This is a genomic window from Ruegeria sp. BG11 (assembly GCF_056538565.1).
On sequence record NZ_JBQFTH010000005.1, the window covers coordinates 1 to 55,961 of the forward strand.

Genomic DNA, 55,961 nt, shown 5'->3' on the forward strand with positions numbered 1-55,961 from the left:
CGCGATGGAGCAGGGCCTGCGCTTTGCGATCCGCGAAGGCGGCCGCACCGTCGGCGCCGGCGTTGTGTCGAAAATCACTGAATAAGTCGCGCAAGCGAATGATCAGACGGAAAGGGCGTCCCTAAGGACGCCCTTTTTCGTTTGAGCCATGATCCGGATGTTTCTCAGGGCGTCTGAGATGTTGCTTTTTGGTCGCGGCTGATTGCGCTCGCGCACGAAAACATTGTTGAAATCAAAACCTTTTCTTACGGTCCTTGAAAACATGTCGCGCCTGATGACCAGCAGGGCATGAAGATGAAAGGGGACGGCAATGAAGATATTCTGGGCACTTGTCTTCATCTGTGTTCCGCAGTTTCTGCTCGCACAGTCCTTGTCCTCCACGCCCCAACCATCAGAGCCATCAAAGCGAGAGTTGATCGGCTTCGGCTGGATGTTCACGGATGATCTGATTGGTGATGATCATGACCGTTGGCAGACGTCGTCTCTGAACCTGTCCTGGATTCTGGCGCGCGGCTGGAGCGGCGAACTGCCCGAAACCTTTGGGGACGTGATCGAGATTCGGGCGTATACGCAGATGATATCTCCCGAGGACCTGGTTACGCCAAACCCACAAGACAGACAGTATGCCGGAATCCTGTCGCTTGGTGCTTATACGCATTTTCAAAGACGTGGTGCGCAATTCACTGTAGGCGCTGAGTTGGTGGCCGTAGGGCCTCAAACGGGCGTGGACAGCCTGCAGACCGAATTTCACGAACTGATCGGAAGCACCCCACCGTCGCGGGCGATCCTGGATGATCAGATTTCCAATGATTTTTATCCCACCGTCGTCGCCGAAATCGGGCGCGAGTGGGATTTGGGCCGAAACACGCGCCTCCGCCCCTTTGCGTCTGTGCGGGCGGGGGACGAAACTCTCGCCCGCGTTGGAATGGACGTGACCTTTGGGCAGGTGGGGCGGTCAGAGCTACTGATCCGCGACAAGATCACCGGGCAGCGCTATCGCTCTATGCGAACAGGACCAAAGGGTGTCAGCGGCGTGTTCGGGTTCGATGCAGCCTATGTGGCCGAAAGTGCGTATATCCCGAATTCCGGGGCGGTCAGCCTCAAGCACGAACGGTATCGCGCGCGCCTTGGTCTGAACTGGGAGGCCAAATACGGAACTCTGTTCTACGGCGCGACCTATCTAAGTGAAGAATTCAACCAACAACCTGAAGGGCAGGTTGTTGGATCATTGAGTTTTAAGATCTCGTTCTGACCTTTTGCGGCTGAGATACAGCGGCGGCCAGTAGCATTACTTCAATGCAGATTCCGCAGCCGACCGAACCGAAGCGATATTCGCGCCATAGACGTCAGGTTGGTCAACCGATCCGCCTTTGAACACGGCCGAACCCGCGACCAGCACATCCGCGCCTGCTGCTGCGACCAGCGGAGCGGTGTTCGGGTCAACGCCGCCATCGATCTCGATATGGATGGGGCGGTCTCCGATCATCTGGCGGAGTTTTCGGACCTTGTTGGTCATGTCTATGAACTTTTGGCCTCCGAAACCCGGGTTCACTGTCATGACGCAGACCAGATCGGTGAGGTCCAGCAGATGCTCGACCGCCTCGGCAGGGGTGCCGGGGTTCAAGGCAACACCGGCCTTTATGCCCGCAGCGCGTATGGCCTGCAAGGTGCGGTGTGTATGCGGACCGGCTTCGATATGGGCGGTCAGGATGTCGGCACCCGCATCGGCATAGGCCTGGATATAAGGATCGACCGGCGTGATCATCAGATGCACATCCATCACCGTTTTCACATGGGGACGGAACGCTTTGACCGCCGGCGGGCCGAAGGTCAGGTTTGGCACGAAATGGCCATCCATGACATCGACATGGACCCAATCGGCACCCTGCGCCTCGATGGCCTGAATTTCGGCTCCAAAATTGGCGAAATCGGCGGACAGGATCGACGGAGCGATCTTGATGGAACGGTCAAAGCTCATAGCGGGCCTCATGCAGGAAACTGGGGTTGCGGGCGCGTATAACGGGGAATGAGCCTAAAGGGTAGGCCCTATGGTATGGGCTGCGGTGTTTACAAAACTTTCACTGAACCGACACATATCCGTTGAGTGTAGCCCGTAGCTACCCGCCAACACGAATTGGGGGTGGCACGTGCTGCACATCAAAAAACTGACCAAACGCTTCGGTGAGAATGTGGCGGTGGATACCGCAACGCTGGACGTGGACAAGCCCTGCATGATCGGGATCATCGGTCGATCGGGTGCGGGTAAATCGACGCTGTTGCGCATGATCAACCGACTAACGGATGCCAGCGATGGCGAGATCCTGTTCCAAGGCCGCGACGTGACTCAGTTGAAGGGTCGCGACAAGCGCGCCTGGCAGACCGATTGTGCGATGATCTTCCAGCAATTCAACCTCGTGCCCCGTCTGGACGTGGTGTCGAACGTGCTTCACGGCACGCTGAACCGCCACTCGACCCTGGCCACGATGTTCAACCTGTTCCCGATGGATGAGGTTCACCGCGCCATCGACATCTTGGATCGTCTGGGCATCGCGGAACATGCGCCCAAACGGGCCGAGGCGCTTTCGGGTGGTCAGCAGCAGCGTGTGGCCATTGCCCGCGCCCTGATGCAGGACCCCAAGATCATTCTGGCGGATGAACCGATTGCCTCGCTGGACCCGATGAACGCTCAGGTGGTGATGCAGACCCTGCGCCGCATCCACGAAGAAGACGGCCGCACTGTCATCGCCAACCTACACACGCTGGATACTGCGCGGCGCTATTGCGACCGCGTGGTGGGCATGCGCGACGGCCGTATCGTCTTTGACGGCCTGCCCGAGCAGCTGACCACCGGTGTCGCCCGCGAGATCTACGGCGCCGATGCCAGCTTCTCGGAAGAGGCAACCTCGACCGAGATCGAAACCCTCGACGCCACGCAAAAGGCCCTGATGGAAGCTGAAGCGACCGTCTGAGCCACCCCAACCCCTTTAATCGCCCGGCCCGATGAGAGGCCGGGAACATCAAACTGGAGAGAGACAGATGAAAAAACTAGTTGCTGCCCTTGTTGCGACCACTGCCATGGCCGCGCCTGCAATGGCTCAGGAGATTTCCGAGCTGCGTATCGGTATTCTGGGCGGTGAGAACGCTCAGGACCGTCTGAACAACAACGAATGCCTGCGCGTCTACACCGAAGAGGCTCTGGGCGTTCCGGCCAAGCTGTTTGCCCCTGCCGACTATAACGGTGTGATCCAGGGCCTGCTGGGCGGCACCATCGACGTCGCCTGGCTGGGCGCTTCGGGTTACGCAAAAACTTACCTGTCCGATCCCGAAGCGGTTGAGCCGGTTCTGGTCAAGGTCAACACCGATGGCGGCTACGGCTATCACTCGATCGGGTTTGCGCGCAAAGACAGCGGTATCACCTCGCTGGAAGACATGAAGGGCAAGACCTTTGGCTTCGGCGATCCCAACTCAACCTCGGGCTACCTGATCCCGTCGATCGAAATCCCTGCGGCCACCGGCGCGACCATGGATTCGGGCGACTATTTCGGTGAAGTGAAGTTCACCGGCGGTCATGAGCAGACCATCGTTGCTGTGAACAACGGTGACGTTGATGGCGGTGTGACCTGGGCCGACGGTCTGGGCGAATGGGAAGACGGCTACCAGTCGGGTGCCCTGCGCCGCGCCGTTGATGCCGGTCTGATCGACATGAACGATCTGGTGCAAATTTGGAAATCCGAGCCGATCCCGGAAGGTCCGGTTGTTGTCCGCAAGGCCCTGCCTGCTGACGTCAAAGCCAAAGTGACCGAGCTGTGGGACACCCTGTCAGAGAAGGACCGTGATTGCTTCTACGGTGTGGCTGCGGGCGAAGCCAAAAGCTTTGATCCTATCACTCACGACGCCTACGAAATCATCATCGAAGCGCGCAAGCTGAAGTCCAACTAAACCTGTCTCTTCTATTCGCGGGGTCCGGTTAAATGCCGGACCCCGTTTTCCACTCAGGAGCATTCCATGACTGACCTTTCGGCAGGGTCCTATAGCGTCGATCAGATCCGCGACGACTATACCGCGATGACGCGGCGCAAACGGGTCTATGGTGGTATTCTCCTGATCCTGTTCGTCGCCCTGATGGCGGCGGGCTTCCGCACGGCTGATGAGCGCAATGCAGGCAGTTTCACAGATGGCTGGCATCGGATTCTGGACTACCCGTCCGAGGTTCTGTCCGAGGCGTGGGAAAAGATCGCCGAGATGCCGGCCAATCTGGTCGAATTCTTCCCGGCCCTGATCGAGACGATCAACATTGCCGCCGCCTCGACCCTGATCGGGACGATTGCGGGCACGTTTCTGGCCCTGATGGCGACGCGGGGCATGGCGCTTTGGCCCTCGTTGATACCGCTGTTCCGCCGGATCTCGGATATCTGCCGCGCGATCCCGGAAATCGTGATTGCTCTGGTTTTGATCTTCATTCTCGGTGGAGGGCCAGTGCCCGCGATGATCGCCATTGCCATCCACACGGCTGGCGCTTTGGGCAAGCTGTTCTCTGAGGTGAATGAAAACGCCTCTCTGAAACCGGTTGAGGGGTTGCAGTCCGTCGGGGCCAACTGGTCACAGCGCATGTATCTGGGCGTGATTCCTCAGGTTGGCCCGAACTATGTCAGCTACGCTTTGCTGCGGTTCGAAATCAATATCCGCGCCTCAGCCATCCTTGGTTTTGTCGGTGCCGGTGGCCTGGGCTACGAGCTGCGCAACGCCATGTCCTGGGGGCAAGGCCGCTACGATGAGGCTGCGGCCATCTTCATCCTTCTCTTCGTTACTATTGTGGTCGTTGATCAGATCTCGGGCTATCTGCGCGACCGCCTGACCCACGGGTCGGAAAAAGGAGCCTCGGTATGAGTACCTTTGCCACCGATTTGTCGATTGACGACCTGAAGGCCGAAGCGGACCGCCTGTTCAGCCGCAAGCGCATCGTGAATTTTGGGCTGCCGGGGCTGGTTGCCCTTTATCTGATCTACGTATTCTTCGCCTTCGACGTTCCGGGCCTGACCGAGCGGGCCAACTGGGAAAACGGCAAGACACTGGTGGCGGACAGCTACAGCTACAAGACCCATATCGAACGCGATAACCGCACTGGTGAGGTCTCTGCCGCGATCGAGGGTGAGCGCAAGGGAAGCTATCCCGACGGCACCGCGCCCGATTGGGTCGCGCTGGGTGAGACCACGGTGATTGATCTGGAAGACGGTCATGTGGTGCGTTTCGGCCCCGAGACGGTCGAATACGACATCCCCGGCTATGGCACCGTGCGCGCAACCCCCGGCCGGTCGACCGGTGTGCAGGCCGAACTTCCTGCCGGAGAGGTTCCGGACTGGATCAATGTCTCCAAGAACCGTCTGGCCATCAAAACCGATGCAGGCCGTCTTACTGTCACCCGCAACCGGTCCGAGGTGTTCCGCTACTTCACCGGGTGGGAGCTGTTCTGGTTCACGCTCGACAGCCCCTACTACGGCAAGTCCTTCCCCGAGCTTGTGAGCCTCGCAGCATCTGGTGAGGCAGGCGCGATCCTGAATGACTTCTGGACCAACAAGATGTGGCGGCACCAGGACGTGGCTTGGGCGATTTTCGAGACGATCCTGATGGCGTTCCTCGGCACGCTGGGCGCGGGTATGATTGCTCTGCCCTTGGCCTTCCTCGCGACGCGGAACTTCAACCCGCTGCGCTCGGTCCGCTTTGCAACGCGGCGCGTGTTTGACTTTGTACGAGGCTTGGATGCGTTGATCTGGACCGTGGTTCTGGCGCGTGCTTTTGGCCCGGGACCGCTGACAGGGGCCCTGGCCATTCTGGTGACCGATACCGGAACCTTCGGCAAGATCTTCTCCGAGGCGCTGGAGAATGTCGACAACAAGCAGATCGAAGGCGTCCAGTCGACCGGGGCCAATGCGCCGCAACGCTACCGCTTTGGGGTGATCCCGCAGATCACTCCGGTTCTGCTCAGCCAGCTTCTTTATTTCCTCGAATCCAACACCCGCAGCGCGACAGTGATTGGCGCGATCACCGGTGGCGGGATTGGTCTGTTGCTGACGCAGGCGATCATCACGCAGAAAGACTGGGAAGAAGTCGCCTATTACATCGTTCTCATCATTCTGATGGTGATGCTGATGGATTGGTTCTCGGGCTGGTTGCGCAAGCGTCTGATTCAGGGCGAGGTCGGCAAAAAGCGCAAGCCGCGCGGTGCGGCCAAGCTGCAGTCCTGAGCGTATGGGGAATACGATGACGCGCCTGCGCTCTGATCAGCCTTTCATCCATCCCGACTGCCAGATCTCGGGCAGCATTTTTGGCGCCTATGTCGAGATCGGCGCCAGGACGCGGGTCGCCAATTCGCGGTTCGGCGACTACTCCTACTGCGACCGAACCTGTGATATCGCCAATGCCGAGATAGGCAAATTCGCCAATATCGCCAGCTTCACCCGGATCGGCGCGACGGACCACCCAATGAAGAAAGCCTCGCTGCATCATTTCCTGTATCGCTCAGCGGATTATTGGGAGGACGCCGAGGACGATGCAGAGTGGTTCGCCCATCGCGCTGGGCGAAAGGCGTCGATTGGTCATGACACGTGGATCGGCCATGCGGCGATCATCAAACCTGAGGTGACGATCGGGCACGGGGCGGTTGTAGCGTCCGGTGCGATCGTGACCAAGGATGTCGCCCCCTACACGATCGTTGCAGGGGTGACGGCGCAACCGATCCGACGGCGTTTTTCCGAGCAGGTGTCGGAGAGACTGCTGGCTCTGGCCTGGTGGGATTGGAGCCACGACAGATTGCGCGGCGTGCTGCCGGATTTCCGCGCATTGCACATTGAGGCGTTTCTGGAGAAATACGAGTAACCCTCCCGCGCCCGCATGTGCATCGGCTACGCCGATACTCATTGGCGAGTTTGGGCTCAGCGCCCCCTTGTCAGGTCTCGTCCAGCGTCAGGGTTACGCGCTCACCGGCGAAAACGGTTTTTCCATACTCGACCGGTTGCCCTTCTGTGGTCGCGTTGATCCCCAGAGAGTGCAGGATCGGCGCGCCTTCGTTGAGGTTCAGGTGCAGCGCCTGCGTCGCCGTGGCCGTGCGGGCCGTAAGCCGTGTGGACGTTCGTATGAAATCTTTGATCCCGCAAAGCTGAAGCGCCTTGGTGACGGATTGGGTTTCGGTCAGGTGGGTGAGAATTTCTGGCAAACGGACGACCGGAAAGACGCTTTGAAACAGCGCAATGGGCTGACCATCCGCCAAAGATAATCCGTCATAAACATGAACCGGATCGCCGGGCTGCAAAGCTAGTGCCTCGGCTTCGGCCTCATCCGCGGCGCGTGTGGTCAGGGACAGGATGCGCTTGCCCGGTATCTTACCGCTGGCGGAAATGCTCTTGTGATATCGGACCCGTTTGCCAATCGGATAATCCGTTGGTCGCGCGGTTACAAAGACACCGGCCCCACGTCGAGGCTGAACCAACCCTTGCTCTGCCAGCTCGGCCAGTGCGCGCCTGACGGTGTGCCGATTCACGCCGTGGGTTGCCGCGAGTTGCGCCTCGGTCGGCAGGCGGTCACCGGTGCCAAAGCGCCCCTCGACGATATCCGAGGTCAGGCTGAGTGCGATGCTTTTCCAGATCGGTGTTTTGCTCATGTCATCAAAACTTCACGGTCTCATGGATTGCCTGGAAGTCGGATGCAGGCTAATATTTGTCTAGTTGTATAGTTCGAGTAGACAACCGCGACAAGGGCTTTCGATGACAGAACAGATGAAAAGCAACGGGATCACGCGTCAGGAGTGGATGGGCCTGCTGGCCCGCGCCCCCGAGGATGCGATGATGCTGCTTTGGGACAGGGTGGCGGATCGTCCATCGTTCAAATGGCTGCGCAGCCCTGAGATTGGCGGTGTGATGGTGCGCGGTCGAGCGGGCGCCATTGGCGCGCCGTTCAATCTGGGTGAAATGACGGTCACGCGCTGCTCGTTGGCTTTGGAGGACGGCACCGTGGGCCATGGTTATGTCCAGGGGCGTTCCAAGCCCAAGGCCGAGGCCGCCGCGCTGATCGATGCGCTGATGCAGACCGAGGCCGCGGCTTGTGTGACCGAACTGGTGATCACGCCGCTCAAGACCCAGATGCAGGATTCCCGCAAGGCGCGTGCAGCAAAAGCGGCAGCCACCAAGGTCGAGTTCTTCACGCTGGTCCGGGGAGAGGATTGATGAACGCACAATCGCATTTTTCAGGTGGATTTCGGGACGCCCCGCGTGATGCTGCGCACGCGTTTCGCGCCGCGATGACCGTGATGGCGCGACCCGGTGAGATCAGAACGCTGGTCGGTGCGGAACCTCCGGCACCGCTATCGGTCGCGGCAGGCACCCTGCTGCTAACTCTGTGTGATGCGGATACAGGGGTTTATCTGGCGGGCGCGGCAGATACGCCGGAAATGCGTCAATGGCTCGGGTTCCACACTGGCGCGCCAATCGTCGAGGCGTCGAGAGCGGATTTTGCTGTAGGCCGCTGGTCTGACCTGATACCTCTGAGCAACTACAGGATCGGCTCGTCCGAATACCCCGATCGCTCGACCACTTTGATTGTTGAGAGTGATGTGCTCGCGCCCAAGGGTGCGGTTCTGAGTGGGCCGGGGATCAAGACCACTACGCGATTGTCGCTACCGGATATCGCGGCGTTACAGGGCAACGCGATGCTCTATCCGTTGGGATGCGACTTCTTTTTCACCTGCGGGGATCAGGTCGCAGCCTTGCCGCGCAGCACACAGATCAAGGCAGAGGGTTAACCGATGTACGTAGCCGTCAAAGGTGGTGAAAAGGCCATCGAAAACGCCCATGCCTGGCTAGCTGAGGAGCGTCGGGGCGATGCCGACATCGCCGATCTGAGCATCGCGCAAATCCGTGAACAGCTAAGCCTTGCCGTCAATCGAGTCATGGCCGAGGGGTCCCTGTACGATGCGGACCTCGCCGCGCTGGCGATCAAGCAGGCGCGCGGGGATCTTATTGAGGCGATCTTTCTGATCCGCGCCTATCGCACCACGCTGCCTCGGTTTGGCTATTCCAACCCGGTCAAGACGGGGGATATGGCCTGCGACCGTCGTGTCTCGGCCACGTTCAAGGACGCGCCGGGAGGGCAGGTGCTGGGGCCGACATTCGACTACACCCACCGCCTGCTGGATTTCAAACTGGCCGCCGATGGAGAGGTTGCCCCCGCGCCCGAAGGCGATGCCCGGCAGGAACCGACACCGCATATCACCAGCTTTCTCAAGGGTGAGGGTGTTATTCAGGACGAACCGCTCAGCGAAGATGCACCGGGCGACCTGACGCGGGAGCCGATGGAGTTTCCGTCGAACCGACCTCTGCGCTTGCAGGTCCTGACCCGTGGGGATGAGGGGTTCGTTCTCGGCATGGCCTACTCAACCCAGCGCGGCTACGCCCGCAATCACGCTTTTGTCGGCGAATTGCGGATCGGTAAAGTGGCGGTTGAGATGGACATCCCGGAGCTTGGTTTCGCCATTGAGATCGGCGAGGTCGAGTTGACCGAATGTGAAACCGTCAACCAGTTCCAGGGTTCCAAGACCGAACCGCCGCAGTTCACCCGTGGCTATGGTCTGGTCTTTGGTCAGTCCGAGCGCAAGGCGATCTCGGTGGCTTTGGTCGACCGGGCGTTGCGTTGGAAAGAGCTGGGCGAAGACAATCTGGGGGCCCCCGCGCAGGATGAGGAATTCGTCCTCAGCCATGCGGATAACATTCAGGCCACCGGGTTCCTCGAACACATCAAGCTGCCGCATTACGTGGATTTCCAATCGGAACTGGAACTCGTGCGCAAGCTGCGCCGCGAGGCGGAAGAACGCATAGCACCCAAGGAGGCTGCAGAATGAAAGCGGTGGTTTTTGATATCGGTGGCGTGCTTGTCGATTGGCAACCCCATCTGGCCTGGGTCGAGGCGCTGGGGTCGGAAGACGCCGCCCATGCCTTCATCAAAAGGACAGATTTTCTGGCACGCAACGCAAGGGGCGACAACGGAGAGCGCTTCGCCGATATGGCGCAGGAGCTTTCTGACCACCGCGATCAGGAGCTTTTCTCGGCCTATGTCGACCTCTACGCCCGCACGGTCGAGACACCGATCCACGGCACATGGGACGTTCTAGATCGCTTGAAGACGCAAGGCACGCCGGTCCACGCCATCACCAATTGGTCGGCGGAAACCTGGCCCGAGGGGCTGAAGGTTCAGCCGCGTCTTGGGGAGGTATTCGGCACGCTTGTCGTGTCGGGCCAAGAGGGCGTGATGAAGCCCGACGCCCGAATTTTCGAGATCTTGTGCGAGCGATCCGGTCATGCGCCCGAAGACTGCGTGTTCATCGACGACGGCCTGCACAATGTCGAAGGCGCACGCGCCGTGGGCATGGACGCCATTCATTTCACCTCGCCGCAGGCTTTGGATGCCGCGTTGACCGAAAGAGGTTTACTATGACCGATTACAACTTCGCCTATCTGGATGATCAGACCAAGCGGATGATCCGCCGGGCAATCCTCAAAGGGTTGGCCGTACCCGGTTATCAGGTGCCTTTCGCCAGTCGCGAGATGCCGATGCCCTATGGCTGGGGGACCGGCGGGGTTCAGGTCTCGGCGGCAACGCTAACGCCTGACGATACGTTCAAGGTGATTGATCAGGGGGCAGATGACACGACCAACGCTGTGTCGATACGCAAGTTCTTTGAAAACACCGCAGGTGTTGCGACCACGGAAGAGACCGAGAAGGCCACCGTCATCCAGACCCGCCACCGCATCCCCGAGGCAAAGCTGACCGAGGATCAGATCCTCGTCTATCAGGTCCCGATCCCTGAGCCTCTGCGCTTTCTCGAGCCACGTGAAACCGAGACGCGAAAGATGCACAGCCTTGAGGAATACGGGCTGATGCATGTGAAGCTTTACGAAGATATCAGCCAACACGGCGCGATCTCGACCTCATATGCGTACCCGGTCAAAGTGTCGGATCGCTATGTGATGGACCCGTCGCCGATCCCGAAATTCGACAACCCGAAGCTGGAAATGGACGCGATCCAACTGTTCGGTGCGGGGCGCGAGCAGCGGATCTACGCGGTGCCGCCCCATACCAAGGTCGTCAGCCTCGATTTTGAGGACTACCCGTTTGAGGCCTCCAAAGCGGATCACCCCTGCGATCTGTGCGGGGCCGAGGACAGCTATCTGGACGAAGTGATCATGGATGACGCGGGCAATCGGATGTTTGTCTGCTCGGATACGGACTATTGCCGGTCGCGCCGTGTGGCGGGCCACCAAGGCCTCATGACCAGAGAGGACGCGGCATGACTCCGCTGTTGCAAGTTAGGGACATCGAAAAAAGCTACGGTGCCGGTATCGGATGTACGGATGTCAGTTTCGATCTCTATCCCGGTGAGGTGATGGGGATCGTCGGCGAAAGCGGGTCGGGAAAATCGACGTTGTTGAACTGTCTGGCGGGTCATCTTGAACCCGATGCGGGGCAGGTGATCTTTGACACCCGCACAGACGGTCCGGTGGATACGGTCACCATGTCCGAGCCTGAGCGGCGGATGCTCAGCCGCACGGATTGGGCCTTTGTTCATCAGCACGCCCGCGACGGCTTGCGCATGTCGGTCAGTGCGGGCGGCAATATCGGCGAGCGTTTGATGGCCGTCGGCGATCGTCACTATGGCGATATCCGCGACAAGGCGATCGATTGGCTGGGTCGGGTCGAGATCAGCGAGGCTCGGGTCGATGATCGCCCCGCTGCATTCTCGGGCGGGATGCAGCAGCGCTTGCAGATCGCGCGCAATCTGGTGACAGGGCCTCGGCTGGTGTTCATGGATGAACCGACCGGAGGGCTGGACGTCTCGGTTCAGGCGCGGCTTCTGGATCTGCTGCGCGGTCTGGTGCGTGAGATGGGGCTGAGCGCAATCATCGTCACCCATGATCTGGCCGTTGTGCGCCTGTTGGCGGACCGGCTGATGGTGATGAAAGACGGCCATGTGGTGGAAACCGGCCTGACTGATCAGGTGCTGGACGACCCGCAACATGCCTATACGCAGCTGCTTGTGTCCAGCGTTCTGCAGGTTTGAGAATTTGGGAAAAGATGAAGCAATGATTGAGCTTACAGACGTCAGCAAGAGCTTCACCCTGTACAATCAGGGCAGCGCGGTAATTCCTGTGATGGAGGGTGCCTCGCTGAAGGTCGGCCCCGGTGAATGCGTTGCCCTGACCGGGGCCTCAGGCGCCGGCAAATCCACCTTGATGCGGGTGATCTATGGAAACTACCTCGCGGCCTCTGGCGCGGTGCTGGTCGGCGGGTTGGACGTGGCCAAGGCGCAGCCGCGCGAGATTCTGGCGCTGCGACTTGAGAGGTTGGGCTATGTCAGCCAGTTCCTGCGGGTTGTCCCTCGGGTCCCTACGCTAGAGGTTGTGGCCGAGCCGCTTTTGGCGCTGGGCTGTGATCGGCAAGCTGCTTTGGACAAGGCGGCGGGTCTGCTGGCTCGGTTGAACATTCCCGAACGGCTCTGGTCGCTCAGCCCGACCACGTTTTCGGGTGGCGAGCAGCAGCGCGTGAACATCGCGCGCGGTTTTGTGCATGACTACCCGGCGATGCTGCTGGATGAGCCGACAGCCAGCCTGGACGCGCAAAACCGAGAAACGGTTCTGTCGCTAGTCGAAGAGGCCAAGGCTCGCGGGGCCGCAATTGTTGGGATTTTCCACGACGTCGAGGCGCGCGAACGTGTGTGCGACCGTTCAGTGAATGTCTCGGAATTCATGTCCGGACAGGCGGCATGAGCCTTGCACCCGTCATAGCAGTTGTTGGCCCGTCAGGTGTGGGCAAGGACAGCGTTATGGCCGCGTTGGAAACCCGCGCATCTGGAATCCAGCGCTTGCGCCGCGTGATCACGCGACCCGAAGGGGAAGAGGGCGAGGATTTCGACCGGGTCTCGGTCGAAGTGTTTGAGCAGATGGTGCTGGATGGTGCCTTCTCAATGCACTGGCAGGCGCATGGTCTGCACTACGGTGTGTCTATGCAAATCACGGAACAACGCCAGCAATGTCAGGCTGTTCTGGTCAATTTCTCCCGTGCGGTTCTGCTGCAAGCGCAGGAGGTGTTCGGGGACCTTATCGTGATTTCGCTGGCCGCCGATGCGAAGGTTCTGGAACAGCGCCTTGCAGCGCGCGGCCGGGAGACCACTGAAGAACAAGCCAAGCGCCTTGGACGCGCCAAAGCGCCGCTGCCCGAAGGGTTGCACCGAGTGATCGAGATCGACAACTCGGGCGCGCTGGACGATACGGTCAGCGCGATCCTTGCGAGGCTTCAGCCGGAAAGGGCGTAGCGATGGAGCAGGTGAAAACGTCCATCCTCGGCCTCTCCCATCAGGGCCAGATCGTCGATCCGGAAGGGCGCGGGCAGTTTTGGGGCCAGATGCGCGCCCAAAGCCGCTTCGACCTCCGCCAGTACGGGTTTGGCCAGTTTTCCGCTCAGCGTGATGTGGAAACGGAAGGCTTCCAACACGTAAGGGTAGCCCCACTGCACCAGATTGACGTCCTGTTCCGGCGTCAGGTTCGCAGCGCGACGGCGGGTCAGTTCGGCCTCGGACGCGGACGCGCGGAACCCGTCAAGCTCTTGCACACAGGCCGCGGCGAGGGCGTTCAGGGTATGGGTCTTTCCGACCGGGCGCAGGGCCAGAAACCGGCCCAGTCGCGCGATCTCCAGTCCGTCCAGCGAGACCGGCGCTTGGCGTGCGGCCAGCGTAGCGCAGGCGTCGTAGAGCGCCTCAACCGTCTGCCCATCGCGCAGCCGGAACGGAGGTTTCATCGTCGCGTGCAACCCGTATTTGCGCGGTACTTCGGTGACGGATGCAACGTCGATCCCATCCACGGCGGGATGCGCCACCGGGGCCCCGGTCTCCATGTCCCAGCCCAACCAGCTGGTTGCAAATTGCGTCCACTCTGCATCGGCAGGGGGGGCATAGTAGATCGCGTATCGCGTGAATGTCACATTGGCCTCCTATTGCGTGGCCCGTTCAATAGCTCAAACTGTGTGAAGTTCAGATGACAGAAGAAATGATCCTTGCCAATGCCACGCTCGTTCTGCCGGACGAAACCGTAACGGGCAGTGTTCGAGTTGTAGGTGATAGCATTGCGGATATCGACACAGGCGCTTCGGTCCCTGCGGGGGCTGTCGATTGCGAAGGCGATTATGTCGGCCCTGGTCTTGTAGAGTTGCACACCGACAACCTTGAACGTCACATCCAACCGCGTCCCAAGGTCGACTGGCCCCACGCCGCCGCGATCCTCGCCCATGATGCCGAGCTGGCAAGCACCGGGATCACCACCGTGTTTGACGCAATGCGGATTGGGTCCATCCCTTCCGGCTCGGCTCGGTATCTGAAATACGCGCGCGGCCTGTCGCAGGAACTTTGGGACCTGCGCGAACAGGACGCGCTGAAGATCAGCCACTTCCTGCACCTCAGGGCCGAGGTGTGTTCCGAAACTCTGGTCGAAGAACTAGACGAGTTCGGCCCCGAGGACCGCGTTGGTCTTGTCTCGATCATGGATCACACGCCGGGTCAGAGGCAGTTTCGCGATCTCTCGAAGCTTGAGGCCTATATGAAGGGTAAATACGCCATGGACGATGATACGTTCATGCAACACGTGGCCCATCTGAAAGGGCTGCGTGATCGCAATGGTGAAAAGCATGAGGTTGAGACCGTCAAGGCTGCCAACCGCTTTGGCGCGGTTTTGGCAAGCCACGATGATACGACGGAAGAGCAGGTACAGGTGTCCGCAGGTCACGGCATTCGTCTGGCCGAGTTCCCGACTACGGTCGAAGCTGCTCGAGCCTGCCACACGCACGAGATCAAAGTCATGATGGGGGCACCGAACATCATCCGGGGCGGGTCGCATTCGGGCAATGTCGCGGCGCAGGAATTGGCCGAGCTGGGCCATCTGGACATTATCTCGTCTGACTACGTGCCCTCGGCGCTGTTGCTGTCGGCCGTGCGGCTGGGACAGATGTGGGACGACATGGCGCGTGGGCTGCGGACCGTGACCCAGACCCCGGCAAAGGCCGTGGGGCTAGACGACCGAGGCGTGTTGCGCACTGGTGCCCGTGCTGACCTGATCCGATTCCGCATGCGGGCAGGTGTTCCCGCCCTGAATGCGGTCTGGTCGCGGGGGCGGCGCGTCGCCTGATCAGGCCATGTAGAACAGGTAGCGGTCCGGAGCGATGGTTTCGGGCCCCTCGATCTGATCGAACCCGACCAGCGGCTGGCCCGAGATCAGCAACCCTCCGGGCTGCATCACCTGCGCGATCAGAGGGCTGAGCCGCGCCGCCTCGGCCACGTCATCCGCCTTGATCCCTCGGCCGAAATCATAGTGCGCCATCGCCATCTTGTGGCCTGCGCTGGCAAGCTTTTGCAGCATCGGTTCGGCCTCACCCTGCAGGAAATCCCGTTCTGGCGGAGTGCTGTCGGGATGGCATTGCAGAACGCGATCCATCACCCAGATGCGGCGCTCGGGCAGGATTTCACGCAGGTGGTCATAGGTGCGCCCATTGCCGAGCCCCATGTCCAGCACATCGCCTTTCTGATCAGCGATCTTCGCAGCGGCCCAGTTCAGCCCGTCGCGTTGCGCGGTCAGGCGGCGCAGCATGGAATCCAGTCGGCTCATTCGGGGTCTCCGTTTCCGTGTCTGGGGGCGGTCCAGAGGGTCGCCGGCCCGTCCAGCAGGTGTTTCAGAAAAGCTTCGGTGAAGGCCCAGATGTCTTGATCATGGACCAGATGATGGGTCAATACGCCAAGCGGTTCGCTGTTGTCGGCGCGCCCCTCCCGGCGATCCCGCAGCAACGTGGTGGTTTTCTGGATCAACGCGTCAGGCGACGCCAAACTCCGGCTGCCGCGCCAGTCGATTGGGTCGATATGGGTGTTCACCTGCTCCAACCCCGGCGCGGGCTGTGACGATGTCCGAGGGGTCGCAGTCGAGAGGATTTCATACCCGAGATCGGGCAGACGCGCGGCAATCTCCGGCGCGATACGGTTCCACGGGGGGACGAACATGGGACGCAAACTATCCGGAAATAGGGATTGCAGGCGCGTCATACCGGCCTCGGCGTCCTGCAAGATCGTCTCCATGGGACGGTGCAGCGGGAATTCGGATTTCTTTTCCTCTGGCGGAGCGTGGTTTTCATGCGCCCAGCCGTGGACAACCGGTATCAGGTTCGGCCGCTGCGCCATGTAAGAGGCCAGTTCGCTTGTCGCATCACGCGGGATGATCGCCAGGTGAACCGAAATCCCAAGCCGTTCAGACAAGGCGGAGAGTTGGTCCAACTGAGGCGTCGGAGCAATCGCATCGTCGTCCCGCCACCACAGCGGAAAAGACAGCCCTTGGTCGCGCCAAATGGCCAGTTCTTCGTCCAATATGTGCCAATCTACCATCATCTGCGCGCGTCCCAGAGCCTCTGAGCGATCTCAACGCTGCGCTGCGCTCCGTCGAAGCCAAAGCCCTGCGTCGAACGGGGCATGTCTGAAATGACCCTCTGCAGCGCCTCGGAAAGGCGGGTGGCGTCAAGGTCCCGATTGGGCAGAACCTCCATCGCAGAAAGGGCAGACAGGCTTTGCCCGCGCAGGCTTTGTTCCACTTCATTGCCGTCATCAAACGGCACCACCACTGCGGGAGTACCCGATTGCAGCAGGTCCATCGCGGTGTTGTAGCCGCACATGCTCACCGACGCCGCTGCATGAGGGAGCATTTGCCGAAAATCCGGGCGCACGGGTTCGATGAAAACGGGTGCGCCTTCGGCCAGCTGGGACAGCTCGGAAATGCGCGCCTCGGCATCACGCCCGCCCACCAACAGGCGCCAGTGCCTGTTGGGCATCTTTTGGGCGGCCTCGATGGCCGCGCGAAAGATCGGCTGCCCCACCGATCCACCCCCCGCGCTAACCAGAATCTCTCCCGTCCCAACACCGTCCGGATGGGGCTGCGGCGCAACCGGCGCGACAAAGCCGGTATAGTTTAAATACCCGGCCAGCCGTTCCGAGACGGGCCAGCTGACAGTCAGCGGTGTGATACGTTCATCCGCGTGAACCAGAACACCGTCATAAAACGCGTCAATAATCTCATCGGCCCGTGCGGCCTTGGAGGGTTTGGACGGCGGCGCCAGAATATCGCGGATTGAGCTGAGGATGACGGGGCTGTGCGGTAGTGCTCGCGCGGCGGTCAGTGCAGCCTCGAATTCACCAGCCAATACGCGGCGGCCAAAGGGGAAAAGCTCGGTGATCAGTACTTCCGGCTGGAACGCGCGGACGGCCTCAACCAACGCCACGGTCCGCGCGTCGCGATAGGTTTCATCGGCCTCTTTGCCGTCCTCACCCAACAGCCGCGTAAAGTTGGTCCCATCCGAGCGCAGCGGCGGCAGGCCAAACAGCGTCAGGCCCGTGCTGTCGAGTTGCGGCGCAGGCATGCCACCAGACACCACCATCACCTTATGGCCGGCACCCGCGAAGGCACGCCCCAGCGTCAAGGCTCGGCTCAGGTGCCCGGTTCCCAACAGGTGGGTGACGACAAGCATCACTTTCATGTCGTGGCCTCGCGCTTGATCATGCGGACCGGCTCCGCTTCGGGCGTCATCGTCTCCATGTCGATGATATAGAGCCTGTTGCGCTTGATTTTGAAAGGGGCAGGGCCCTCAAAATCCCATCCCCAGGCCCGCGCCAGAATGACCCGCATGATGCCGATGTGACACACGGCAAGGGCGTCTTTCCGGAGTTCCGCCAGCCAAGGCGCGAGACGATCTGCAACCTCAGCCGGGCTTTCGCCATTTGGCGGACGGTAGTCCCAACCCCAGTCTTCGATATGCCGGTAGCCGCTGGACGGGTCTGCAATCAGGTCTACACCGCGCAACCCCTCCCAATCGCCCCAGTTCATCTCGATCAGCGCGTCGCTGGTCATCGGGGTGCGGCCCGAGACGATCTGCGCCGTCTCATGCGCGCGCTGCAACGGGCTGGCCCAGATCTGAGCCTGCTCCCAAGAGGCGGGCAGGGCGTATCCGGACAGTTCCGCCCGCGCCTCAGGGTCTAGCGCGATGTCGCTACGTCCCTGAATCTGTCCCGCGCGGTTCCACGGCGTATGACCGTGTCGCAGCAAGGCCAGTCTGGTCATGCCGAATCCTCCAACAAGGGGCGGATGGTCTGCCAGAACCGACGCGTCGCGCCCGGCATCAGGTGGCGATCAGCCACGTATTTGCGGGCTTTACTCCCAAGGCGTCCCCGCTCTTCGCCGTTCTGCAACAGGGTCTGCATGCGCTGGGCCAGTCCTTGCGTCCCTTGATCGACACTGGGGTAGTCCGAAGGCGACAGGACGTCACGCACGCCGGGGCGGTCTTGCGCGACGACCGGCAGGCCTGCGGCCTGAGCCTCAAGATAGATCATGCCGTAGGCTTCGTTGACGCCGGGCCAGACCAGAAACCCCGAGTTCTGATAGAGGTGGCCCAGGCTCTCTTGGTCCAGTTGGCCCAGTAACGTGACCTTTTCACCGAACTGGGCCATGAGTGCTTCAACTGCGCCTCGAGCCGGTCCGTCGCCTGCGATCTGCAACTGCCAATCGCCAGTGAGATAAGTCAGAGCTTCGGCCAGCAACTGATATGAGGCCAGCTTGTCCCCGTGCCGCATCATGCCGACGGCCAGCATCGGACCCTCGGCCGCGGCCTGAGGTGGCAAATCCCTGATCGGCAGAAACGGAGGCAACTCGACCAGAGCCTGAGCGTCAAAGCGGTCGCGCTCCAACGTGATCAGGTCATTTGCGGTGTGATAGAAAATCACCTTGGCCGAGTCGCAGGCCTCATGAGCGGATTGTGCGAACCCGGCCCAAGGCCCCTTCAGGCGGCTGCTGGCCCGTGTGCTTTCCATTTGAACATAGGGAATCCGCCGCGCCGCGCAGACCTGCGGGCCGATCAGGTCCGGGGCTTTGTAGTAGTTATGGTAGGTCACCCAAAGCTGAGTGTCTTGCGGCAACTCAGCGATCAGGCGCTGAGTTTCTGCCTCGGCCGCCGCGCGCAAGGCGTGCTGTTTAGCGGTATCTCCGTGCTTGTCGTAGATCCGCAGCTCGGACACGAGGTCGACGTGATTCCCCTCGGCTGCAATGGCGGTGATCAGGTTCCGCGCCATCTCGCGGTCGCCCGAAGGGGTCGGGCTGTGTGGAGACTTCATGGGGGCGTAGAACGCAACGCGAGTCATTAGACCGTTTCCAGGCACAAAGCGTTCAGCCGATCCGAAAGCCGCGCGATACCCGGGTCCATCCGGAACTCGGCCAGCAAACGGTCATAGGCGGCCCTGGCCATTTTGGCAGTGGTTTCGGGATCGTTCGCCAGTGCTAGCATCGCGTTGGCCAGCGCCTTTGGATCGTCATCCGAAAGGATGCCGTGTGTGCCTGAGGAGATGAACTCAGGAATCGCGGACACCGGCGTCGACAGGATCGGCAGGAGTTGCGAGGCAGCCTCCATCAACACATTTGGCAACCCATCGCGGTCACCATCCTCGGCAATGCGGCTGGGCAGGACGAAGAGGTCGGCAGAGTGCATGGCCTCAATCACTTCGGGCTGATCGCAAGCTCCTTTCCAGCTGATCCGGTCCGCGATGCCGGCTGCCGTGGCGCGGTCGCGCAGTACGTCCCCCAAAGCGCCGCCACCGATATGGGTCCAATGCCAGTCCAGCGTCTCGGGCAGCAAGGCCAAGGCATCAATCAGCCGATCGAAGCCCTTTTTCTCGACCAGGCGCCCGACCGAGATCATCTGAAACGGCCCGTCTGCTGTTCGTAGTTTCCGGTCCGGCGGGCTTGGGAAACGTGCTAGGTCCAACCCGTGGTAAATCAAGTCAACGCGCGCGGGGTCATCGGCCAGCTCCCGCAGATGGGCGGCGCCTATAGCGGTGCAGGTGGCGCCAAAGGCGGCCCCATGGGTCGCCGCTTGCAGCTTTTCACGCTTTTCCCATTCGGGCGAAGTCCAGATATCCTTGGCGTGGGCCGAGAAGCTCCACGGTACACCGCGCATGATAGCGGCATAGCGCGCCACGGATGAGGGCGTGTGCATGAAATGGGCATAGAGCGCCTGCGTCGCGTCTGGCAGCTCAGCCGCCAAAACGCAGGCCTGCCCGAAGCGGCGAATGCGGTTGTGGGTCGGGTCGCGGCGCAGGTCCTGCCGCCAAACGCGGTAGGCCTCGGCATAGCCCGGCAGACGTTGGGCGATGGCCCGTGCGGCCCAGACGCGCTGTGGTTCCTGATAGAGGTATTCAGGCAGATAGTGCACCTGCCCCTTGAACCGGTCATGCAGGGGGTGGCGTTTGGTGTCGGTCGGGTGACGTAGGGACCAGATGTCAAACTGATGGCCAGCCTCCTGCAAGGCGACCAGTTCTTGTGCAATAAACGTCTCGGACAGGCGCGGCCATCCTTTGACCAGCACCGCGAGTTTCGGGTTTTGGGATGTCATCCGGTCGCTCGTTCCTGTTCCCGGTGCAGCAGCGCATCGACGCGGCCCGTTACATAGTCCAGCCCGTCCAGCAAGCCGTCGCTGATCGCCTGCGAGGGCAGGGGCTGGCGCGGCAATTCGCGGATGGCGCGGATCATGGCGTCGGTCGTCAAGCCGTCGCGCTGTTCGTCCAGCATCCGGACAAGGCCAAGATCTTCAGCGCGCGAGGCGCGTATCCATTGTTCCAACCGAGGTGTCGTGCGCGGCACGATGACGGCGCGTTTGTCGAAAGATAGCACCTCACAAAACGTGTTGTAGCCACCCATGCAAACAACGCCCGCCGCCCCGGCAAAAAGCGTTTCGATCTGGGATTCGAACCCGACCGCCGTCACGCGCCCGTTCAGCGCCGCCACGCGGGTTTCAAATTCATCGCGTGACTCACCAGACAGGAAGGGCCCGTAGACCAGCACCGCGCGAGGCAACAGGGTCGGATCCTGTTCGTAGGCCGAGAGGACCAGATTGACCATCGCTTTGCCGTCGCCGCCGCCACCGGGCGTGATCAGGATATAGGGTTGTTCCGGGGGCTCTCCGACCGGGCCGAGGTCGCGGCGCAGATATCCGGTCCAGTGCAGGCGTGACCGGGCCGCGGCGCTGAGCGGTAGGCCCTCGGTCGGGTCGTAGATCGAATGCAACCCGTAGACCCAGATCTCATGATAGAACCGCTCGGTCGCGGCGATCGCATCCTTACGGTCCCATTCGGCGGCCAGAACCTCCGGCTCGTCCAGAACATCGCGCAGGCCCAGAACCAGCTTGGTGTCGCAGGATTGTTCGAGGAATTCCAGCGTTGGCAGCAGCTCTCCGCGAAAGCCTGTGGGTTCCTTGTCGACGATTAGGACGTCGGGATCGAATTGCTGAACGGCTGTTTTGATCAGGCTCGAGCGCAGCTCGGTCACCTCATCTATGCCCATGCCAATCGTGCGGGCCGCGTAAGATCCGTCCGAGCGTTTGGTGACCCCCGGCAGGCGCACATGGTCGACGCGGCGGGGAAAGGTGAAACGCCCCGCCACAGGCGATCCGGTCAGGATCAGGGCGGATGCGCTTGGGTCGGCTTCGGTCATCGCTGCCGCCAGCGCACGCGAACGGCGCAAGTGGCCTAACCCAAAGGTATCGTGGCTGTAAAATAGCAGGCGCGGCGCGCGGTCCGGATTGTCTTGTTTTTTGCCTAGGCTCATAGGGTCGCCCGTCTTATTGGTCTGGGTACTACATCCGCGCGTATGCAAGCGCTACCGTATATCCTTATGCTGCGCTTGCCAAAGGGGAAATCGCCCGCCTGCAAATGTGCCAAACATGGCGATTTGGCAACAGGATATTGAGGATATGGGTTCAATTTGCACCAGTCTTTGCCGTTTCGGTCAAAGCGCGAAAACAGGCGGGCGGGAGGATTTGAACAGGTCCAACAGGTTCTGTACGGTGTGCGCCAGTGAAGAAATTGGATGCAAGACCCTATGAAACCGAACTTTCTGGCTGCGACGCTTTTGGCATTTTGGGCTCTGTTGTTGGCGTTTCCAGCCAGTGTGGCAGCGCAGACCGCGCTGATACCGGGCTATGGCTCGGGTTCCGCAACGGAAGAGACTGCAACCAACGAAAGTGATCTCGCCGACGCGATCCGCACCGCCACCGAGGCAGGTGCCAGCGTCATCGTCATCGATAGTTCGGGCAATCTGGTCTCCACCGCGGGTGAGCAGCCCGAAGCGGAATCGGCTGAGGCTGACCCCATGGCCGAGGCCTCTCAACTGATGCGGACGCAGGCGCGTTTCACCAAGTTCCGTGAATCGGTCCAGTCACGCCTTGAGGCTCTGCCCTATTCGGTGTTCGAAGTGGAGTATATCCTGCGTCAGACCAGCCCGGATGGTCGTATCCAGACTTATGTCGAGGTTCTGGGCTGGAACATCCTCTTCCTGCTGTTGGGGCGGTGGCTCTCAACCGAGATCTATGGCAAACGGATCGCCAAGCGCTGGGTCGTGGCGCGGATCAAGGAGAACCCGCAGGGCTATCGCGAGAAGATGCCGTTTCTCGTGTACCGCTTCGTGATGGGGATCGGCGGCACGATCTTTGCCATGTTGATGGCATTGATCGTGGGATATCTCTTCTTTGGCGAGGCCGAAGATATCTCGATCCAGTTTACCGTGACCGCGATCTTCACGGCCTTTTTCCTGTCCCGCACGATCTCGGACCTGTGGCGAATGGTGCTGTCACCGTACCTGAGCCAGTATCGCCTGCCGCCCTTCTCTGACCGCCACGCCAAACGGCTGTATATCTGGGCATCGGCGGTGGCGACCTATGATGTATCGGTCGTTCTGTTTTCGACCTGGGTGGCGGATTTTGGTCTGAACTACAACGTCTACGCCTTGGTCTACGGGTGCTTGACCCTGTTCGGGGCCTTCTTGAATATTCTGATGATCCTGTTCAATGCCGGGGCCATTTCAAATGCGATCCGGGGCGGGCGGGCACCGTCTCAAGTTTCGTGGATTCTGCGCTTCATCTCATTTGCTTGGGCTCCGGTGCTGATCCTGTACATCGTGTTCAGCTGGTCGAAGCTGGCCGTGGATCTGGTGCTTGAGAATGAAAATTCGGTCCCGATTGTTGCCAGCAGCTATGCGATCTTCATGTCGGTTGTTGTGGCCTATGGTGCGATGAACTACCTGCTGGAGCGCTATTTCGATCGCAACCGCAAGATCGAACAGATCAACGCCGAGGCAGAGATCGAGGCAGAGGCACCCTCACCCGAGGCGGTACAACGCAAGCACGCCATTCTGACCTATGAGGACCTGGCCCGCCGAGTGGCTGGCATTCTGGCCTTTGTCGTAGGCAGCTATGCGCTGGTAGTGATCTGGAACCCGGATGCCAGCTGGAGCGAGGATCTGCCGATCGGGCGCGCGCTGGACGTGATGGTAATCCTGTTCATTGGATACATCCTGTTCAATTTCTTCCGCATCTGGATCGACAGCAAAATCGCCGAAGAGTCTGATGATGGCTCCGAGGCCGAGTTGGGCGATGAAGGCGGCGAAGGCGGTCAGAGCCGCTTGGCCACCTTGCTGCCTTTGTTCCGCGGGGCGATCCTGGCGGTTGTTGTCGTGACGATTGTGCTGATCGTACTGATGGAGCTGGGCATCAACGTCAGCCCTCTGTTCGCAGGTGCCGGTGTGGTTGGGCTGGCTGTCGGGTTCGGGTCGCAAACCTTGGTGCGCGACATCTTCTCGGGCGCCTTCTTCCTGTTGGATGATGCGTTCCGCAAAGGGGAATACATCGACATTGGGGATGTGAAGGGAACGGTTGAGAAAATCTCGGTCCGGTCGTTCCAGCTGCGCCACCATCTGGGGGCGCTGAACACTATTCCCTTTGGGGAGATCAAGGTTCTGACCAACTATTCGCGTGACTGGGTGATCATGAAGCTGCCTCTGCGCGTGACCTATGACACGGATGTCGAGAAGGTACGGAAACTGATCAAGAAACTGGGTCAGGAGTTGCTGAGCGATCCGGTTATCGGAGACAACTTCATCCAGCCCTTGAAGTCTCAGGGCGTGATCGAGATGCAGGATTCGGCGATGATCATCCGGGTCAAATTCATGACCAAGCCGGGCGATCAGTGGTTGGTGCGCAAGAAGGTGTATCAAGATATTCGAGAGCTGTTCGCCCGCGAAGGCATCAAGTTTGCCCATCGTGAAGTGACCGTTCGTCTTGCCGATGGCAAAGAGGCCGAAGATCTGACCCCGAAACAGCGCGAGGCAGTGACTGGCGCGGTACAAGCGGCGATTGATGAGGACTATCTGGACGATATCGGACCGGGCGGTGACGACCGCTAGACGGTTCTCCCGCTGCTTTGGCCTGCGTCTCTGACGAGACGCCTTCCAAAGCGTTGGGCCGGGCCGCGCGTGCCTCGCGGCGGTTGGCGCGTCAGGGCCAGGTTGGCTCGGATGTGCCCAGTTGTGGGGCGGGCAGGTCCCACCTCATCACCGTCCGACCAATGGTCAGTGCGGGTTTTAGCCGGTGGCCAGGGCCCCATCCGGATTGTTCGGTTTCTTCGCCATAGTCGGATTGGTTGGCCGTGATCGCGTCTTGCCCTTTATCGGTTTTGCCAAGAATGGCTAGCAACTCGGCGGTGCGCGCCAAAGATAGATGGGCGTGCATGATTGAATTACCCGAGGCTGCCTCGGCCAGTGCAGAAAGAACTGCGGCTGCCATCAGGTATCCGGTCGCATGGTCCAGAGCCTGAACTGGCAGCGGGGTGGGTTTGTCGGCGTTGGCCCATTCCATCCCGGCATGGGCAATACCTGCGCTCATCTGAACCAGGCTGTCGAACCCTCTGCGTTTGGCCCAAGGGCCCTGCCAGCCATAGGCGTCCAGAGTGACCTCGATCCGGTTGGGGGCCAGTTCGTCACGCTTTGCTTTACTAAGCCCCAGAGCCTCAAGCGCGCCGGGGCGGTACCCGTGGATGAATACATCTGCTTGTGACAACAGGTCTTGCAGGTAGGTCAGGCCCTCGGTCGACTTCAAGTCCAGATAGGCGCAGCGTTTGCCCAGCGAGATGTCGGGGATAACGCCCGGCTCATCCCAGCCCGGAGGGTCGACGCGCAGCACATCCGCGCCGAATCCGGCGAGTGTGCGGGTTGAGACGGGGCCCGCCAGAACGCGGGTCAGGTCTAGGACGCGCAAGCCGGCAAGCGGGCGTTCGGCTGTTGCAGCCGGACGATCTCGCAGAGTGATCCGACGTGGATTCTGCCAACTGATCAGTGGATCACGGCTGACGGCACGGCCTTGGGGATGGTCCAACCATTCGGCGCGGCTGCGCATGGCGGCTGCGACGCCGCCCTCGGCCACAACAGCGCTTTCCAGGTCAACAATAGCCCAGCTGCGCAGGGCCTGTGAGACCGCGTCGCGGTCGGCTTGTGTACCCAGAACTTTCAAGGCGGCAGCGCGGTGGTGGGGCAAGTTGGTGTGAAGCCTGATCCAGCCGTCAGACGCGCGATAGTCGCCTGCGATGGCGTCCCACAGGTTAGGTATTTCCCAACCATCGGGCTTGAAGGAATAGCGATACCAGAGCGAAGCGAGGCGGTGATCCACCGTGACCTCTGGCGCGGTTGGTGACAGGTTTGCGGCGGCCATGTATCGGGCCAACTGCTGACCGACCGCTGCGAAGCTGGCGGTTGCTAGTTCCGAGACGGCGAAGGCGCTGGGCAAGGTTCCCTCGCCGGTGGTGCGATAGCTGTCGGCCGCCGGAAGAGAGGACAGCAGGCTCATTGCTGATACGGGTCCAGACTGTCGCGCAACCCGTCTCCAAGGAAGTTAAAGGCCAGAACAACGACGATGATGGGCAACATCGGAATGGCCGTCCACGGGTAGATCTCGATCGAGGCGAGGTTCTGCGCGTCATTCAGCATCACGCCCCAACTCACCGCAGGCGCACGCAGGCCGAGGCCGAGGAAAGACAGCGCGGTTTCACCCAAGATCATCGCGGGAATCGACAAGGTGGCAGAGGCGATCAGGTGGGACATGAAGTTCGGCAACAGGTGTTTGCGGATCACCCGGCCCGAGCTTGCGCCCATCATCTCAGCCGCGCGGACGTATTCTTCTTCTCTCAGGGAGAGGAATTTGGCGCGGACGGATCTAGCGAGGCCGGGCCAGTCGAGAATGCCGAGGATGATCGAGATGATGAAGAAGACCGCGACGGGGCTCCAGTTCGAGGGTACAGCGGCGGACAAGGCAAGCCAGAGCGGCAGTTCGGGTAGGGATCGCAGGACTTCGATCACGCGGTTTATGGTCCAGTCGATGCGCCCTCCGAAATACCCGGCCATCGAGCCGAAGAGAATACCAAGGAAGAACGACACCGAGATGCCGATCAGGCCGACGGTCAGCGACAGCTGCGCGCCATAAAGGATGCGGCTGAAGATATCGCGGCCCAGCCGGTCCGAGCCCCATAGGAACAGCGTCGCGCCATCAGGGGCACAGAACAGATGTGTGTCCGAAGGGATGAATCCGGCCAAGCGATACTCGGACCCTTCACAGAAGAACTTGATCGGACGAGGATCCTCGGTGTCTGGAATGAACTTCCACTGGAAGGTCTCAAGATCCGCTTCAGCTGTGATGGGGTAAACATAGGGCCCGATGAACTCGCCCTCGTGGAACCAGTTGATCGACTGTGGCGGGGCGTAGAGGTGCTCTCCGTTCCGGTCATTGGGGCCATAAGGAGCGATGAAGCCTGCAAAGGGCAGCATCAGGTAGCACAGCAACAGAAAAACGCCTGAGATCAGGCCCAGCTTGTGCGTGCGGAACTTGCGCCAGACCAGCACCCAGTTCGGGGCGTCCAGATCGGCGCGCTCGAGCTGTTGGACCGAGGCCTGTGGGTCGAACGGCGCGTCATCGACATAGCGATCATCAGGGCGTTGGGTCATGCGTCTCGCCCCTCATACCGAATGCGCGGGTCGAGCATGACCAGCAAGATGTCCGAGATCATGGTGCCGATCAGGGTCAGCAGGGCCACGAACATCAGGATGAATGCCGACAGGAACTGGTCTTGCGTCTTCAGCGCCGTCAGCAGGGTCGGGCCAATGGTTTGCAGGCCCAACACGACCGATACCAGAACCGAGCCGGACACCATTGAGGGCAACAGGTTCCCGATGTCGGCGACGAACGGGTTGAAGGCCACACGCAACGGATATTTGGTCAGCATCCGCGATGGGGCCATGCCCTTGGCAACGGCTGTCTCAACATAGGGTTTGCCCAGCTCGTCCAGCATGTTCGCGCGCAGACGCTGCATCATGGCCGACGCGCCCGAGGTGCCGATGACGAAGGTCGGCACGATCAGGTGGACAAGGATGGATTTCAGCTTGTCCCAACTCATCGGATCGCCTTCGAATTTGGGATCCATCAAGCCGCCGATGGGCAGGTTGAAATACTGATGACCGTAGTAGAACAGGATCAGCGCCAGCAAAAAGTTCGGCGTGGCCAGACCCAAATAGCCGACAAACGCCGAGGTATAGTCGATCCACGTGCGCGATCGCGCGGCGGCGATCACACCCAAGGGTAGGGCGACGGCGTAGACGAACAAGATCGCGGCAAGATTGACAACAACCGTCAGCCAAAGCGTATCGCCCACGATGTCAGAGACGGGTCGGTCGAACTCAAACGACCAGCCGTAATTGCCTTGCAGCAGACCTTCGAAGCCGTGGGGGCCGGGCCAGAAGCCCATCCAGATCAGGTATTGCTCCCACATGGGACGATCCAAGGCGTACTCGGCCCGCAGAAACTCGGCCTTGGCTACACCGGCAGATTGGCCTGAGGCCTGGAGTTCGGCGATCTGATTGCTCAGATAGTCGCCGGGTGGCAGGTTGATGATGACGAATATCAGAACCGAGACCACCAACAGTGTCAGCAGCATCGTGAAGAAGCGATAGACCGCATAGCGCAGCATGATCATTTAGCTGCTCCTGCTCAGTCGACCAAAAAGAACTCATCCGGGCGATGGACGCCGAAATGCGCGCCGGGTTCCCACGCCCACATGGCCTGCTCGGGGACGTTGCGTAAACGGTTCGAGACGACGATGGGCTGCGGTGCGCCGTTCAGAATGCCGATGGCGTAAAGCTGGTCGGCGTGGATTTCCAACATCTCGGTCCAGACGGCAGCGCGCTGTTCATCCGTTGTGGCGGTCTCCCAGTCATGGACCAAAGTCATCAGGCGCTCAGCCTCGGGCATGTCGGGTGCCTCACCCACTTCGCCGCCGGTCTGATAATACTGTCCCCATTTTGGCCAGGCGAGAAACACCTGATCCGTCGGGGCCAGATAGGCAGGCGAGGTGTGGATTTGGGGCAGCCCGTCATCCCAGCCGAACCAGACCGAAGCCATCGTGTTGCCCGCGAACACCCGGTTACGCAGGATATCGCGATCCAGCGGGCGCATCACAAGATCGACGCCAATCTCGCGCCATGTGTCGGTGACGATCTGCAGGGCGTTTTCGACCTCCTGCCGCTCACCAGCGGTTTCGATGATTAACTCCATCGGGCGGCCGTCGGGCAACAGCCGAATGCCGTTCTTGTCGCGCTCGTTCAGCCCGGCCTCGTCCAACAGCGCGTTCGCCAGATCCGGATCATACTGGGCCCATGCTTGGGCGTTTTCCTCACTGTAGAAGGGTGAGGCGGGCAGAACCGCCATCGCGCCCGGTTTTGCCAGTTTGAAATAGAGCGCCTGGTTGATCGTCTTGCGATCAATCCCCAAAGACAGGGCGCGGCGTACGCGCGCGTCTCGCATCACATCCCGCCAAACCTCATCCGCGTAGTTCAGGTTCGGATAGATCGCGATCTGTGAGGCCACACCGGTTTTCCAGAGCAATGTCTTGTAGTTGCCAACCGCTTCACCCTTTTTCAGGATCGAGGCATCTCGGAACGCCAGACCACGACCCTGCAGGTCGGTCTCACCCGCATTGGTCTTTGCGGCTACCAGCCCGGGGGCCACAATCTCCATCTCGACCACGTCGATATAGGGCAGTTGCACCCCTTTGGAGTCGATACGGTGGTAGTACGGATTGCGGACGAAGTTGTGGCGGATTTTCTTGCCCGAGCTTGCGTTCAGCCAAGGCTGAAGCGTGGGCAGCTTGTGGTTGTCGAACTTGTAGAGGTTGTCGAGTTTGTTGTGCAGGGCCGCCCAGCTTTTGACGCGGGCATCATCGACCTGCGCGGCCAGATCCTCAGGATCAACATAGTTTTCGTGATACTGTTTCAGAAAAGCCGACGGGCGGTAAATGAAGGGCGGGCGGGCCTGTGCCAGCGTTTGCAGGAAGTCCGGGTTCGGATCATCCCATTCGTAGATCACTGTCGTCTCATCCGGGAAAGAGACGGTCGGGGCCTTTCCCTCGACGATCAGAAAATCAGGTGGCCCAGAGGGGCTGAGCAATTCGTTGTTGGCGACATCTTCCCACCAGTACCGGAAATCTTCGGAGGTAAACGGCGAGCCGTCCGACCACTTATGCCCTTCGCGCAAATGCAGAGTGAACTTGCGGTTCCCGTCATTTTCGAATGAGGCCAAAATGTCGGGCACGATATTGTAGTTTCCGTCAAACCCAACCAACCGGGCGTAACCGTAGACGACCATCTGGCGGATATCCTTGGACCGGGTCACCATGGTCCGCATTGTGCCGCCGGGGGTGCCGAATTCACGCCCCTTCGCGGCCAGATCCACTACCAGAGGGTCTTTGGGTAAGCGTTCCGAAACCGGCGGCAAATCGCCCGCATTCACCTCAGCCGACCAAAAGCTGCTCTCTTGCGGTACTGGCACATCGGCCAGTGCAGGCAGAGTCCAGCCAAAGGCCAGAGTGGCGGCCAGGATCAGAGGGCGAGTGGTCTTAAACATGGCAACGTACCTTATGGCCCGGTTCCAATTCCACCAGCGAAGGTATCACGGTGTCCGAGAAACGAAAGGCCTCATCCCAACTGTCCGGCGCGCCGGCACCCAGAGAGACCATTTGCAGGTCAATCGGGCGGTTGATGTCGGGTTCTGGTTGAGCGGCAATCAACGCCTTGGTGTATGGGTGGCGCGGATTGTAGAAGAGTGTTTCGGGCGGGGCTTGTTCGACGATCAGCCCCCGACGCATCACAGCAACTTCGTCAGCGATACGGGCGACTACTGCAAGGTCGTGAGAGATGAAGAAATAGGACAGGTTCAGGCTGTCCTGCAGGTTTTCCAACAAAGTCAGGATTTGTTCCTGAACTGACACATCCAGCGCCGAGGTCGGTTCATCACAAACAATCAACTGCGGGTCCAGCATCATGGCGCGGGCGATGGACAGGCGCTGCCTCTGCCCGCCGGAAAACGCATGCGGATAGCGTTTCAGCATGTCCGCGTTCAGCCCCACGCGTTGCAGCATCTCGGCCGCCTTGTCGCGTTGTTCCGAGACCGAACCGATACGGTGAATTTCCAGTGGCTCAGTCATTGCGTCCTGAATGCGCATCCGTGGACTGAGTGAGCTGTAGGGATCCTGAAACACCATCTGGGCCTTGCGTTGAAACGCGGTGCGCTGGGCGCGGGTCATCTGGTGGACCGGGATAGGGTCTTCGCCTTGGGCGGTGCAAAAAAGAACCTCTCCGCCGGGGTCGGGGAGTTCGGCGCCAAGGGCAATTCGGGCGGCGGTGGTCTTGCCAGAGCCGCTTTCGCCGACAATCGCCAGTGTCTTGCCACGTGCAAGTTTCAGGTCGACGCTGCGACAGGCATGGATCTTTTTGTCTGCCTGCCAGCCCTTGCTGGAGCGCATTGTATAGGTCTTGGAGACCCCTTTCATATGCAGGATCAGGTCCTCGTCCGGCATCGGAATGCCTACGGCGTCCTGATCTGGAATGGCTGGGGCCGCATCGAACAACTGCTTAGTATAGGGATGCGCCGGCGCGGTCAGGATGGGGGCGGCGGGGCCTGCCTCCATCACGCGACCTTTGTGCATGACGACGACCTGCTCGGCCATATTGGCCACAACGCCCAGATCGTGCGTAACAAGGATCAGCGCCATACCGGTTTCGCGCTGAAGTTCCTTGATCAGGCCCAAAACCTGAGCCTGCGTTGTCACATCCAGCGCAGTAGTGGGCTCGTCTGCAATCAGCAGCTCGGGCTTGGAGACCATCGCCATCGCGATCATGGCACGTTGGCGCATACCTCCCGACAGCTCAAACGGATAGGAGTCATAAGCCCGCTGGGGATCTGGAAAACCCACGCGTTCAAACTGGGTCAGGACTTCTTTACGGGCTTGCGCCTCGGACGCGCCGCGATGCAGCCAGAGGACCTCGCTGACCTGATTGCCGATCTTGTGCAGCGGAGACAAAGATCGCATTGGTTCCTGAAAGATCATCGAGACTCGGTTGCCGCGAATGCTGCGCATCTCCCGCTCGTTGATTCGCGTCAGGTCGGCCTTGCCCTTGGAATCATTCAGAATAATCGAGCCGCTGCGAATCTGCGCCACACGGGGTAGGATACGCAACACGGCCCGGCAGGAGATTGTTTTGCCCGAGCCCGACTCACCCACCAATGCAAGTGTCTGTCCGGCCTCCACATCGAAATTCACGTCTTGCACGACTGAGTCTGCCGTGCCGAAACCGATGCTGAGATCTCTGACAGACAACAACGCAGTCATTCGGGTTTTCCACCCGTTTGGCCGTAGATGAGCATCGGCTTTTTATTCTCCCCGTTTTTTGACTTACTGTCGCGCGGTTTCACCCGACTCGTCAAACCCGTTCTTAGGCTGAAATGTCGCGGGAATGTGAAACTTTCGCCTCTACAACTACACAAACAGTTGAGTTTTTGCCATCAAGTTCGTGACCAGCACCATTTAAGCTGGCGTTGAGTATCAAAGAGAGAATCCCCTGTGCCCGAAAACCAAAGCCGACTGGATCTGTTTATTGACCGTATGGTGACGCAACGCGCCTGCCTTGATTTTGCAATCGAGCAGACAAAAGGCATGTCCGGGCCGGTGTTCGAACTGGGCCTGGGTAACGGTCGAACCTACCACCACATGATTCAGTACATTCAGAATCGCCCGGTTTTTGTGTTCGAGCGCGCGGTGGCTTCACATCCCGATTCCACCCCGCCCGAGGATCGAGTGATTTTGGGCGATGTGCGGGAGACTCTGCCAGCCTCGGTGGATCGGTTTGGCGCGACGGCCAGCCTGATTCATGCGGATCTGGGTGGGCACAATCGCGAAAAGAACGACGCCTTCGCGCGGTTTGTTTCGCCTTTGATTGAACCGCTTCTGGCGCTGGGTGGCCTGATGGTTTCCAGTGATCGGATGTATTTCGATGCGCTGACTGAATTGCCCTTGCCCGAGGGCGCGGTCGAGGGGCGCTGTTTTATCTACCGGCGGTGACGCCTTAGGCGCGTCCGGGTCCACCAAAAGGCTAAGCAAACCGGAGGAACGCAATGCAGGCCATCCTGACGCTGAACGCGGGAAGTTCGACCATCAAATTCGGAGTTTACCGCGCCGACGCTGAACCCGAATTGCTGTGGCACGGGCAGGTGGACAATCTAGGACCGGTCGCTCAATTGCAAATCAACGGCGACGGGTTTCATGAGACACGTGAGATCGGGCCTGCCGACCACGCAGCCGGGGTCACGGCGATCTTGCTGGCCCTTGAGCCTCTGCTTCAATCGGATCTAATCGTCGGTGTAGGCCACCGCATTGTCCACGGCGGACAAACCTTCGAAGGGCCCACGGTTCTGGATGATCACGTGCTGGCCCAACTTGAAACGCTCTCGTCACTGGCTCCGTTGCATCAGCCCCACAATCTGGCGGCCGTCCGCGCTGCACGAACGGCCTTCCCGGGCGCGCTACAGATTGGGTGTTTTGACACCTCCTTTCACGTAGGCCATCCGTTTGTAAACGACGCCTTCGCCATCCCGCGCCGCTTTTATGAGAAAGGCGTTCGGCGCTATGGGTTCCACGGACTGTCCTACGACTACATTACCGGCAAGATGACTGAGGATTTCCCGGATCTGGCCGCAGGCCGGGTGGTGATCGCGCATTTAGGCAACGGGGCGTCAATGTGCGCTGTGGCCAACGGAAAGAGTATCGGCTCAACCATGGGTTTTTCCGCGCTTGACGGGCTGCCAATGGGGACCCGTTGCGGTCAGCTTGATCCCGGCGTGTTGCTCTATCTGATGGAGCAAGGTCACTCTGCCGAAGCGATAACGCATATCCTCTACAAGAAAAGTGGCCTGCTTGGTCTCAGCGGAATCAGCCACGATATGCGCACATTGCTGGAAAGCGATGACCCACATGCACGTGAGGCGATAGATTACTATGTCTTCCGGATCAGGCGGGAGCTGGGTGCGATGGCGGCCGTTCTGGGAGGGGTGGATGCGGTCGTATTCTGCGGCGGCATTGGTGAGAACGCTGCGCCTATTCGCCAGAGCGTGCTGGATGGGATGGGATTTCTCAACATCCATCTGGACGCCGAGGCCAACGCCCAAAACGCGACGGTGATATCAGATGGCGGTATACCCGTGCTCGTGATCCCGACGGACGAAGAACGGGTGATCGCGCGGGCGGTCGTCACGGCCTTGATCTAAACACGACAGGGGGAAGACGGATGATCTTTTACGACTGCGCCACTGCTCCGAACCCGCGCCGCGCGCGCGTATTCATTGCTGAGAAGGGGTTGGAGATCGAAACCAGGCAAATCTCGATTGCAGAGGGAGAGCAGCTGAGCGATGCTTTTCGCGCCGTTAACCCTCGGGCCACGATCCCTGTGCTGGTGACCTATGAAGGCACGGTTCTGACCGAGAACCTTGGGATTGCTGCGTATCTTGAGGCGCAGAGCCCGGAACCCCCGTTGATGGGCAAGACGCCGGATGAAAAGGGCCGCGTTCTGATGTGGAACGCAATCGCCGAGCAGCAAGGCGGAATGCCCATTGCCGAAGCCCTGCGCAACGGCCATCCTGCTTTCAAGGATCGTCCTATTCCGGGACCAGAGAACTATCCTCAGATCCCCGAGCTTGCGCAACGGGGTCGCGACAGGGTGGGGGCGTTCTTCGATTTGCTCGAGGACCATTTACAGGGCAGCCCGTTTTTGGCGGGCGAGCATTTTAGCCTCGCCGATATCACCGGGTTTGTCTTCGTCGATTTCGCTCGCGTGATCAAAATGCGTATCCCGGAAGCTAGTACCGCGACTCAAGCCTGGTTCGATAGGATCAAATCCCGGCCCAGCGCCAGCCTTTAAAAGGCACCTGAATTGGCTGACACAAGCTTGCGCTCGACACTGTACAGAAATGTCTAGACAGAAGTGAACAGTGCCACTAGCGTTTCATCCGAGTCGTGCAGCGGAGGGCAGGATGAAATCTCAGTATCGCGTTGTGGTCATCGGGGGCGGTGTCGTTGGGGCCTCGGTCCTGTATCATCTGGCCAAGTTCGGCTGGTCGGACGTCGTCATGTTGGAGCGGCGGAGGCTGGCCTCGGGGTCATCCTGGCACGCGGCAGGTGGTATTCACGCGCTGAACGCGGACCCGAACATGGCGTCCTTGCAGGCCTACACCATCGACTTGCTGAGCGAGATCGAAAAGGAATCCGGCCAGAATATCGGCTTGCACATGACTGGCGGTTTGACGCTGGCTGGAACCCCGGAACGCTGGGAATGGCTACAGGCTAACTACCGTATCTTCCAATCCATCGGCATAGATGATTGCGAACTTCTAACCCCGGAAGAGGCGCAAAAACGCTGTCCGATCATGTCCACCGATGGCGTGCTGGGCGCGATGTGGGCGGATCGCGAGGGCTATATCGACACGACCGGCACGGTGCAGGCCTACGCGACGGCGGCAAAGAAGCGTGGCGCGGAATACTATGAGGAAACCAAGGTCGAAAGCCTGACGCAAACCGCTGATGGTTGGGAAGTCGTGACCGACAAGGGCACAATCACCTGCGAGCATGTGGTGAACGCGGCGGGCCTTTGGGCCAAGCAGGTGGGCCGGATGGCGGGGGTGGAACTGCCGGTCTCTCCCCTTAAACACCACTACCTGATCACCGACACGGTCCCTGAGGTTGCCGAAGCAGAGTTCGAGATGCCGATGACCGTCGACCTCGAAGGCTTCACCTACATGCGGCAGGATCAGAAGGGCGTTCTGGTCGGGATTTACGAAGTCGACCATGAACACTGGGCCATGGACGGGGCGCCCTGGAACTATGGTGAGGAGCTGTTTCAGGAACAGCTCGACCGCATCGAGAACGAGCTGACGCTGGGCTTTGAGCGGTATCCTTCGATCCAGAATGTCGGTATCAAGACATGGGTCAATGGCGCGTTTACATTCTCTCCTGACGGGAACCCTCTGGTTGGTCCGGTTCCGGGCAAACGTGGTTACTGGTCGGCTTGCGCGGTGATGGCCGGGTTCCTGCAGGGTGGCGGCGTTGGCAAGACGCTGGCCGAGTGGATGATCCACGGCGAGCCAGAGGCCGACGCGTGGCCAATGGACGTCGCCCGCTATGGCGATTTCGCGCAGAACAAACGCTACATCCGCGAAACGACCGGTCAGTTCTACTCGCGCCGTTTCGTGATGACCTACCCGAATGAGCAACTGCCAGCAGGCCGTCCGCTGAAGATGGCCCCGGCCCATGATGCGATGACCGACGCCGGGTGCAAATGGGGCGTCAGCTGGGATCTGGAGGTGCCGCTTTATTTCGCGCCCAAAGGGTTCGAGGAAACGCCGACACTCAAACGGTCGAACGCCCATGACATCTTGGCAGAGGAATGCAAGGCGATCCGCGAAGGTGTTGGCCTGTTGGACATCTCGGGTTTCTCGCGGTTCGAGGTGACGGGTCCGAATGCACAGGCCTGGCTGGACAAGGTCATGGCCTCGAAACTGCCGGGGCCGGGGCGCGCCAAGCTGGCTCCGATGCTGGGTGAGACGGGGCGGCTCAAAGGCGACCTTACCGTGTTGAACTGGGGTGACGGAACATGGTGGATCATGGGCAGTTACTACCTACGTGCGTGGCACATGCGCTGGTTCGACGACCACATGATGGAAGGCGTGACTGTCCGTGATCTGGGCGAGGAATATTGCGGTTTTGCCGTGGTCGGCCCGAGATCGCAGGCCGTAATCGAGAAGTTGGCGGAACAGGATATCTCGGACCTGAAATTCATGGGTTGTGGAGATTTCGATATCGGTCTGGTCCGCGCCCGCGTCGCCCGCATGTCGGTGACTGGTGAAAAGGGGTATGAGATCAACTGCCGCTACGGCGATCACATTAAGCTGCGCCGGATGCTTTTGGAGGCTGGGGTCGACGAAGGCATCCGCGAATGCGGGTTCAACGCCATGCTCTCAACACGGTTAGAGAAGAGTTTCGGCATCTGGTCCGCCGAGTTTACCCAAGCCTACACGCCGGGCATGACCGGAATGGATCGCTGGATCGACTGGGACAAGGATTTCGTCGGTAAACAGGCCGCCTTGGCCGAGCGTGACGGCAATGGCCCGGCTCAGATACAGGTGACGCTTGAGGTCGATGCCGTGGATGCCGACGCCAGCGGGTATGAGCCGATCTGGTCCAATGGCGAGCGCGTGGGTTTTGTCACCTCGGGCGGCTACGGGCACTACACGGGCAAGTCTCTGGCGATGGCACTGATCAATCGCGACAAGGCCGAACCGGGGACGGAGCTGACGGTGCACGTGGTTGGTGTGGAACGGCCTGCGCGTGTGGTTGCGCCGTCTCCTTACGATCCGCAGGGCAAGGCGATGAGGGGCTGATGGTGATCTCGCAGACATCCGAGCGTGGTCGACGACGGCGTGGGCGGGGTGCAGATGCGGCCCCACCCCCCTCGCGCGATGTGAACTACCGCCAGCTGCGCAACCCTTTTCCGCAGATGGAGGTGTTCCCCGAAGATCAGATCGCGGACATGCATGAGACAGCGCTGCGCGTCTTGCAGGAACTTGGGGTGAAAGTCCTGCTGCCCGAAGCCCGCCGCATCTTTGCCACGGCAGGTGCGCGTGTGGACGAAGACACTCAGATGGTCTTTATCGGGCGCGATCTGGTTGAGGCCGCTGTGGCCTCGGCCCCCAAATCCATCGCGTGTCATGCCGGGGCGCGGGACCGCGATTTTACGCTGGAACTGGGTTCGCTCGTGTTTCAACCGGGTGCAGGTGCGCCGAACGCAACCGATCTGGAACGGGGCAGGCGACCAGCGTCGGGTCAGGACTACATCGAGTTCCTGAAGCTGACCCATCACTTCGACGTCTTCCAGATGATTTCGCCTCAGGTCGAGCCGCAAGATGTGCCGACCCATCTGCGCCACTATTTCACAACGCAGGCGCAGATGGAGTTGACGGATAAGTTCCCTTTCTTCTTCTCGCGCGGCACCCCTCAGGTGATGGACAGTTTTGAGATGCTGTCTATCGCACGAGGGCTCTCGGATGATGAATTCCGCGGCAATGCGCATTGCTATACGATCATTAACACCAACAGCCCGCGCACGCTGGATATCCCGATGGCGCAAGGGCTGATCGATTTTGCGCGCCATGGTCAGATGTCGATCGTCACGCCGTTTACCCTGATGGGGGCGATGGCCCCGATCACGGTCGCGGGGGCCATCACGCTTTCCCATGCCGAGGCTCTGGCGGCCGTGACCCTGACGCAATTGACGAACCCCGGCGCGCCGGTCTGCTATGGAACCTTCACCAGCAACGTTGACATGAAATCTGGCGCTCCGGCCTTTGGGACGCCATCGCATTTTCAAGCGTCTTTGGCTGCGGGCCAACTGGCACGGTTCCTGGGCCTGCCATGGCGGTCGGCGGCCGGGTCGGCCTCAAACATCAACGACGTTCAGGCCGCGAATGAAAACCAGTTTGGCCTCTGGGGCTGTTTGATGGCCGGGGCGACGGTCATCATCCACTCGGCGGGCTGGCTCGAAGGCGGGTTGAGTGTGTCGTTTGAGAAGATGATCTGCGACGCCGAAGTGTTGAACATGGTGGCTGAACTGTGTGCCGGTGCGCAGGCCGGACAGGCCGAGATCGGCTTTGACGCCGCCCTGAGTGAGGTTGATCCCAGCGGGCATTTCTTTGCCTCGTCCCAGACGATGGAGCGCTACAATACCGAATTCTACCAGCCTCATGTCCATGACTACGCCAATTTCGGCACCTGGACCGAGCGTGGATCTGTCGATGCCAATCAACGTGCAACAGGTGTTTGGAAAGGTATCCTGAACGATTTCAAACCGCCCGCAGGCGATAGCGATCGACTCGGGGCCTTGCACGATTTCATCGCGAAGCGAACCGCGGAAGGCGGCGCGCCGCCGGAGAGTTGAATGAGCACCAAACCGATCCTGCACCGCGATGACCCCAAAGCCGAGCCTCTGGTCGGCAATATCAAAGTCACGCGGGATGACTGGCTGAATGTGGCGATGGACGTGCTGATCTCTGACGGGGTGGATCAGATCAAGGTCATGAACCTGGCCGAGCGCATGGCCGTGTCCCGCTCGTCTTTCTACTGGTACTTCAAATCGCGGCAAGAGCTTCTGGATGCGTTGCTGGCGCGGTGGCAGGCGACCAATACGGCGGCGTTGATCGCGCAGGCCGAGGCCCCGGCCGAGACCATTACCAGCGCGGTCTGCAACGTGCAGAGATGCGTGGTGAACACGGATCTGTTCGACACGGCGCTTGATTTTGCCATCCGGGACTGGGCTCGCAAATCGGGAAAGGTGCGCAATGCGCTGGATCAGTCCGACGCGCGGCGTCTCAAGGCGCTGCACGCGATGTTTGCGCGGTTTGGCTATTCGGACATTGAGGCCGAAACCCGGGCGCGCGTCCTATACTACATGCAGATCGGGTATGATCTGGCGCAGCTGAACGAGCCGACGGAAACGCGGCTTTCGTTGGTGCCCCACTACCTACATGCTTTCACAGGGGTTCAGCCTCGGGCCGAGGAAATTGAAGAATTTCGCGCTTATTCCAAGCGCTTTTGGGAAGGAAAGACAGAATGAGCCAACCAGATGCAATCATAATCGGGACAGGCGTCATTGGCGCGGCCATCGCGTTCGAGATGGCCAAGGCCGGATGGAAAACCCTTTCGCTAGATCGCAATACGCAGGTTGGCCATGGCTCGACGGCGGGGTCCTGCGCGATCATCCGCATGCACTATTCGACGTTTGACGGCACGGCTTTCGCGTGGGAGGGCTACCATTATTGGCGCGATTGGGCCGCGTATCTGGGCCTGCCCGCAGATGCCAATCTGGCACAGTTCCGCGAGACCGGTTGCTTGGTCATGAAAACGGATGCCAACGGGATGCTGGAAAAGCATATGCAAAACAGTGCGGATCTGGACTGCCCGTTCGAGGAATGGTCGCCCGAGACTGTCACGGAACGCCTACCGGTCTATTCTCTGGAAAGCTTCGCCCCTGCGCGCCGAATGGACGACCCGGAATTCGGGCAACCGAACGGGCGCAAAATGCAGGGTGGCGTGTTCTGGCCTCAGGCAGGCTATGTTACCGACCCGGCGCTTTCGGCGCAGAACCTGATGGATGCGGCAATCCAGAACGGGGCAGAGTTGCGCACCGGGGCTGAGGTTGTTGAAATCCTGATTGAGGATGGGCGCGCGGCTGGTGTCAAACTCGCCTCGGGTGAAGAAATTCGCGCCAAGGTCGTCGTAAACGTGGCCGGGCCGGGATCGGCCATTGTCAACGGCATGGCGGGCGTTCTGGACGACATGACCATCGAAACCCGCCCGCTGCGGCAGGAAGTGGTCCATGTTCCGGCGCCCGAGGGGTTCGATTTCGAAAACAACGGGACCATCGTCTCGGACAGTGACATCGCCTGCTACTGCCGCCCGGAGCATGGCAACCACATCCTCGTGGGGTCCGAGGACCCCGAATGCGATCCGCATCAATGGTGCGAGGATGACAAGACATATAACCGCGATTTCACCGATCAGTGGACGACGCAGGCGATGCGCTATGCGCAGCGGGTGCCCAGCCTTGGTATTCCGTCCAAAACGCGGGGTGTGGTTGACCTCTATGATGCGTCGACCGATTGGATTCCGATCTACGACAAGTCCAGCCTGCCGGGGTTCTACATGGCCTGCGGCACCAGCGGGAACCAATACAAGAACGCGCCGATTGCGGGCAAGATGATGACGGCTCTGATCGACTATTGCGAAGGCGGTGCAGACCACGATGCTGAACCGCTGCAGTTCGAACTGCCTTACATCAAACGCGTGATTGATGTCGGTTTCTATTCACGCAATCGCCCGATCAACGAAGAAAGCAGTTTTTCCGTTCTGGGGTAGTCAGCCCGACAATTGGCCCTAACATCACGTAGACGCGAAAAGGAGCGGATACGTGATGCCTCAGACGCCAAACAAAGTCCTGATCCTTGGCAGTGCGCCGTTAGCGGTGGCCGCCCGGGATTGGGATCGGACGCCGTTCACGCATATCGTGGCCATCAACAATGCATGGCGCATTCGTCCGGATTGGGACATCCTGATCCACCCTGAGGATTTTCCGCCGGAAAACCGACCCACAACTCTGACGAAAGACCAAAGGATCGTGACAGCCGAAGACTACGTGCCTCGGCAAAACGCTTATGGCGGTTTTGTCTATGCGGGCGGCACCATGGCGTTTACCGCAGGCTATTGGGCGCTATCAGCCCTCAAACCTTCTGTGATTGCCTATTTTGGTTGCGATATGGTTTACTCCGGATCGGGGAAGACGCATTTCTATGGCAACGGAACCGCTGATCCGCTGCGTGCCGACATCTCATTGCGGTCGCTTGAGGCAAAGTCGGCCAGATTGGGCGTGTTTGCCGCCGTGCAGGGCTGTCGCATGGTGCGCTTGTCCGAGGGTGAAAGCAGGCTGCTCTATCCATCGCTTCGCGCGTCACGGATGGAAGACGCACCGATGCCGTCGACCATTGGCGCGCATGACGCATTGGAAGCCGAAGATCGCCTCGGCTACTATGTGCCATCCGGGAGGTATTGGGACTCCGAGCAGCATTTCGATCCGGACGAATTGGATGCAGTGGACCGCCTTTGGATATCCGCCTACCAAATCGCGCAAATGGACCGAGTTGCTTAAGACCTCAGACGGCGAAAGTGATCCAAGCCCAAACCATGGCAATATAGGTCAGGCTGTGCATCAGCTGGTCCAGACCAGTTGCCCGCCAGAATGCGGCTTGATTGGGCTGTAGCTTTTTCTTGTCAGAATAGCTGGCCTTGGCGAAATCAATATTGAAGTGGATGATCCATTCTAGGGCCGAGATGATCAGGATAAAGCTGATCGGTGCTCCAAACAGCAAAAAAATAAGGGCCGAGCCCACAACATGCACCCCTGCATGTTGCGCGCGTCCCAAATGAAAATATTCGCCACGCCCGGTCAGCATCTTGGGCGTCTGTAGATAGAAGTCCGCGAACATATGTTTGATCTGCAACAAGCAGAGCAACAGCAACACGGCACCATAGCTTTCGGGCAAACGTATCCTCCCGATATCGTCCTAAAGGGAACTCTAGGCGCTAAAATGCGTGTAGGCAAATGAACTAGTTCACACATGCGCAAAGATTGGCAATTTGTCGGAAACTATTTGCCTAGCAAAGCAAGATTACTGTAAATTCAGACTGTTAATTTTCCGTGCATCGTATCGAAGCCGGATCATTGATCAAAAGCAGGGACAGGTTCCATAGAACGCACGATTTTCCGCTTCATCTGGAAATACTCCAAGCGCGACCAGTTGATCCTGCTGGCCGTGACCTCGACGTTGTTTCCGCTGCTCTATCTGACGCTTGAGCTGCCCAAGCGCATTATCAATGACGCGATCGGTGCCTCGAGCAGCGTGGTTCAGGTTTGGGGCTACAGCCTGCAGCAGACCAATTTCCTCATCATTTTGTGCTTTGCGTTTTTGGCGGCGGTGCTGGCCCACGGCCTGATGAAAATGCGTATCAACACCATGAAAGGTGTCCTGAGCGAGCGTATGCTGCGCCGCTTTCGCTATCAGTTGATCAGCCGCGCCCTGCGTTTTCCCCAGCCCTATTTCGAGCGGGTCAGCCAGGGTGAGATGGTCTCGATGATCACCGCCGAAAGCGAGCCGATGGGCGGGTTGATGGGGGATGCGATCAGCCAGCCGGTTCTGCAAGCGGGGCAGATGATCACCATCCTGTCGTTTCTGTTCCTGCAAAGCGTCTGGTTTGGTCTGGCTGCGGTGGCGCTGATCCCCGTTCAGGCCTGGTTGATTCCCAAGTTGCAGCGCCAGATCAACCTTCTCAACAAAAAGCGCATCCAAGAGGTGCGTATCCTTGCCGCTCAGATCGGCGAGAACGCGGCGGGGGCCTCGACCCTGCGCGCAAATGGGGGCTGGCGGTATCGCAGGGCGATGATCTCGGATCAACTGGGGCGGCTCTTTGGAATCCGCTTCGAGATCTACCAGAAGAAGTTCTTTATGAAGTTCATAAACAACTTAATATCACAACTGACGCCGTTCATGTTTTATCTGGTGGGCGGTCTGCTGGTCCTGCAAGGCTCGGTCTCGCTGGGCGCCCTGGTGGCGGCGTTGGCGGCCTATAAGGACCTCAGCTCTCCGTGGAAGGAACTGCTGACCTATTACAACCAGACGCAGGATATGTCGTTGCGTTGGGATGTGGTGATCGAACGGTTTGCGCCGGCTGGAATGCAAGATGAGGCGCTATTTGAGGGTGAGCCAAAGACCCGCCCGCATCTTGATGGCGACATCGCTCTGGATCGGGTGTCGGTGCGCGATATGGACGGCAACCAGATCCTGGACGATCTGAACCTGACCTTCCCGCATGGAAAGACAATCGGGATCGCCGCGCCCAGCGAAGAAGACCGTCGCGCCATTGCCGAGTTGCTGACCCGTGAGATTCTGCCAAGCGCTGGGCGTGTCCATATTGGCGAGCAGAATCTGGCCGAACTGCATCAGGGCGTCGTCGCCGCGCGGATCGGCTATGCGTCATCGCGGCCGGTGATGTTTCAGGGAACGCTGGGCGACAATGTGATGATGCCGATGCGCTACAAGCCCCTGTCGGAGGTGTGCGACGATCCCGGATTTGCCGAAACCTTGCGGGCGGGCAACAGCACCGACCCCTTCAAGGCCGAGTGGCTGGACCCGTCTTTGGCAGGGCTGGATTCGGCGGATGCCCTACGGGATTGGTGGCTGCAACTGATTGACGGAATGGGATCAGGCGCAGCGTTGTTCCAGCGCGGGGCCGAGCAGGTTTTCGACGCGGCACTGCATCCGGATCTAGCGCAGAAACTGGTCAAGCTGCGCCCGTTGGTGCAGCAGGCGGTGAACAAGGCAGGGCTCGAGCAGCAGGCGCTGATCTTTGACAAGTCCACCTATAACCCGGCTTTGCCCGTGGCTGAGAACCTGCTGTTTGCCACGCCCCGTGTACCGGTCACGCAAGCGCTGTTGGCACAGCAGAGAGTCTTTCTGGGTCAGTTGCGCGAACTGGGGTTGGACGAGACTCTGATCGCGCTGACCCGTGATGTGATCGACATGCTGCGCCAGATCTTTGGCCTGGATGGAACAGATCACCCGCTGTTCCGCAAGTTGGGACTTGAGGCGCAGACTTATGAAACAGCCGTCGAACTGGTCGAGCGCACCCGCAAGGAAGGCGCTGAGGGGTTGGACGACGAACAACTGGCAACATTGCTGGCGGTGCCTCTGGTCGTCTCGGCTGAACAGATCGGCCCGGCCTTTTCGGATGAGTTAAGGGATCGTATTCTGGAGCTGCGCCACAGCCACTCGGAAAAGCTGATGCGGCCGTTGATGGACGTCTTCGTGCCGCTGGACCCTGAGGCCGTCGCGCCCGGCCTGACCGTGATGGAGAACGCGCTGTTCGGCAAGGTCAGCGAGATCGGCGGCGCGCGCTCGGACGAGGTGCGCAAGCTGATCGTCGACGTTCTGGCCGAACACGGCGCGCGCCCGTTGGTGGTTGAGTTGATCTATGACGTGCCCGTGGCGCTCGGTGGGCAGAACCTGCCCGCAGTTTTTGCCGAACCCCTGGCGTTCACCCGTGCGACGATCAAGAAACCCGACATCCTGATCCTGGAAAACGCGCTGGCCAGCTATGACATGCAGACGCAGGTTGCGGTCTACAAAAACCTGCGCGCGCTGCTGCCCGAGACCACGGTCATCTATCTGAACGATCAATTCCAAAACCCCGATGTCTTCGACATGTATGTCGAGATCCGGCAAGGTCGGGTTGTCACGGATGAAGGACCGGGGGATGTGGAAGAGGATAGTGCCGCCTCGGCCGACTTGGCCCGCAAGCTGCGCGCCCTAGAGCAGACGCCGCTGTTTTCTGGCCTTGATCGGCGACAGTTGCGCCTGCTGGCCTTTGGTGCGCGGTGGTTTGATGCCTCTGCCGGGCAGGTGATCTTCCTTAAGGATGACCAACCGACGGATGGTGCATACGTCGTCCTCGATGGCGAGGCGGGATTGTATCTGCCTAAAACGGGCACGCCGGATGAGTTGATCCTACGCGTCGGGCCGGGGGCGTTGGTGGGCGAGTTAGGCTTGATTCGTAAGGAACCCCGCGCGCTGAGCATGGTGGCCGAAACCGATCTTTCCTGCTTGCGCATCGGGGAAGAGGAATTCCTGGCCGTGGTCGAAAACGACGCGGCGACGGCGTTCAAGTTGCTGCAGGTGGTTGCGGGATATGTCTCGAACTAGAGCCGTTTCGGGATAAGCCTGAAACGCTCTACTGTCAGTCTTTCGGCTGGCAGAACAGTTGATAGAGCAACTCGATCACCTGTTTGGTGTTGCCATCCTCAAGCGAATAAAACACCGTTTTCCCCGCGCGCCGGGTCGAGACCAAACCATCCTCACGCAGGCGGGCCAGCATCTGGCTGACGGCGGCCTGCCGGATTTGTAAAAGCGCCTCCAGCTCTCCCACCGACTTCTCACCGTCTCCGAGGTGGCACAGGATCATCAGGCGGCCCTCATGCGCGAGCGTTTTCAGAAACGCGGCGGTACGGGCTGCGTTGTCTTTCATTTCCGCCAATCCGTCCGATGCCGGGGCTTGAGTGGTGCTGTCTTTCAGTGTCACCGGTCAACCGTTCTTCAACTAAGTCTTCTGACATTATGCCCTAAGAAACGTTATAATGTCACCCCTCAGATGCGGGAGCCCCACCCTGAAAGGCGTTGCCATTGGCATAATCGCACGGTTCTTCCTGCATCTGAAGGTGAAGCCCGTCGCCTTTGTAAGGATGCGCGCGAGCCAGATTTTCGTCCACTTCAATCCCAAGCCCGGCGGTGGTTGGAGGGGTCACGAACCCTTGCTCAACCCGGATTGAGCCCTTGATCAACTGGTCATGGAATAGCGTTTCAATGGTTTCCAGTAGCAACAGGTTCGGGATAGAGGCCGCCAGATGGATATTCGCAGCCCACTCCACCGGCCCGGCATAAAGATGCGGGGCCATTTGCGCGTTGAACACTTCGGCCATCGCAGCGACTTTCTTCATTTCCCAAATGCCGCCTGCACGCCCCAAAGCCGGTTGCAAAATCTCCGCCGCGCCTGCGCGCAGAATCGCGCCAAATTCGGCTTTGGTGGTCATGCGCTCTCCGGTCGCGACAGGTATGCGGACGTTGCGGGCGACGCGGGCCATGTCCTCGATATTGTCGGGCGGAGTGGGTTCTTCGAACCAAAGCGGAGAGTATGGTTCTATCGCCTGACCCAGCCGGATGGCACCGGCGGTGTTGAATTGGCCATGGGTGCCAAACAGCAAATCAGCTTTGTCGCCCACCGCCTCGCGGATTGCTTTGCAAAACGCAACGGACAGAGAGATATCGGACATCGCAGGCATGTGCCCGCCCCGGATCGTATAGGGACCGGCGGGGTCGAACTTAACGGCGGTATAGCCGCGACGGACCGCATCTGCCGCAGCCTCAGCCGCCTGTTCGGGGGCGGTCCAGAAGTCGGTCAGGTTATGCTGGGGCAGTGGGTAGAGATAGGTATAGGCGCGAATACGGTCATTCACTTTACCGCCCAACAGCGCATAGACCGGGCGGTCTCGGTCTTTGCCCAGAATGTCCCAGCACGCAATCTCAAGCCCCGAGAACGCTCCCATGACAGTCAGGTCCGGGCGCTGTGTAAAGCCCGAGGAATAGGTGCGGCGGAACATCAACTCGATGTTTTCCGGATTCTCGCCCTGCATATGGCGGTCGAACACATCCCGGATAACATGGCGCATAGCGTCGGGGCCGATTGACGACGCATAGCACTCGCCCCAGCCGGTGATGCCGGTATCCGTGGTCAGCTTAACCAAAATCCAATAGCGCCCGCCCCAACCGGGGGCTGGCGGGGCCGTGACGAGAATATCGAGGTCTTGCAGTTTCATCCTAGCCCTCTCGTGCTTGGTCAAAGGCAATGAGTTCGCGGTCAATCTCGGCCACCACCTCGGCGCTGCCAAAGAACGCCATGTCCGGGGCGTCGACGTCATCCATGAAGGCCTGAATTTCGATCAGCGCTGGTTTGCCGTCGAAACTGCCCTCAATCTGCCAACGGCTGCTTTGGTCTACGGGCAAATCCGACAGGTTCTCCGCGATTTGGGTGACCAGAGCTTCGGGCAGCCCAAACCGGGGATTGTTGGCGAGGCCTGTCAGGAAAGGCGGTACCTCTGCCAGATCGAAATTCATCGACGTCTCCGAGGTGGACGGCGCAGGTTTCGCCGCCTCGGGTTTGAAGAGATCGGTCAGGAAACGCAGCATCGGCCTACCTGTCGAACAGGATCACATTGCGCTTGGCGGATCCGGTTTTGGTATCGGCAATCGCCTCATTGATCTGATCCAGAGACCAGCGGCCCGAGACCAGTTCATCCAGCTTCAGCCGCCCCTGTTCATAGAGGTCGATCATCCAGGGAATGTCGCGCTGGATGACAACGTCGCCCATCTTTGACCCCACCAGACCCTGACCAAGCGCGGCGAGGATCACCGGTTCATAGCTCGCTTCGTCCCCGGAATGTGGCATACCGATCATAACGGCTTTGCCGCCCAGACCCAGATACCGTGGGGCCTGGTCATAGGCGGGGATCGCGCCGACGGTGATCAAAACCGCATCCGCGCCGCGCCCGCCCAGTGCTTTGTAGGCTGCTTTCCAAGGTTCTTTCAGACTGGCGAGGACGCCGTGGGTAGCACCGAACTCCTTTGCGATCTCAAGCTTCTTTTCGGTCATATCAACCGCAACGATACGGCGTGCACCTGCGATCCGAGCGCCTTGGATGGCGTTAAGGCCCACTCCGCCCGCGCCGATCACCACCACGTCTTGCCCGGGGCGCAAACCTGCTGCGTTGACCGCTGCTCCAACCCCTGTGATCACTCCGCAGGAGAGCAGGCTTGCGAGGTCTTTGGGCAGCGTTTCGGGAATCCGAACGATCTGTCGGTGGCTGACGACGACTTTCTCGGCGAAGGCCCCGCAGGCCATCGCCTGTTCCAAAGGTCCCCCGTCACTTGTGCGCAAAGGACCTTTGACCGTGTCATAGGGGGTTTCGCAGATCGTGGGTTTGCCACCCGCACATGAAGGGCAGGAGCCGCAGGCCCGGATCAGTGTCACGACCACCGGGTCACCCAGTTTGAAATCCCCTGCACCCTCTCCCACTGCGCTGACCACTCCGGCGGCCTCATGCCCATAGACAGCGGGCAGAAATCCGCCCCAGGCACCGTCGGCATATGAGATGTCCGAATGGCAAATGGCCACCGCGTCCAGTGTAACCTCGACTTCGCCGGTGCCCGGGGCGGCCAGTTGGACCTCTTCAATAGTCAGAGGTTCCCCGAACGCCCGGCATACGGCGGCTTTGATGGTTTGCATGTCGTCCCTCGCTTCGTTTGGTTTACGGTGGCGCGGGAATTGGCATCTCGCAAGACGGAAACCGTCACGGGTATGTCGGTATTACGCCACGGCAGGTCGAGCGCGCAGAAACAGGACAAACCCGGCGGCCATAAGGATCAGTGCCAGGAGGAACGGTGCTCCGGGCAGGTAGAGTGACGTGTCAGGCCGGATGAACCACGCAAACACGCTGGTCATCAACAGGGGCGAGATCACCATGGACAAGGCGTGCAGAGACGTCAGAACGCCCTGAAGTTCACCCTGTTGCGAGTCCGGCGTCGCGCGTGAAGTCAGTGCCTGTAGGGCGGGCGTGATCACGGCGCCCAAGGCGGTTATCGGGATCAGCATAAGGGCGATGGTGCCATTGGTCAGAAAGGCGAGCAGAGCGAAGCTGATGACCTCAAAACCCATGCCGCAGATGATGGTCATGCGTTCCCCAAGATGACGCGTGGCCGGTCGGATCAACCCGCCCTGAACGGCGGCCATGCCAATGCCATAGACGCCGAGAGACAGCCCGATCATCTGCGGCGACCACCCGAAACGCTCGGTCGTGAAATAGGACCAGATCGCGGGGTAGACGTAGATTGACACTGAGTAGAGGAAATAGACCCACAGTAGGGGGCGAACTCCGGGCAGGGCGGCGATGGCCTTTAACGCGTTGACAGCGTTGGCGCGTCGCAAGCTGAAGGCACGGCGGGTTTTGTCTGTGACCGTTTCGGGCATGACCATCAGCCCGAGGCCGAACGAGAGAGCGGACAGTGCTGCGGCCGCCCAGAAAGGCGCGCGCGTTCCGTATTCGGCAAGCAGGCCGCCCACTACGGGACCCAGAACAAATCCCATGCCAAAAGCCGCGCCGAGCAGGCCAAAATTGGCGGCTTTGTCTTCGGGTTTCGAGACATCTGCCATGAAGGCAGCCGCGGTCGCATGGGTTGCGGCTGTGATCCCTCCTACAATACGACCGAGCAAAAGCAACCAGATGCTGCCTGCAATGGCCATGACCACATAGTCCAAAGCCATCACAAACAACGAAACCAGCAAGATCCGCCTGCGGCCATAGGCGTCTGACAGGTTGCCCAGAATAGGACCGAATACGAATTGCATTGCGGCAAAGGCAGTGCTGAGGACGCCTCCCCAAAGGGCGGCGTCGGCAAGCGTTCCGCCCTGCACCTCGACGATCAGTTGCGGCATGATCGGCATCACAAGGCCGATACCCATCGCGTCAATCATGACGGTCAGAAGAACAAAGACAAATGGAAGGCGCATGAAACCCGGCTATATGACCCGGCGCTTACCCTAGAGGGGCCAGCAGGATGTGGGAAGGGCGCAAAGACACCAACCCGGATGACGCCTCGTCAGGCGGCTAAAGTTTATCCGACAGCTCATCCAGTATTTGGGCAAGTTGCCGCGGGTGCGAGAAGAACGGAGAGTGTGAGCTGTCGATATCCCGCCGAAGATGTGCTGGAATTCGCTCGCTCATATCTTTCTGATAGGCCGGAGGGATAGTGTGGTCTTCGGTGGTGCGGATATAGGCCTTTGGGACCTGGTCAAAGTGATCCCCTATTGAAAGCGGTGTGTCTTGCGGCTTGATGGCCTGCGGGCAGAGCCGGGCGAATGCATAGGGCAGGATCTCGGGCGTGCAATCATGATAGAACAGGTACTGAACGCGGTCGGGATGCACGGTATAAGATAGCCCATCGGTGGATTTGTCGACCGCATCGCCAATGGTTTGCACCGGACCACGTCTTCGCATGTCGACCAGAGACAATCCGCCCTGCGGGACATAGGCGCAAAGATAGATCAACGCGCGCATGGCGTGCGGGTCGGCCTCGGCTGCGGCGCTGATCGGGTAGCCGCCCCAAGAATGCCCGACAAGGATCGCGTCTGGTGTTGAGGCCGCGAGCACGGCGTCTCGGCAGCTCTCCAGCGTGACATCGCAGATCGGCGTCGGGTCCGAGCCGTGGCTGGGCATGTCGATGGCACGAGCGATGTGGCCGAACGCTTCAAGCTCGGGTATCAGGTCGCGCCAGCACCAGGCGCCGTGACAGGATCCATGGACCAATAGAAATTCGGCCAAGGGACGCTCCTTCAGATGTGACCGATCTCGGTCAGGAATTGCCGCAACAGGGCAGCGTATTCAGCGGGTTTTTCGACGCAGGGCAGGTGGCCCACCCGGCGCATCAATTCGAACCGCGAGCCGGGGATCAGGTCCACCGTTTCGCGTACCAGATCAGGCGGTGTCGAGCCGTCTTCATTGCCTGCGATCCCAAGTGTGGGCAGGCGCAGGCCGCTGGTCGGCGTGTAGAAATCGGTGCCCGCAATGGCGGCACAACAGCCCAGATACCCTTCGGTCGGCTGGCCGACCATCATCTCGCGCCATGCGAGGTGTTGGTTGGCGGCCCGGAAATCACGCGAGAACCACCGCTCCATCGTCGCATCGGCCAGCGCCTCGATTCCGTCGTTGCGGACGGCCTCCATCCGCTCCTGCCAGATTTTCGGCATCCCGATCTTGGCAGCGGTGTTCGACAGTACCAGCGCGCGGACCTGATCCATCCGTTTCACCGCCAGCCCTTGGCCAATCATACCACCAATCGACAAGCCAACGAAGACACAATCCCGGATTTCGAGATGATCCAGCAGCGCCTCGGCATCTCGGATCAGCGCGCCCATGGCGTAAGGCGCAGGCGGGACCGAGGATTGGCCGTGCCCTCGCTTGTCATAGCGAATGATCCGCAGTCCGTCGGGCAGGTGTGTCAGCACATCGTCCCACAGGTGTAGATTGGTGCCCAGCGAGTTTGCAAACACGATGGGCGCACCGTCTGGCGCGCCATCAATCCGGTAGTTTAGCTGAACGCCACCCAGATCAACGATCGTCATGCTTTGGTTCCTTGCTCGGCCTTTGCGTGCAGATTGCACAAACCCGATATGGGTGTCAGGTCAGGAATTCCAACGCACGCGTAAAGACGCCGGGATCAACATTTCCGCCCGAAGCGACAACGATCACGTCATCCCCTTCGATCTGGTCTTTGCGGAAGAGGGCCGAGGCCAGGGACACCGCGCCGCCCGGCTCCAACACGATCTTGAGGCGCAAAAAGGCCAGCGCCATGGCGTGCAGCGCCTCGTCCTCGGTCACGGATAGGCCGGGGCCGCAGAGGCGGTTGAGGATTGGAAAGGTGATGTCACCCGGTTGCGGGGTAAGGATTGCGTCACAGATATTGCCTGCAGTTGCAGGATTGCCTTGGATCTGCCCCGCCTCCAGCGAGCGCTTGACGTCGTCGAACCCGTCTGGCTCGCACGGACGTGCGCACAGGCCAGGGGCGTGCGCCTCAAGCGCGAGCGCGATGCCCGACGTTAGACCGCCGCCGCCGCAACAGACCAGAACGTCGGCATTGCTCACGCCTGCGGCTTTGGCTTGGCGCGCGATCTCGAGCCCGGCAGTGCCTTGCCCTGCGATGACTTGGGGTTCGTCGTAGGGGCGGATCAGGGTCAGTCCGCGTTCTGAGGCAAGTGCATTGCCAATCTCTTCACGGCTTTCCGTGGCTCGGTCGTACAGAACAACTTCACCGCCCAAGGCACGCGTGTTGTCGATCTTCAGCTGCGGCGCGTCCGAAGGCATGATGATGACCGAGGAGATTCCGTGCTTCGCCGCCGCCAAGGCCACCCCCTGCGCGTGATTGCCCGAGGAATAGGCGATCACACCGCGCTGTCTTTCCGCCTCGCTCAGCGCCGAGATGGCCGACCATGCGCCGCGGAATTTGAAGCTGCCGGTGTGTTGCAGGCATTCCGGTTTGACCCATACCCGGCGCCCGGCGATCTCGTCCAGAAAGGGTGAGGTCAGAAGGGGCGTCTCGCGGACATGCCCCTGCAGTCGATGGGCGGCGGCTTCGATCAGGTCTATTGTACTCATTCTTGGTCCAGAATCTTGCGGATAACGGTGAGGGATTGCGGCTCGTCCAGAAAGGGTACATGGCCGCGATCCGGGACTTCAGCCGTGATCAGGCCCGGGTGGCGGGTCTGCATCTGTTTCAGTGTTTCTTGGCTCAGGATGTCCGAGTTTGCGCCGCGCAGAACGCCCGTCGGAATGCACTTTAGCGCCTCAAAGAAGGGCCATAGGTCCGGCACAGCGCCAACTGCGGCTTGCTCCACCAGGGCCGTGCGAAGGGCCGGATCATAGCGCAAGGCCAGCCCCTCCGGCGTCTCCTGATACTGGTTCTCGGCCTGTATGCGCCAAGTTTCCAAGGGGACTCCGGGGAAATGCGGCTCCATCACTGCCTTCAGGACGGCGGCGGCCTCGTCAAAAGTCTTGGAGTTGGGTGCTACGCCCACGTAATCCATGATCCGAGCGATACCTGAGGGTTCGATCACCGGACCCACGTCATTGAGGATCACGCCTGCCAGCCGGTCCGGCTGCAGTGTCGCGAGCGTCATCGCATTCATCCCGCCGCGCGACGTGCCCAAAACAACTACTCGGTCAAGGGCCAGATGGTCCAGCAGCTCGATAACATCCTGAGTTTCGCGCAGCACATTGTAATTCGCGTGGTTCGGATCATGATCCGACTGCCCGCGCCCCCGCGCATCCATTATGATCAGGCGGGCATCGGCCATATGCGGAGCAAGCAGCGAGAAATCGCGCCCGTTGCGCGTCAGTCCGGCCAGACAAAGAAGAGGAACGCCTGCGCCACTATCCTCATAGTGCAGTCGAATCCCGTCAGACGTTTTGAATTCACCCATTACAGCCCGGCCAGTTCGGGGATTGAGGTCAGGTCAGACAGAACATGCGCCGGTTTCCACGGCAGTCGATCCATCGGTTCGCCAGCGCGATTGACCCATGCGGTAACAAAGCCGTATCCGCTTGCCCCGGCAGCGTCCCAACCGTTGGAACTGACGAACAGAACCTCATCGCGGGCACATCCGAACCGGCCCTGCACAAGATCATAGACCTTGGCGTGGGGTTTGAAGATACCGACGCTTTCGACCGACAGCACATCGTCCAAAACATCGCCAATACCGGCCGATTGCACCGCGCCATCCAACATGGGAGGCGAACCGTTCGACAGAATCGCCGTTTGCAACCCAACCTGTTTCAGGGCCTGCAACATCTCGGGCACCTCGGGATAGGCGCGCAGCTCCCAGTAAAGATCCAGCAGCCGCTGGCGCAGTTTGGCATCCCCATGCAGCCCCGTTGCCTCGAGCGCCCAGTCCAGCCCGTCTTGTGTGACATCCCAGAAATCGCAATGAGCGTCTGCGACGGCGCGCAGCCATGTGTATTGCAATTGCTTCAGCCGCCAGTGATTGGCCAATTCCGGCCATGTATCGCGGAGCGCCTCAAAGCCGGGCTCAGCCGCTGCCTGGCGTGCCGCAGCGGCCACATCGAACAATGTGCCATAAGCGTCAAATATGCAGGTCGTGATTGCCATCTGCTCTCTCCCCTTTTTCTGGCGCAAGTTGGCACAAGAGGGCGGTGCAGGAAAGAGCCAAGGTCCGACAACATTTTGTTAGACGCAGTGACAGGAATAGCATGCATTTTTGTAGAGAGGAGAGGTCAGGCATTTCTTCTGGCCGTATCAATGCAAAAACACTTTTCACCTCCTGCTGCTCAAGAGAGTAAAGTTAATCCGACAATGATCTGAGATTTGGCGGAGCCTAGGGGAAACGCCGCCGAACGCCCAATTAACAGATAATAAACACTATTGAAGTGTGTCAGTTTGCGGTGTGTTTCACCTTAGTGTCACACGTCAATGTGCACGACCTCTTCCTCCAAGTTTTGCATATCAAAGCATGCAAACCTCCTTAATGCCTTGCTTGTTCTACTGATCCTACCGACTGCTTTTCCGTTTCGGAGTGTTGCGAACGATGAAAAGTTGTTGTGTGCGGGTCTGCTTTGCAACTACCTTTCCCACGCTGTATTAAGCCGATTTAAAGCCACTTCGCTACCTGCAGCTAGATTCGTCTTTTTAAATTCAATCAGTTATATTTGAATGTGATCACTTGAAGGCGGGGTGATACATATGAACATTTCTATTTCTGACGAGGCGATTGCAAGACTCCCATTTTGGGTAACGCCTCCGGGGCAGACAGACGGTTTTTTGATCGTTGTTGGGTTGGTTCTAGTCATAGTGCTGCTGGGTTTTGGCGCGCTCTACTTCACTGTACAGGCCATTCCAGACCGCATGGCAGCAGGTGCTCACAAAGTGCAAATGCAGTTGGTTGGTGTGCTTGGGTTGATCTCTCTCTTCACCCTGAACAACGCTTTCTGGATCGCGGCTATTTTGATCGCTGCAGTGCCCTTGCATGAAATCTTTCCGCTCAAGACCGACGTAGACATCTCGGAGAGCGACGATGCTTGAGTTGGTATTCTCTGCACTGATCACAATCGTTCCGGACTACCTCTATCGCCGCTACAAGCAGGGCAAGCGGTGGGGCCAGGAAATTACCCTGTTCAATGTCTGGTACGAGTTGCGGTGGGGATTGACCGCCTGTGCAATATTGGCTGTGACGCTGATCACGGTGATCTTCTATTTCCACCCTTCAACGCGGAATGTCTCAGCTGCATTTCGCACAGTTACCATTCTGTCGGATCGCGTAGGGCGGGTCGCGGAAGTCTACGTTGCCAATAATGAGGACGTTATGGCTGGCGAGGCGATTTTCCGACTGGACACCACGCGGCAGGAGGCGGCAGCGGAAACGGCGCAGCGGCGTATCCAAGAGATTGAGGCGGCTTTGGGCCTGACCGCTACGGAAGTCGCGAGCGCCACCGCTCGGGTTGATGCGGCAGAAGCTGACCTTTCTCAGGCGACGAGCGATTTGGAGCGACGTCTGGAGCTTGCGGAACGAAACAACACCGTTGTTAGTGAGCAGGAACTGGAACGTTTGCAAACCGCAGTGACCGGCGCGGAAAGTCAGCGCGCAGCCGCTATTGCCTCGTTAGACGGTGCCAAATTGCGCCAAACCACCCTTCTCCCTGCACAGCTTGAAACTGCGCGTGCGGTTTTGAGAGAGGCTGAGAACGAGATATCAAAATCCACCGTTTTTGCCGAGGTGGATGGGACGGTAACGCAATTTCTCCTCAAGCCGGGTGATATCGTTAATCCAATACTACGCCCTGCCGGGATTTTGGTGCCTGAGGTTACGGGACAGGGGCGTTTTATCGCAGCTTTTGGTCAGATTTCTGCCAGTGTACTAAAGCCGGGTATGCTGGTGGAAATTACCTGCGCGTCTAAACCGTTGACCATAGTCCCGATGGTTGTCGATGACGTGCAAGGGGCGATTGCCGCGGGGCAGTTCCGACCGGGTGATACGCTGTTGGATCAGCAGGATCGAGCGCGACCCGGTACAGTTACAGCGTTCCTAGCACCTATTTTTCCTCAGCATCTTGATAGCATCCCGCCCGGTAGTGCGTGCGTGGGCGTTGCGTATACGAGCCGAGCAAAGGAGATCGACGCTGGTGAGATCACGGGCCTGTCTGCCTTCATCGCAAGGATTGTGGATGGCATGGGTATAGCAAATGCAATTGTCTTGCGTGCGCAGGCCATTCTGCTTCCTGTTAAGACATTGGTATTCAACTAGGCCCATAACTGGCAGTGAGGTAGAGTTTCGCTATGGGTTGCGACGCCAGCTACATTTGCACGTTTCTATCGGTTTTCCTTTGGGACCTGATCTACCTGTCACCGATACTTCTTTTCCTGTTGGTTTTGGTTTGCATGCTCGGGATATCAATTGGTCGGATCGAAGGCTGGTCGACCGGGGTGAGCCTTTACCATGCTTTCATAAACGCAACTACCGTTGGCTACGGAGACATTAAACCGGAGAAACCCGCGAGCCGGGCTTTGTCGGTTATTAACGCATTTGTTGGGCTTATCTTCGCAGGCATTGTCGTAGGTATCGGCGTACATGCAGTCGAGACTGCGATGGTTGCCGAATTCTAGTTGGCTCTCTCACTCTGTGGTAGATGTGCTGTAGGTCTACTAGATGACCGTGTGTTTTGTATTTAGTATGTGCCACGCTGCGGTGTTTCGAGCGCTCTAAACGCGACAGCAACGTCTGTGCTTACTAACAAAATGAAATAGCCTCTTTGTGAACCTGTGCGCGTAGTTAGTTTATTGCACTTGCTGCATGGAGATGTTTAGTTTTTTAACCGCTGCGAAAGGCTGTC

At 59.7% G+C, this 55,961-nt stretch carries 55 protein-coding genes; 29 read left to right on the plus strand and 26 right to left on the minus strand.

The genetic code is table 11. The annotated features are described in order from the left end of the window. Both ACR0JF_RS09220 and ACR0JF_RS09225 read left to right on the plus strand, forming a co-directional pair. Positions 1–85: EF-Tu C-terminal domain-related protein (locus tag ACR0JF_RS09220; RefSeq protein ID WP_226783293.1), on the plus strand; the 85-nt coding region annotated here is incomplete at its 5' end. A gap of 225 nt (positions 86–310) precedes the next feature. Next, positions 311–1,252: a lipid A-modifier LpxR family protein gene (locus tag ACR0JF_RS09225; protein ID WP_170659791.1), complete on the plus strand. Its 942-nt coding sequence runs from the start codon at positions 311–313 to the stop codon at positions 1,250–1,252. A gap of 36 nt (positions 1,253–1,288) precedes the next feature. Here ACR0JF_RS09225 and rpe read toward each other — a convergent pair whose 3' ends face one another. Then, positions 1,289–1,978, minus strand: a complete 690-nt coding sequence (gene rpe, locus ACR0JF_RS09230) for a ribulose-phosphate 3-epimerase (protein ID WP_170659792.1) — start codon at positions 1,976–1,978, stop codon at positions 1,289–1,291. 169 nt (positions 1,979–2,147) lie between these two features. Between rpe and phnC the strand changes: the two genes are divergently transcribed. The 5 genes from phnC (at position 2,148) to ACR0JF_RS09255 (ending at position 6,873) form a co-directional block, all read left to right on the plus strand. Then, on the plus strand, positions 2,148–2,969 hold the full coding sequence (gene phnC / locus ACR0JF_RS09235) for a phosphonate ABC transporter ATP-binding protein (protein ID WP_170472258.1): 822 nt from the start codon (positions 2,148–2,150) through the stop codon (positions 2,967–2,969). Between the two features lie 67 nt (positions 2,970–3,036). After that, positions 3,037–3,939 (plus strand): phosphonate ABC transporter substrate-binding protein, encoded by a 903-nt coding sequence (phnD, locus tag ACR0JF_RS09240; RefSeq protein WP_170527473.1) that lies wholly within the window; start codon positions 3,037–3,039, stop codon positions 3,937–3,939. Between the two features lie 66 nt (positions 3,940–4,005). Next, a complete protein-coding gene (gene phnE / locus ACR0JF_RS09245; RefSeq protein WP_170640666.1) occupies positions 4,006–4,887 on the plus strand; it encodes a phosphonate ABC transporter, permease protein PhnE in 882 nt (293 codons plus the stop codon). Then, positions 4,884–6,242, plus strand: a complete 1,359-nt coding sequence (phnE, locus tag ACR0JF_RS09250; protein ID WP_170659793.1) for a phosphonate ABC transporter, permease protein PhnE — start codon at positions 4,884–4,886, stop codon at positions 6,240–6,242. The genes phnE (ACR0JF_RS09245) and phnE (ACR0JF_RS09250) overlap by 4 nt, the downstream gene beginning before the upstream one ends. Before the next feature lie 16 nt (positions 6,243–6,258). Beyond that, positions 6,259–6,873, plus strand: a complete 615-nt coding sequence (locus ACR0JF_RS09255; RefSeq protein WP_170659794.1) for an LbetaH domain-containing protein — start codon at positions 6,259–6,261, stop codon at positions 6,871–6,873. A 70-nt stretch (positions 6,874–6,943) separates the two neighbouring features. Here ACR0JF_RS09255 and phnF read toward each other — a convergent pair whose 3' ends face one another. Next, a complete protein-coding gene (phnF, locus tag ACR0JF_RS09260; RefSeq protein ID WP_170659795.1) occupies positions 6,944–7,654 on the minus strand; it encodes a phosphonate metabolism transcriptional regulator PhnF in 711 nt (236 codons plus the stop codon). A 103-nt stretch (positions 7,655–7,757) separates the two neighbouring features. Between phnF and phnG the strand changes: the two genes are divergently transcribed. Genes phnG through ACR0JF_RS09300 form a run of 8 tightly spaced genes read left to right on the plus strand, consistent with a single transcriptional unit; the run spans position 7,758 to position 13,354 of the window. Beyond that, complete coding sequence (gene phnG, locus ACR0JF_RS09265) at positions 7,758–8,216, plus strand: phosphonate C-P lyase system protein PhnG (protein ID WP_480669177.1); 459 nt, start codon at positions 7,758–7,760, stop codon at positions 8,214–8,216. Continuing rightward, a complete protein-coding gene (phnH, locus tag ACR0JF_RS09270; protein WP_170659796.1) occupies positions 8,216–8,791 on the plus strand; it encodes a phosphonate C-P lyase system protein PhnH in 576 nt (191 codons plus the stop codon). The genes phnG and phnH overlap by 1 nt, the downstream gene beginning before the upstream one ends. Positions 8,792–8,794: 3 nt before the next feature. Beyond that, a complete protein-coding gene (locus tag ACR0JF_RS09275; RefSeq protein WP_170659797.1) occupies positions 8,795–9,886 on the plus strand; it encodes a carbon-phosphorus lyase complex subunit PhnI in 1,092 nt (363 codons plus the stop codon). After that, on the plus strand, positions 9,883–10,479 hold the full coding sequence (locus ACR0JF_RS09280) for an HAD family hydrolase (RefSeq protein ID WP_170659798.1): 597 nt from the start codon (positions 9,883–9,885) through the stop codon (positions 10,477–10,479). The genes ACR0JF_RS09275 and ACR0JF_RS09280 overlap by 4 nt, the downstream gene beginning before the upstream one ends. After that, positions 10,476–11,336, plus strand: a complete 861-nt coding sequence (locus ACR0JF_RS09285) for an alpha-D-ribose 1-methylphosphonate 5-phosphate C-P-lyase PhnJ (protein WP_170659799.1) — start codon at positions 10,476–10,478, stop codon at positions 11,334–11,336. Before ACR0JF_RS09280 ends, ACR0JF_RS09285 begins: the two co-directional genes overlap by 4 nt. Next, positions 11,333–12,103 carry a phosphonate C-P lyase system protein PhnK gene (gene phnK, locus ACR0JF_RS09290; RefSeq protein WP_170659800.1) on the plus strand — a complete coding sequence of 257 codons (771 nt, stop codon included), beginning with the start codon at positions 11,333–11,335 and terminating at the stop codon, positions 12,101–12,103. The genes ACR0JF_RS09285 and phnK overlap by 4 nt, the downstream gene beginning before the upstream one ends. Before the next feature lie 22 nt (positions 12,104–12,125). Beyond that, positions 12,126–12,809, plus strand: a complete 684-nt coding sequence (gene phnL, locus ACR0JF_RS09295) for a phosphonate C-P lyase system protein PhnL (RefSeq protein ID WP_170659801.1) — start codon at positions 12,126–12,128, stop codon at positions 12,807–12,809. Beyond that, positions 12,806–13,354, plus strand: coding sequence for a nucleoside/nucleotide kinase family protein (locus ACR0JF_RS09300; protein ID WP_170659802.1), 549 nt, complete (start codon positions 12,806–12,808; stop codon positions 13,352–13,354). The genes phnL and ACR0JF_RS09300 overlap by 4 nt, the downstream gene beginning before the upstream one ends. Here the strand turns inward: ACR0JF_RS09300 and ACR0JF_RS09305 are convergent. Further along, entirely contained in the window at positions 13,336–14,019 is a 684-nt protein-coding gene (locus ACR0JF_RS09305; protein ID WP_170659803.1) for a DUF1045 domain-containing protein, read from the minus strand. The genes ACR0JF_RS09300 and ACR0JF_RS09305 overlap by 19 nt on opposite strands. Before the next feature lie 53 nt (positions 14,020–14,072). On the opposite strand from ACR0JF_RS09305, the gene ACR0JF_RS09310 reads away from it, so the two are divergent. Then, positions 14,073–15,215: an alpha-D-ribose 1-methylphosphonate 5-triphosphate diphosphatase gene (locus tag ACR0JF_RS09310; protein WP_170659804.1), complete on the plus strand. Its 1,143-nt coding sequence runs from the start codon at positions 14,073–14,075 to the stop codon at positions 15,213–15,215. Here the strand turns inward: ACR0JF_RS09310 and ACR0JF_RS09315 are convergent, their stop codons facing one another. From ACR0JF_RS09315 to ACR0JF_RS09345, 7 genes are read right to left on the minus strand one after another with little or no spacing between them, the layout of a single operon-like run. Next, positions 15,216–15,692 carry a class I SAM-dependent methyltransferase gene (locus ACR0JF_RS09315; RefSeq protein WP_170659805.1) on the minus strand — a complete coding sequence of 159 codons (477 nt, stop codon included), beginning with the start codon at positions 15,690–15,692 and terminating at the stop codon, positions 15,216–15,218. Continuing rightward, the gene (locus ACR0JF_RS09320) at positions 15,689–16,459 is read right to left on the minus strand and encodes a polysaccharide deacetylase family protein (protein ID WP_170659806.1); all 771 of its coding nucleotides are present in this window, start codon (positions 16,457–16,459) and stop codon (positions 15,689–15,691) included. The genes ACR0JF_RS09315 and ACR0JF_RS09320 overlap by 4 nt, the downstream gene beginning before the upstream one ends. Beyond that, positions 16,456–17,598, minus strand: coding sequence for a glycosyltransferase (locus ACR0JF_RS09325; RefSeq protein WP_170659807.1), 1,143 nt, complete (start codon positions 17,596–17,598; stop codon positions 16,456–16,458). Before ACR0JF_RS09325 ends, ACR0JF_RS09320 begins: the two co-directional genes overlap by 4 nt. After that, positions 17,595–18,179, minus strand: a complete 585-nt coding sequence (locus ACR0JF_RS09330; protein WP_170659808.1) for a histidine phosphatase family protein — start codon at positions 18,177–18,179, stop codon at positions 17,595–17,597. Before ACR0JF_RS09330 ends, ACR0JF_RS09325 begins: the two co-directional genes overlap by 4 nt. Next, entirely contained in the window at positions 18,176–19,252 is a 1,077-nt protein-coding gene (locus ACR0JF_RS09335) for a glycosyltransferase family 4 protein (protein WP_170659809.1), read from the minus strand. The genes ACR0JF_RS09330 and ACR0JF_RS09335 overlap by 4 nt, the downstream gene beginning before the upstream one ends. Then, entirely contained in the window at positions 19,252–20,499 is a 1,248-nt protein-coding gene (locus ACR0JF_RS09340) for a glycosyltransferase family 4 protein (protein ID WP_170659810.1), read from the minus strand. Before ACR0JF_RS09340 ends, ACR0JF_RS09335 begins: the two co-directional genes overlap by 1 nt. Continuing rightward, complete coding sequence (locus ACR0JF_RS09345) at positions 20,496–21,710, minus strand: glycosyltransferase (protein WP_170659811.1); 1,215 nt, start codon at positions 21,708–21,710, stop codon at positions 20,496–20,498. Before ACR0JF_RS09345 ends, ACR0JF_RS09340 begins: the two co-directional genes overlap by 4 nt. Before the next feature lie 273 nt (positions 21,711–21,983). On the opposite strand from ACR0JF_RS09345, the gene ACR0JF_RS09350 reads away from it, so the two are divergent. Continuing rightward, positions 21,984–24,341: a mechanosensitive ion channel family protein gene (locus ACR0JF_RS09350; RefSeq protein WP_170659812.1), complete on the plus strand. Its 2,358-nt coding sequence runs from the start codon at positions 21,984–21,986 to the stop codon at positions 24,339–24,341. A 91-nt stretch (positions 24,342–24,432) separates the two neighbouring features. Here ACR0JF_RS09350 and ACR0JF_RS09355 read toward each other — a convergent pair whose 3' ends face one another. Genes ACR0JF_RS09355 through ACR0JF_RS09375 form a run of 5 tightly spaced genes read right to left on the minus strand, consistent with a single transcriptional unit; the run spans position 24,433 to position 31,642 of the window. Continuing rightward, positions 24,433–25,776 carry a CoA transferase gene (locus tag ACR0JF_RS09355; RefSeq protein ID WP_170659813.1) on the minus strand — a complete coding sequence of 448 codons (1,344 nt, stop codon included), beginning with the start codon at positions 25,774–25,776 and terminating at the stop codon, positions 24,433–24,435. Then, on the minus strand, positions 25,773–26,927 hold the full coding sequence (locus ACR0JF_RS09360) for an ABC transporter permease (protein ID WP_170659814.1): 1,155 nt from the start codon (positions 26,925–26,927) through the stop codon (positions 25,773–25,775). Before ACR0JF_RS09360 ends, ACR0JF_RS09355 begins: the two co-directional genes overlap by 4 nt. Continuing rightward, positions 26,924–27,952, minus strand: coding sequence for an ABC transporter permease (locus ACR0JF_RS09365; RefSeq protein WP_170659815.1), 1,029 nt, complete (start codon positions 27,950–27,952; stop codon positions 26,924–26,926). Before ACR0JF_RS09365 ends, ACR0JF_RS09360 begins: the two co-directional genes overlap by 4 nt. 14 nt (positions 27,953–27,966) lie before the next feature. Then, on the minus strand, positions 27,967–29,877 hold the full coding sequence (locus ACR0JF_RS09370) for an ABC transporter substrate-binding protein (protein WP_170659816.1): 1,911 nt from the start codon (positions 29,875–29,877) through the stop codon (positions 27,967–27,969). Next, on the minus strand, positions 29,870–31,642 hold the full coding sequence (locus tag ACR0JF_RS09375; RefSeq protein WP_170659817.1) for an ABC transporter ATP-binding protein: 1,773 nt from the start codon (positions 31,640–31,642) through the stop codon (positions 29,870–29,872). Before ACR0JF_RS09375 ends, ACR0JF_RS09370 begins: the two co-directional genes overlap by 8 nt. A gap of 231 nt (positions 31,643–31,873) precedes the next feature. Here ACR0JF_RS09375 and ACR0JF_RS09380 point away from each other — a divergent pair, with 231 nt between their 5' ends. The 8 genes from ACR0JF_RS09380 (at position 31,874) to ACR0JF_RS09415 (ending at position 41,054) form a co-directional block, all read left to right on the plus strand. Then, positions 31,874–32,371, plus strand: a complete 498-nt coding sequence (locus tag ACR0JF_RS09380) for a class I SAM-dependent methyltransferase (RefSeq protein ID WP_170659818.1) — start codon at positions 31,874–31,876, stop codon at positions 32,369–32,371. Between the two features lie 53 nt (positions 32,372–32,424). Beyond that, complete coding sequence (locus ACR0JF_RS09385) at positions 32,425–33,573, plus strand: acetate/propionate family kinase (RefSeq protein ID WP_170659819.1); 1,149 nt, start codon at positions 32,425–32,427, stop codon at positions 33,571–33,573. Between the two features lie 20 nt (positions 33,574–33,593). Next, on the plus strand, positions 33,594–34,223 hold the full coding sequence (locus tag ACR0JF_RS09390; protein WP_480669183.1) for a glutathione S-transferase family protein: 630 nt from the start codon (positions 33,594–33,596) through the stop codon (positions 34,221–34,223). A gap of 112 nt (positions 34,224–34,335) precedes the next feature. After that, positions 34,336–36,738, plus strand: coding sequence for a GcvT family protein (locus ACR0JF_RS09395; protein ID WP_170659821.1), 2,403 nt, complete (start codon positions 34,336–34,338; stop codon positions 36,736–36,738). Further along, the gene (locus tag ACR0JF_RS09400; protein ID WP_170659822.1) at positions 36,738–38,291 is read left to right on the plus strand and encodes a trimethylamine methyltransferase family protein; all 1,554 of its coding nucleotides are present in this window, start codon (positions 36,738–36,740) and stop codon (positions 38,289–38,291) included. The genes ACR0JF_RS09395 and ACR0JF_RS09400 overlap by 1 nt, the downstream gene beginning before the upstream one ends. Continuing rightward, positions 38,292–38,966: a TetR/AcrR family transcriptional regulator gene (locus ACR0JF_RS09405; RefSeq protein ID WP_170659823.1), complete on the plus strand. Its 675-nt coding sequence runs from the start codon at positions 38,292–38,294 to the stop codon at positions 38,964–38,966. Beyond that, positions 38,963–40,267 carry an FAD-dependent oxidoreductase gene (locus tag ACR0JF_RS09410; protein ID WP_170659824.1) on the plus strand — a complete coding sequence of 435 codons (1,305 nt, stop codon included), beginning with the start codon at positions 38,963–38,965 and terminating at the stop codon, positions 40,265–40,267. Before ACR0JF_RS09405 ends, ACR0JF_RS09410 begins: the two co-directional genes overlap by 4 nt. 55 nt (positions 40,268–40,322) lie before the next feature. After that, a complete protein-coding gene (locus ACR0JF_RS09415) occupies positions 40,323–41,054 on the plus strand; it encodes a hypothetical protein (RefSeq protein WP_170659825.1) in 732 nt (243 codons plus the stop codon). A gap of 4 nt (positions 41,055–41,058) precedes the next feature. Here ACR0JF_RS09415 and ACR0JF_RS09420 read toward each other — a convergent pair whose 3' ends face one another. Next, positions 41,059–41,448, minus strand: a complete 390-nt coding sequence (locus ACR0JF_RS09420) for a DUF3307 domain-containing protein (RefSeq protein WP_170472196.1) — start codon at positions 41,446–41,448, stop codon at positions 41,059–41,061. A gap of 216 nt (positions 41,449–41,664) precedes the next feature. Between ACR0JF_RS09420 and ACR0JF_RS09425 the strand changes: the two genes are divergently transcribed. Further along, positions 41,665–44,661, plus strand: coding sequence for an ABC transporter transmembrane domain-containing protein (locus tag ACR0JF_RS09425; protein WP_480669265.1), 2,997 nt, complete (start codon positions 41,665–41,667; stop codon positions 44,659–44,661). Between the two features lie 34 nt (positions 44,662–44,695). Here ACR0JF_RS09425 and ACR0JF_RS09430 read toward each other — a convergent pair whose 3' ends face one another. The 10 genes from ACR0JF_RS09430 to ACR0JF_RS09475 form a co-directional block, all read right to left on the minus strand. Then, positions 44,696–44,983 carry a metalloregulator ArsR/SmtB family transcription factor gene (locus ACR0JF_RS09430; protein WP_170660068.1) on the minus strand — a complete coding sequence of 96 codons (288 nt, stop codon included), beginning with the start codon at positions 44,981–44,983 and terminating at the stop codon, positions 44,696–44,698. A gap of 112 nt (positions 44,984–45,095) precedes the next feature. Next, positions 45,096–46,328, minus strand: coding sequence for a mandelate racemase/muconate lactonizing enzyme family protein (locus ACR0JF_RS09435; protein ID WP_170659827.1), 1,233 nt, complete (start codon positions 46,326–46,328; stop codon positions 45,096–45,098). A 1-nt stretch (position 46,329) separates the two neighbouring features. Further along, on the minus strand, positions 46,330–46,698 hold the full coding sequence (locus ACR0JF_RS09440; RefSeq protein WP_170659828.1) for a hypothetical protein: 369 nt from the start codon (positions 46,696–46,698) through the stop codon (positions 46,330–46,332). A 4-nt stretch (positions 46,699–46,702) separates the two neighbouring features. Beyond that, complete coding sequence (locus ACR0JF_RS09445) at positions 46,703–47,794, minus strand: Zn-dependent alcohol dehydrogenase (RefSeq protein WP_170659829.1); 1,092 nt, start codon at positions 47,792–47,794, stop codon at positions 46,703–46,705. An 81-nt stretch (positions 47,795–47,875) separates the two neighbouring features. Continuing rightward, positions 47,876–49,075: a TCR/Tet family MFS transporter gene (locus ACR0JF_RS09450; RefSeq protein WP_170659830.1), complete on the minus strand. Its 1,200-nt coding sequence runs from the start codon at positions 49,073–49,075 to the stop codon at positions 47,876–47,878. Positions 49,076–49,172: 97 nt separating this feature from the next. Then, positions 49,173–49,886 (minus strand): alpha/beta fold hydrolase, encoded by a 714-nt coding sequence (locus ACR0JF_RS09455; protein ID WP_170659831.1) that lies wholly within the window; start codon positions 49,884–49,886, stop codon positions 49,173–49,175. A gap of 11 nt (positions 49,887–49,897) precedes the next feature. Continuing rightward, positions 49,898–50,686, minus strand: coding sequence for a 3-oxoadipate enol-lactonase (pcaD, locus tag ACR0JF_RS09460; RefSeq protein ID WP_170640607.1), 789 nt, complete (start codon positions 50,684–50,686; stop codon positions 49,898–49,900). A 55-nt stretch (positions 50,687–50,741) separates the two neighbouring features. Further along, entirely contained in the window at positions 50,742–51,716 is a 975-nt protein-coding gene (locus ACR0JF_RS09465; protein ID WP_170555751.1) for a threonine/serine dehydratase family protein, read from the minus strand. Beyond that, a complete protein-coding gene (locus ACR0JF_RS09470) occupies positions 51,713–52,540 on the minus strand; it encodes an alpha/beta fold hydrolase (protein ID WP_170659832.1) in 828 nt (275 codons plus the stop codon). The genes ACR0JF_RS09465 and ACR0JF_RS09470 overlap by 4 nt, the downstream gene beginning before the upstream one ends. Further along, the gene (locus ACR0JF_RS09475) at positions 52,540–53,226 is read right to left on the minus strand and encodes a haloacid dehalogenase type II (protein WP_170659833.1); all 687 of its coding nucleotides are present in this window, start codon (positions 53,224–53,226) and stop codon (positions 52,540–52,542) included. The genes ACR0JF_RS09470 and ACR0JF_RS09475 overlap by 1 nt, the downstream gene beginning before the upstream one ends. Before the next feature lie 591 nt (positions 53,227–53,817). Between ACR0JF_RS09475 and ACR0JF_RS09480 the strand changes: the two genes are divergently transcribed. The 3 genes from ACR0JF_RS09480 to ACR0JF_RS09490 are packed head-to-tail and all read left to right on the plus strand — an operon-like array spanning position 53,818 to position 55,734. Further along, the gene (locus ACR0JF_RS09480; protein WP_170659834.1) at positions 53,818–54,156 is read left to right on the plus strand and encodes a hypothetical protein; all 339 of its coding nucleotides are present in this window, start codon (positions 53,818–53,820) and stop codon (positions 54,154–54,156) included. Further along, positions 54,149–55,375: an HlyD family secretion protein gene (locus ACR0JF_RS09485; protein ID WP_170659835.1), complete on the plus strand. Its 1,227-nt coding sequence runs from the start codon at positions 54,149–54,151 to the stop codon at positions 55,373–55,375. The genes ACR0JF_RS09480 and ACR0JF_RS09485 overlap by 8 nt, the downstream gene beginning before the upstream one ends. Positions 55,376–55,407: 32 nt before the next feature. Continuing rightward, positions 55,408–55,734 carry a potassium channel family protein gene (locus tag ACR0JF_RS09490; RefSeq protein WP_170659836.1) on the plus strand — a complete coding sequence of 109 codons (327 nt, stop codon included), beginning with the start codon at positions 55,408–55,410 and terminating at the stop codon, positions 55,732–55,734. The last annotated feature ends 227 nt before the right edge of the window (positions 55,735–55,961 follow it).

Bases quoted from the DNA above. Each gene is read 5' to 3' on its own strand.
- ACR0JF_RS09360 (WP_170659814.1), bottom strand. From the start codon at position 26,927: ATGACCCAACGCCCTGATGATCGCTATGTCGATGACGCGCCGTTCGAC.
- phnK (WP_170659800.1), top strand. From the start codon at position 11,333: ATGACTCCGCTGTTGCAAGTTAGGGACATCGAAAAAAGCTACGGTGCC.
- ACR0JF_RS09470 (WP_170659832.1), bottom strand. From the start codon at position 52,540: ATGGGTGAATTCAAAACGTCTGACGGGATTCGACTGCACTATGAGGAT.
- ACR0JF_RS09400 (WP_170659822.1), top strand. From the start codon at position 36,738: ATGGTGATCTCGCAGACATCCGAGCGTGGTCGACGACGGCGTGGGCGG.
- pcaD (WP_170640607.1), bottom strand. From the start codon at position 50,686: ATGACGATCGTTGATCTGGGTGGCGTTCAGCTAAACTACCGGATTGAT.
- ACR0JF_RS09225 (WP_170659791.1), top strand. From the start codon at position 311: ATGAAGATATTCTGGGCACTTGTCTTCATCTGTGTTCCGCAGTTTCTG.
- ACR0JF_RS09355 (WP_170659813.1), bottom strand. From the start codon at position 25,776: ATGAGCCTGCTGTCCTCTCTTCCGGCGGCCGACAGCTATCGCACCACC.
- ACR0JF_RS09385 (WP_170659819.1), top strand. From the start codon at position 32,425: ATGCAGGCCATCCTGACGCTGAACGCGGGAAGTTCGACCATCAAATTC.
- ACR0JF_RS09480 (WP_170659834.1), top strand. From the start codon at position 53,818: ATGAACATTTCTATTTCTGACGAGGCGATTGCAAGACTCCCATTTTGG.
- ACR0JF_RS09390 (WP_480669183.1), top strand. From the start codon at position 33,594: ATGATCTTTTACGACTGCGCCACTGCTCCGAACCCGCGCCGCGCGCGC.
- ACR0JF_RS09370 (WP_170659816.1), bottom strand. From the start codon at position 29,877: ATGTTTAAGACCACTCGCCCTCTGATCCTGGCCGCCACTCTGGCCTTT.
- ACR0JF_RS09335 (WP_170659809.1), bottom strand. From the start codon at position 19,252: ATGACTCGCGTTGCGTTCTACGCCCCCATGAAGTCTCCACACAGCCCG.
- ACR0JF_RS09350 (WP_170659812.1), top strand. From the start codon at position 21,984: ATGAAACCGAACTTTCTGGCTGCGACGCTTTTGGCATTTTGGGCTCTG.
- ACR0JF_RS09415 (WP_170659825.1), top strand. From the start codon at position 40,323: ATGCCTCAGACGCCAAACAAAGTCCTGATCCTTGGCAGTGCGCCGTTA.
- ACR0JF_RS09275 (WP_170659797.1), top strand. From the start codon at position 8,795: ATGTACGTAGCCGTCAAAGGTGGTGAAAAGGCCATCGAAAACGCCCAT.
- rpe (WP_170659792.1), bottom strand. From the start codon at position 1,978: ATGAGCTTTGACCGTTCCATCAAGATCGCTCCGTCGATCCTGTCCGCC.
- ACR0JF_RS09440 (WP_170659828.1), bottom strand. From the start codon at position 46,698: ATGCTGCGTTTCCTGACCGATCTCTTCAAACCCGAGGCGGCGAAACCT.
- ACR0JF_RS09320 (WP_170659806.1), bottom strand. From the start codon at position 16,459: ATGATGGTAGATTGGCACATATTGGACGAAGAACTGGCCATTTGGCGC.
- phnE (WP_170640666.1), top strand. From the start codon at position 4,006: ATGACTGACCTTTCGGCAGGGTCCTATAGCGTCGATCAGATCCGCGAC.
- ACR0JF_RS09345 (WP_170659811.1), bottom strand. From the start codon at position 21,710: ATGAGCCTAGGCAAAAAACAAGACAATCCGGACCGCGCGCCGCGCCTG.
- ACR0JF_RS09365 (WP_170659815.1), bottom strand. From the start codon at position 27,952: ATGATCATGCTGCGCTATGCGGTCTATCGCTTCTTCACGATGCTGCTG.
- ACR0JF_RS09465 (WP_170555751.1), bottom strand. From the start codon at position 51,716: ATGAGTACAATAGACCTGATCGAAGCCGCCGCCCATCGACTGCAGGGG.
- ACR0JF_RS09300 (WP_170659802.1), top strand. From the start codon at position 12,806: ATGAGCCTTGCACCCGTCATAGCAGTTGTTGGCCCGTCAGGTGTGGGC.
- ACR0JF_RS09280 (WP_170659798.1), top strand. From the start codon at position 9,883: ATGAAAGCGGTGGTTTTTGATATCGGTGGCGTGCTTGTCGATTGGCAA.
- ACR0JF_RS09285 (WP_170659799.1), top strand. From the start codon at position 10,476: ATGACCGATTACAACTTCGCCTATCTGGATGATCAGACCAAGCGGATG.
- ACR0JF_RS09435 (WP_170659827.1), bottom strand. From the start codon at position 46,328: ATGAAACTGCAAGACCTCGATATTCTCGTCACGGCCCCGCCAGCCCCC.
- ACR0JF_RS09405 (WP_170659823.1), top strand. From the start codon at position 38,292: ATGAGCACCAAACCGATCCTGCACCGCGATGACCCCAAAGCCGAGCCT.
- ACR0JF_RS09340 (WP_170659810.1), bottom strand. From the start codon at position 20,499: ATGACATCCCAAAACCCGAAACTCGCGGTGCTGGTCAAAGGATGGCCG.
- ACR0JF_RS09490 (WP_170659836.1), top strand. From the start codon at position 55,408: ATGGGTTGCGACGCCAGCTACATTTGCACGTTTCTATCGGTTTTCCTT.
- ACR0JF_RS09315 (WP_170659805.1), bottom strand. From the start codon at position 15,692: ATGAGCCGACTGGATTCCATGCTGCGCCGCCTGACCGCGCAACGCGAC.
- phnL (WP_170659801.1), top strand. From the start codon at position 12,126: ATGATTGAGCTTACAGACGTCAGCAAGAGCTTCACCCTGTACAATCAG.
- ACR0JF_RS09450 (WP_170659830.1), bottom strand. From the start codon at position 49,075: ATGCGCCTTCCATTTGTCTTTGTTCTTCTGACCGTCATGATTGACGCG.
- ACR0JF_RS09445 (WP_170659829.1), bottom strand. From the start codon at position 47,794: ATGCAAACCATCAAAGCCGCCGTATGCCGGGCGTTCGGGGAACCTCTG.
- ACR0JF_RS09325 (WP_170659807.1), bottom strand. From the start codon at position 17,598: ATGAAAGTGATGCTTGTCGTCACCCACCTGTTGGGAACCGGGCACCTG.
- ACR0JF_RS09485 (WP_170659835.1), top strand. From the start codon at position 54,149: ATGCTTGAGTTGGTATTCTCTGCACTGATCACAATCGTTCCGGACTAC.
- ACR0JF_RS09410 (WP_170659824.1), top strand. From the start codon at position 38,963: ATGAGCCAACCAGATGCAATCATAATCGGGACAGGCGTCATTGGCGCG.
- ACR0JF_RS09475 (WP_170659833.1), bottom strand. From the start codon at position 53,226: ATGGCAATCACGACCTGCATATTTGACGCTTATGGCACATTGTTCGAT.
- ACR0JF_RS09430 (WP_170660068.1), bottom strand. From the start codon at position 44,983: ATGAAAGACAACGCAGCCCGTACCGCCGCGTTTCTGAAAACGCTCGCG.
- phnD (WP_170527473.1), top strand. From the start codon at position 3,037: ATGAAAAAACTAGTTGCTGCCCTTGTTGCGACCACTGCCATGGCCGCG.
- phnH (WP_170659796.1), top strand. From the start codon at position 8,216: ATGAACGCACAATCGCATTTTTCAGGTGGATTTCGGGACGCCCCGCGT.
- ACR0JF_RS09330 (WP_170659808.1), bottom strand. From the start codon at position 18,179: ATGACCAGACTGGCCTTGCTGCGACACGGTCATACGCCGTGGAACCGC.
- ACR0JF_RS09310 (WP_170659804.1), top strand. From the start codon at position 14,073: ATGACAGAAGAAATGATCCTTGCCAATGCCACGCTCGTTCTGCCGGAC.
- phnG (WP_480669177.1), top strand. From the start codon at position 7,758: ATGACAGAACAGATGAAAAGCAACGGGATCACGCGTCAGGAGTGGATG.
- phnF (WP_170659795.1), bottom strand. From the start codon at position 7,654: ATGAGCAAAACACCGATCTGGAAAAGCATCGCACTCAGCCTGACCTCG.
- ACR0JF_RS09395 (WP_170659821.1), top strand. From the start codon at position 34,336: ATGAAATCTCAGTATCGCGTTGTGGTCATCGGGGGCGGTGTCGTTGGG.
- ACR0JF_RS09255 (WP_170659794.1), top strand. From the start codon at position 6,259: ATGACGCGCCTGCGCTCTGATCAGCCTTTCATCCATCCCGACTGCCAG.
- ACR0JF_RS09375 (WP_170659817.1), bottom strand. From the start codon at position 31,642: ATGACTGCGTTGTTGTCTGTCAGAGATCTCAGCATCGGTTTCGGCACG.
- phnE (WP_170659793.1), top strand. From the start codon at position 4,884: ATGAGTACCTTTGCCACCGATTTGTCGATTGACGACCTGAAGGCCGAA.